The 57,671-nt window shown below is 41.6% G+C and carries 62 protein-coding genes (1 of these 62 running past the window's edge); 46 read left to right on the top strand and 16 right to left on the bottom strand.

Annotated elements, in window-relative coordinates:
• Positions 1–190, bottom strand: partial view of an IMP dehydrogenase gene (guaB, locus tag J2Z37_RS11435; protein WP_209810401.1) — the beginning only. The gene continues 1,268 nt to the left of window position 1, outside the view; 190 of the gene's 1,458 nt are visible here — the first part of the coding sequence; it begins with the start codon at positions 188–190; its stop codon lies beyond the left edge, outside the window.
• 178 nt (positions 191–368) lie between these two features.
• Here guaB and J2Z37_RS11430 point away from each other — a divergent pair, with 178 nt between their 5' ends.
• Positions 369–1,424 (top strand): YaaC family protein, encoded by a 1,056-nt coding sequence (locus J2Z37_RS11430; protein ID WP_209810400.1) that lies wholly within the window; start codon positions 369–371, stop codon positions 1,422–1,424.
• A 33-nt stretch (positions 1,425–1,457) separates the two neighbouring features.
• On the opposite strand, the gene gyrA is transcribed toward J2Z37_RS11430, so the two are convergent.
• From gyrA to dnaA, 7 genes are all read right to left on the bottom strand, one after another.
• The gene (gyrA, locus tag J2Z37_RS11425) at positions 1,458–3,965 is read right to left on the bottom strand and encodes a DNA gyrase subunit A (RefSeq protein ID WP_209810399.1); all 2,508 of its coding nucleotides are present in this window, start codon (positions 3,963–3,965) and stop codon (positions 1,458–1,460) included.
• A gap of 23 nt (positions 3,966–3,988) precedes the next feature.
• The gene (gyrB, locus tag J2Z37_RS11420) at positions 3,989–5,908 is read right to left on the bottom strand and encodes a DNA topoisomerase (ATP-hydrolyzing) subunit B (RefSeq protein ID WP_209810572.1); all 1,920 of its coding nucleotides are present in this window, start codon (positions 5,906–5,908) and stop codon (positions 3,989–3,991) included.
• Positions 5,908–6,162: an extracellular matrix regulator RemB gene (remB, locus tag J2Z37_RS11415; RefSeq protein ID WP_209810398.1), complete on the bottom strand. Its 255-nt coding sequence runs from the start codon at positions 6,160–6,162 to the stop codon at positions 5,908–5,910. Before remB ends, gyrB begins: the two co-directional genes overlap by 1 nt.
• A gap of 9 nt (positions 6,163–6,171) precedes the next feature.
• A complete protein-coding gene (gene recF, locus J2Z37_RS11410; protein ID WP_209810397.1) occupies positions 6,172–7,287 on the bottom strand; it encodes a DNA replication/repair protein RecF in 1,116 nt (371 codons plus the stop codon).
• Between the two features lie 31 nt (positions 7,288–7,318).
• A complete protein-coding gene (gene yaaA / locus J2Z37_RS11405; RefSeq protein ID WP_209810396.1) occupies positions 7,319–7,540 on the bottom strand; it encodes a S4 domain-containing protein YaaA in 222 nt (73 codons plus the stop codon).
• Between the two features lie 23 nt (positions 7,541–7,563).
• Positions 7,564–8,706: a DNA polymerase III subunit beta gene (gene dnaN, locus J2Z37_RS11400; protein WP_209810395.1), complete on the bottom strand. Its 1,143-nt coding sequence runs from the start codon at positions 8,704–8,706 to the stop codon at positions 7,564–7,566.
• 221 nt (positions 8,707–8,927) lie between these two features.
• Positions 8,928–10,277, bottom strand: coding sequence for a chromosomal replication initiator protein DnaA (dnaA, locus tag J2Z37_RS11395; RefSeq protein WP_209810394.1), 1,350 nt, complete (start codon positions 10,275–10,277; stop codon positions 8,928–8,930).
• A 591-nt stretch (positions 10,278–10,868) separates the two neighbouring features.
• Here dnaA and rpmH point away from each other — a divergent pair.
• The 13 genes from rpmH (at position 10,869) to J2Z37_RS11330 (ending at position 22,056) form a co-directional block, all read left to right on the top strand.
• The gene (rpmH, locus tag J2Z37_RS11390) at positions 10,869–11,006 is read left to right on the top strand and encodes a 50S ribosomal protein L34 (RefSeq protein WP_209810571.1); all 138 of its coding nucleotides are present in this window, start codon (positions 10,869–10,871) and stop codon (positions 11,004–11,006) included.
• A 150-nt stretch (positions 11,007–11,156) separates the two neighbouring features.
• Complete coding sequence (rnpA, locus tag J2Z37_RS11385; protein WP_209810570.1) at positions 11,157–11,531, top strand: ribonuclease P protein component; 375 nt, start codon at positions 11,157–11,159, stop codon at positions 11,529–11,531.
• Between the two features lie 22 nt (positions 11,532–11,553).
• Entirely contained in the window at positions 11,554–11,763 is a 210-nt protein-coding gene (gene yidD / locus J2Z37_RS11380) for a membrane protein insertion efficiency factor YidD (RefSeq protein WP_209810393.1), read from the top strand.
• Between the two features lie 40 nt (positions 11,764–11,803).
• Positions 11,804–12,565 carry a membrane protein insertase YidC gene (gene yidC / locus J2Z37_RS11375; protein ID WP_425340318.1) on the top strand — a complete coding sequence of 254 codons (762 nt, stop codon included), beginning with the start codon at positions 11,804–11,806 and terminating at the stop codon, positions 12,563–12,565.
• On the top strand, positions 12,562–13,182 hold the full coding sequence (gene jag, locus J2Z37_RS11370) for an RNA-binding cell elongation regulator Jag/EloR (protein WP_209810391.1): 621 nt from the start codon (positions 12,562–12,564) through the stop codon (positions 13,180–13,182). Before yidC ends, jag begins: the two co-directional genes overlap by 4 nt.
• Before the next feature lie 165 nt (positions 13,183–13,347).
• Positions 13,348–14,727, top strand: a complete 1,380-nt coding sequence (mnmE, locus tag J2Z37_RS11365) for a tRNA uridine-5-carboxymethylaminomethyl(34) synthesis GTPase MnmE (protein ID WP_209810390.1) — start codon at positions 13,348–13,350, stop codon at positions 14,725–14,727.
• Between the two features lie 13 nt (positions 14,728–14,740).
• Positions 14,741–16,627: a tRNA uridine-5-carboxymethylaminomethyl(34) synthesis enzyme MnmG gene (mnmG, locus tag J2Z37_RS11360; RefSeq protein ID WP_209810389.1), complete on the top strand. Its 1,887-nt coding sequence runs from the start codon at positions 14,741–14,743 to the stop codon at positions 16,625–16,627.
• A gap of 9 nt (positions 16,628–16,636) precedes the next feature.
• Entirely contained in the window at positions 16,637–17,353 is a 717-nt protein-coding gene (gene rsmG, locus J2Z37_RS11355) for a 16S rRNA (guanine(527)-N(7))-methyltransferase RsmG (protein WP_209810388.1), read from the top strand.
• 194 nt (positions 17,354–17,547) lie between these two features.
• Positions 17,548–18,369 (top strand): nucleoid occlusion protein, encoded by an 822-nt coding sequence (gene noc / locus J2Z37_RS11350; RefSeq protein WP_209810387.1) that lies wholly within the window; start codon positions 17,548–17,550, stop codon positions 18,367–18,369.
• A gap of 129 nt (positions 18,370–18,498) precedes the next feature.
• Positions 18,499–19,272 carry a ParA family protein gene (locus tag J2Z37_RS11345; RefSeq protein ID WP_209810386.1) on the top strand — a complete coding sequence of 258 codons (774 nt, stop codon included), beginning with the start codon at positions 18,499–18,501 and terminating at the stop codon, positions 19,270–19,272.
• Positions 19,253–20,095 (top strand): ParB/RepB/Spo0J family partition protein, encoded by an 843-nt coding sequence (locus J2Z37_RS11340; RefSeq protein WP_209810385.1) that lies wholly within the window; start codon positions 19,253–19,255, stop codon positions 20,093–20,095. Before J2Z37_RS11345 ends, J2Z37_RS11340 begins: the two co-directional genes overlap by 20 nt.
• 91 nt (positions 20,096–20,186) lie before the next feature.
• Positions 20,187–21,344, top strand: a complete 1,158-nt coding sequence (locus tag J2Z37_RS11335; RefSeq protein ID WP_209810384.1) for an aminotransferase class V-fold PLP-dependent enzyme — start codon at positions 20,187–20,189, stop codon at positions 21,342–21,344.
• Between the two features lies 1 nt (position 21,345).
• Complete coding sequence (locus J2Z37_RS11330; RefSeq protein WP_209810383.1) at positions 21,346–22,056, top strand: DUF554 domain-containing protein; 711 nt, start codon at positions 21,346–21,348, stop codon at positions 22,054–22,056.
• Positions 22,057–22,075: 19 nt separating this feature from the next.
• Here J2Z37_RS11330 and yyaC read toward each other — a convergent pair whose 3' ends face one another.
• Positions 22,076–22,678 (bottom strand): spore protease YyaC, encoded by a 603-nt coding sequence (gene yyaC, locus J2Z37_RS11325; RefSeq protein WP_209810382.1) that lies wholly within the window; start codon positions 22,676–22,678, stop codon positions 22,076–22,078.
• 117 nt (positions 22,679–22,795) lie between these two features.
• Here yyaC and J2Z37_RS11320 point away from each other — a divergent pair, with 117 nt between their 5' ends.
• The 13 genes from J2Z37_RS11320 (at position 22,796) to J2Z37_RS11260 (ending at position 33,894) form a co-directional block, all read left to right on the top strand.
• Complete coding sequence (locus J2Z37_RS11320) at positions 22,796–23,827, top strand: YkvI family membrane protein (protein ID WP_209810381.1); 1,032 nt, start codon at positions 22,796–22,798, stop codon at positions 23,825–23,827.
• A 13-nt stretch (positions 23,828–23,840) separates the two neighbouring features.
• On the top strand, positions 23,841–24,089 hold the full coding sequence (locus J2Z37_RS11315) for a putative Se/S carrier protein (protein ID WP_209810380.1): 249 nt from the start codon (positions 23,841–23,843) through the stop codon (positions 24,087–24,089).
• 68 nt (positions 24,090–24,157) lie between these two features.
• Entirely contained in the window at positions 24,158–25,003 is an 846-nt protein-coding gene (locus J2Z37_RS11310; protein WP_209810569.1) for a mechanosensitive ion channel family protein, read from the top strand.
• Between the two features lie 39 nt (positions 25,004–25,042).
• Positions 25,043–25,246, top strand: coding sequence for a DUF951 domain-containing protein (locus J2Z37_RS11305; protein ID WP_209810379.1), 204 nt, complete (start codon positions 25,043–25,045; stop codon positions 25,244–25,246).
• Positions 25,247–25,339: 93 nt separating this feature from the next.
• Positions 25,340–26,440 (top strand): redox-regulated ATPase YchF, encoded by a 1,101-nt coding sequence (ychF, locus tag J2Z37_RS11300; protein WP_209810378.1) that lies wholly within the window; start codon positions 25,340–25,342, stop codon positions 26,438–26,440.
• A 108-nt stretch (positions 26,441–26,548) separates the two neighbouring features.
• On the top strand, positions 26,549–26,836 hold the full coding sequence (gene rpsF, locus J2Z37_RS11295; protein ID WP_209810377.1) for a 30S ribosomal protein S6: 288 nt from the start codon (positions 26,549–26,551) through the stop codon (positions 26,834–26,836).
• A gap of 25 nt (positions 26,837–26,861) precedes the next feature.
• Complete coding sequence (gene ssb / locus J2Z37_RS11290; protein ID WP_209810376.1) at positions 26,862–27,323, top strand: single-stranded DNA-binding protein; 462 nt, start codon at positions 26,862–26,864, stop codon at positions 27,321–27,323.
• Between the two features lie 23 nt (positions 27,324–27,346).
• Complete coding sequence (gene rpsR, locus J2Z37_RS11285) at positions 27,347–27,586, top strand: 30S ribosomal protein S18 (RefSeq protein WP_209810375.1); 240 nt, start codon at positions 27,347–27,349, stop codon at positions 27,584–27,586.
• Between the two features lie 72 nt (positions 27,587–27,658).
• Positions 27,659–28,600 carry a YybS family protein gene (locus tag J2Z37_RS11280; RefSeq protein ID WP_209810374.1) on the top strand — a complete coding sequence of 314 codons (942 nt, stop codon included), beginning with the start codon at positions 27,659–27,661 and terminating at the stop codon, positions 28,598–28,600.
• Positions 28,601–28,612: 12 nt separating this feature from the next.
• Positions 28,613–30,574 carry a DHH family phosphoesterase gene (locus J2Z37_RS11275; RefSeq protein WP_209810373.1) on the top strand — a complete coding sequence of 654 codons (1,962 nt, stop codon included), beginning with the start codon at positions 28,613–28,615 and terminating at the stop codon, positions 30,572–30,574.
• Positions 30,574–31,020: a 50S ribosomal protein L9 gene (gene rplI, locus J2Z37_RS11270; RefSeq protein WP_209810372.1), complete on the top strand. Its 447-nt coding sequence runs from the start codon at positions 30,574–30,576 to the stop codon at positions 31,018–31,020. The genes J2Z37_RS11275 and rplI overlap by 1 nt, the downstream gene beginning before the upstream one ends.
• Positions 31,021–31,050: 30 nt before the next feature.
• Complete coding sequence (gene dnaB, locus J2Z37_RS11265; RefSeq protein WP_209810371.1) at positions 31,051–32,394, top strand: replicative DNA helicase; 1,344 nt, start codon at positions 31,051–31,053, stop codon at positions 32,392–32,394.
• A 210-nt stretch (positions 32,395–32,604) separates the two neighbouring features.
• Complete coding sequence (locus J2Z37_RS11260) at positions 32,605–33,894, top strand: adenylosuccinate synthase (protein ID WP_209810370.1); 1,290 nt, start codon at positions 32,605–32,607, stop codon at positions 33,892–33,894.
• Positions 33,895–34,240: 346 nt separating this feature from the next.
• Here the strand turns inward: J2Z37_RS11260 and J2Z37_RS11255 are convergent, their stop codons facing one another.
• Complete coding sequence (locus J2Z37_RS11255) at positions 34,241–34,615, bottom strand: hypothetical protein (protein ID WP_209810369.1); 375 nt, start codon at positions 34,613–34,615, stop codon at positions 34,241–34,243.
• 238 nt (positions 34,616–34,853) lie between these two features.
• Here J2Z37_RS11255 and J2Z37_RS11250 point away from each other — a divergent pair, with 238 nt between their 5' ends.
• The 6 genes from J2Z37_RS11250 to J2Z37_RS11225 all read left to right on the top strand — a co-directional run bounded on the left by J2Z37_RS11250 (position 34,854) and on the right by J2Z37_RS11225 (position 41,896).
• On the top strand, positions 34,854–36,329 hold the full coding sequence (locus J2Z37_RS11250; protein WP_209810368.1) for a M23 family metallopeptidase: 1,476 nt from the start codon (positions 34,854–34,856) through the stop codon (positions 36,327–36,329).
• A 121-nt stretch (positions 36,330–36,450) separates the two neighbouring features.
• The gene (gene yycF / locus J2Z37_RS11245; RefSeq protein ID WP_209810367.1) at positions 36,451–37,161 is read left to right on the top strand and encodes a response regulator YycF; all 711 of its coding nucleotides are present in this window, start codon (positions 36,451–36,453) and stop codon (positions 37,159–37,161) included.
• 5 nt (positions 37,162–37,166) lie between these two features.
• Positions 37,167–38,969: a cell wall metabolism sensor histidine kinase WalK gene (gene walK / locus J2Z37_RS11240; RefSeq protein WP_209810366.1), complete on the top strand. Its 1,803-nt coding sequence runs from the start codon at positions 37,167–37,169 to the stop codon at positions 38,967–38,969.
• 23 nt (positions 38,970–38,992) lie between these two features.
• Complete coding sequence (locus J2Z37_RS11235; RefSeq protein ID WP_209810365.1) at positions 38,993–40,360, top strand: YycH family regulatory protein; 1,368 nt, start codon at positions 38,993–38,995, stop codon at positions 40,358–40,360.
• A complete protein-coding gene (locus tag J2Z37_RS11230) occupies positions 40,308–41,084 on the top strand; it encodes a two-component system regulatory protein YycI (protein ID WP_209810364.1) in 777 nt (258 codons plus the stop codon). The genes J2Z37_RS11235 and J2Z37_RS11230 overlap by 53 nt, the downstream gene beginning before the upstream one ends.
• A gap of 23 nt (positions 41,085–41,107) precedes the next feature.
• Entirely contained in the window at positions 41,108–41,896 is a 789-nt protein-coding gene (locus tag J2Z37_RS11225) for an MBL fold metallo-hydrolase (protein ID WP_209810363.1), read from the top strand.
• On the opposite strand, the gene J2Z37_RS11220 is transcribed toward J2Z37_RS11225, so the two are convergent.
• Entirely contained in the window at positions 41,893–42,129 is a 237-nt protein-coding gene (locus J2Z37_RS11220) for a hypothetical protein (protein WP_209810362.1), read from the bottom strand. The genes J2Z37_RS11225 and J2Z37_RS11220 overlap by 4 nt on opposite strands.
• An 83-nt stretch (positions 42,130–42,212) precedes the next feature.
• On the opposite strand from J2Z37_RS11220, the gene J2Z37_RS11215 reads away from it, so the two are divergent.
• The 3 genes from J2Z37_RS11215 (at position 42,213) to rlmH (ending at position 44,523) form a co-directional block, all read left to right on the top strand.
• Positions 42,213–43,448: a S1C family serine protease gene (locus tag J2Z37_RS11215; protein ID WP_209810361.1), complete on the top strand. Its 1,236-nt coding sequence runs from the start codon at positions 42,213–42,215 to the stop codon at positions 43,446–43,448.
• Between the two features lie 106 nt (positions 43,449–43,554).
• Complete coding sequence (locus J2Z37_RS11210; protein WP_209810568.1) at positions 43,555–43,722, top strand: CxxH/CxxC protein; 168 nt, start codon at positions 43,555–43,557, stop codon at positions 43,720–43,722.
• Positions 43,723–44,043: 321 nt separating this feature from the next.
• Entirely contained in the window at positions 44,044–44,523 is a 480-nt protein-coding gene (rlmH, locus tag J2Z37_RS11205; RefSeq protein WP_209810360.1) for a 23S rRNA (pseudouridine(1915)-N(3))-methyltransferase RlmH, read from the top strand.
• Between the two features lie 75 nt (positions 44,524–44,598).
• Here the strand turns inward: rlmH and J2Z37_RS11200 are convergent, their stop codons facing one another.
• The 4 genes from J2Z37_RS11200 to J2Z37_RS11185 form a co-directional block, all read right to left on the bottom strand.
• Complete coding sequence (locus tag J2Z37_RS11200; protein WP_209810359.1) at positions 44,599–45,807, bottom strand: restriction endonuclease subunit S; 1,209 nt, start codon at positions 45,805–45,807, stop codon at positions 44,599–44,601.
• 3 nt (positions 45,808–45,810) lie between these two features.
• The gene (locus J2Z37_RS11195; protein WP_209810358.1) at positions 45,811–47,364 is read right to left on the bottom strand and encodes a type I restriction-modification system subunit M; all 1,554 of its coding nucleotides are present in this window, start codon (positions 47,362–47,364) and stop codon (positions 45,811–45,813) included.
• Positions 47,351–47,971: a restriction endonuclease subunit S domain-containing protein gene (locus J2Z37_RS11190; RefSeq protein WP_209810357.1), complete on the bottom strand. Its 621-nt coding sequence runs from the start codon at positions 47,969–47,971 to the stop codon at positions 47,351–47,353. The genes J2Z37_RS11195 and J2Z37_RS11190 overlap by 14 nt, the downstream gene beginning before the upstream one ends.
• 124 nt (positions 47,972–48,095) lie before the next feature.
• The gene (locus J2Z37_RS11185; protein ID WP_209810356.1) at positions 48,096–50,849 is read right to left on the bottom strand and encodes a type I restriction endonuclease subunit R; all 2,754 of its coding nucleotides are present in this window, start codon (positions 50,847–50,849) and stop codon (positions 48,096–48,098) included.
• Positions 50,850–51,051: 202 nt separating this feature from the next.
• Between J2Z37_RS11185 and radC the strand changes: the two genes are divergently transcribed.
• The 5 genes from radC (at position 51,052) to J2Z37_RS11160 (ending at position 53,326) form a co-directional block, all read left to right on the top strand.
• Positions 51,052–51,498, top strand: a complete 447-nt coding sequence (gene radC, locus J2Z37_RS11180) for a RadC family protein (RefSeq protein ID WP_209810355.1) — start codon at positions 51,052–51,054, stop codon at positions 51,496–51,498.
• A gap of 15 nt (positions 51,499–51,513) precedes the next feature.
• Complete coding sequence (locus tag J2Z37_RS11175; protein ID WP_209810354.1) at positions 51,514–52,014, top strand: DUF1643 domain-containing protein; 501 nt, start codon at positions 51,514–51,516, stop codon at positions 52,012–52,014.
• On the top strand, positions 51,987–52,406 hold the full coding sequence (locus J2Z37_RS11170) for a hypothetical protein (protein WP_209810353.1): 420 nt from the start codon (positions 51,987–51,989) through the stop codon (positions 52,404–52,406). Before J2Z37_RS11175 ends, J2Z37_RS11170 begins: the two co-directional genes overlap by 28 nt.
• A 114-nt stretch (positions 52,407–52,520) precedes the next feature.
• Positions 52,521–53,012: a hypothetical protein gene (locus J2Z37_RS11165; RefSeq protein WP_209810352.1), complete on the top strand. Its 492-nt coding sequence runs from the start codon at positions 52,521–52,523 to the stop codon at positions 53,010–53,012.
• A 14-nt stretch (positions 53,013–53,026) separates the two neighbouring features.
• The gene (locus tag J2Z37_RS11160; protein WP_209810351.1) at positions 53,027–53,326 is read left to right on the top strand and encodes a DUF960 family protein; all 300 of its coding nucleotides are present in this window, start codon (positions 53,027–53,029) and stop codon (positions 53,324–53,326) included.
• Between the two features lie 425 nt (positions 53,327–53,751).
• On the opposite strand, the gene J2Z37_RS11155 is transcribed toward J2Z37_RS11160, so the two are convergent.
• Positions 53,752–53,991, bottom strand: coding sequence for a hypothetical protein (locus tag J2Z37_RS11155; RefSeq protein ID WP_209810350.1), 240 nt, complete (start codon positions 53,989–53,991; stop codon positions 53,752–53,754).
• Positions 53,992–54,116: 125 nt separating this feature from the next.
• Between J2Z37_RS11155 and J2Z37_RS11150 the strand changes: the two genes are divergently transcribed.
• From J2Z37_RS11150 to J2Z37_RS11130, 5 genes are all read left to right on the top strand, one after another.
• Positions 54,117–54,548, top strand: a complete 432-nt coding sequence (locus J2Z37_RS11150; RefSeq protein ID WP_209810349.1) for a hypothetical protein — start codon at positions 54,117–54,119, stop codon at positions 54,546–54,548.
• A gap of 122 nt (positions 54,549–54,670) precedes the next feature.
• A complete protein-coding gene (locus J2Z37_RS11145; RefSeq protein WP_209810348.1) occupies positions 54,671–55,399 on the top strand; it encodes a hypothetical protein in 729 nt (242 codons plus the stop codon).
• 183 nt (positions 55,400–55,582) lie between these two features.
• The gene (locus J2Z37_RS11140; RefSeq protein WP_209810347.1) at positions 55,583–56,047 is read left to right on the top strand and encodes a hypothetical protein; all 465 of its coding nucleotides are present in this window, start codon (positions 55,583–55,585) and stop codon (positions 56,045–56,047) included.
• A 47-nt stretch (positions 56,048–56,094) separates the two neighbouring features.
• Positions 56,095–56,520, top strand: a complete 426-nt coding sequence (locus J2Z37_RS11135) for a hypothetical protein (protein ID WP_209810346.1) — start codon at positions 56,095–56,097, stop codon at positions 56,518–56,520.
• A 93-nt stretch (positions 56,521–56,613) separates the two neighbouring features.
• Positions 56,614–57,591 (top strand): DUF927 domain-containing protein, encoded by a 978-nt coding sequence (locus J2Z37_RS11130; RefSeq protein WP_209810345.1) that lies wholly within the window; start codon positions 56,614–56,616, stop codon positions 57,589–57,591.
• Positions 57,592–57,671: the final 80 nt, after the last annotated feature.

The following is a 57,671-nucleotide window of genomic DNA, read 5'->3' as shown; positions in this document are numbered from 1 at the left end:
CGATGGCGATCGCCAAAGCAGACTCGGTGACCGTATCCATCCCCGCACTAATTAAGGGAATGTTTAACACAACGGAATCGCTTAATTTCGTTGTCAATTTGACATCGCGAGGAAGCACTTCAGACTTTGCCGGTACCAACAGTACATCATCAAAGGTTAAACCTTCTTTTACGAATTTGTTCTCCCACATGTTCTTTCCCATCCCTTCTGATTACAAAATGAATTAGACGTAGTTTAACAAAACCCATATTTTTCTGTCAAGATACGTCTTATATTGTTCGCGATTTGAACACAAAATAGAGAAAAATACAGGAGAATTTAATGCCAATAAAACGTTTTAACGAATATTGCGAGAAATGGTGATGTTTGTGAAAAGAATTCATCGAATCACTTGCGAAAACCCATTGGAAAAAATCTGGAGCATGTTTGTTTACTTTGAGAGCGAGCCCCACGTGAAGGATTTTCTAACCCAGTTTTACCGAGTCCCTTTCGGTGAGGAAGCCTCTAAATATGCCTTTCAAAACACACAAAAATTTATCTATAATATCAAACAAGGAAAGGAATATTATTCTGCCGCACAATCGAGTAATATTTTAGTGAAACCGCTTTTGTTATATTATGGCATGGTTAGTTTTTTAAAAGCCGTAATCCTCACCGCTGATCCGCATTACCCGGCACACTCCAAAGTGCTTCAGCATGGGGTAACGAGCAGGAAACTGAAAAAGTCAGATTACACGTTTTCAGAAGATGAAGTAAAGGTGCAAAAGGAAGGCCTATTTCCCTTGATCACTCAGCTATTCGAAAGTCAACATATGATTGGGGAGAAGATTAAGATCAAGCAATTATTATCCATCATCCCCGAGTTAAAGGAGAGCTATGAAAAGACGTATCACGAGGTTTCCCTGCTTCCTCTGCATCTGTCGAAGCATATCGATTATACCTCTCCCGTGACGACTTTTTACCTTTCAGAAAGCGTACTGGATCATTTTCATCTGACATACGAAGGATTCATCTCCTTCCTCAATCGGTATAACACGGGAAAAGCTAGGTTTATTCACCATCCGATTGAAACCCCGCAAGGGATTATTCGTTTGAGCTGGGATCACCCGGAGAAAATTCATGTGTTTGAATCGCCAAACGGATTTGAAAACCACTTATTTATTCAAGATTACAAGGGAAACCATTTTTTTCAGTATCAGCAGTCCCATTCCCACATCCCCGAACTGACAGCCCATTTTTTAATCATGTATATCCTGGGTATGCTCTGTCGTTATGAAACAGAGCTTTGGGGAGAGATCGTCTTTTCTTTTACGTCAGAGGAAATGTTTATCATTCATGAGTTTTTAAATATAAGTCAGCGTAAGTTTCCCAACATGATTTTAGACCTTTTGTTTAGTGAACGATTTATTTTTGAAACAAGATAAGAAAAGGTACTCATAGTTGAGTACCTCCCTTCCTTATTCCGCTTCCGTATCTTCTCCCAAAGTTAATTCTTGTCCTACTTCTTCCTCACTTTTATCCTCGTCGGCATTCTCATCATCCGAACACTCTACTTTGGCCACGGTCGCAACTTCCTCTTCATTCTCAATGCGGATTAAACGCACTCCTTGCGTATTTCGTCCCATCGTCGAGATGCCCTTAATATTGAGTCGGATAATAACGCCGGAAACCGTGACAATCATCAAGTCATTTTCCTCGTTGACTACTTTCAGCGCAATGACATGACCATTCTTTTCTGTCAAGTGAAGGGTTTTAATCCCTTTTCCACCACGAGTCTGGACACGGTATTCGTCGATCGGCGTGCGTTTTCCATATCCTCCGGCAGTGACAATCAATACATCCGTATTGTCGCCCACCATATCCGCATCAATGACCTCATCCCCAGAATCGAGAGTAATTCCTTTAACGCCGGTAGCAGTTCTTCCCATTGAACGTACATCCTGTTCATGAAAGCGGATCGACATGCCATCCTTCGTTCCCATGATGATGTCCTGATTACCATCGGTTAAGATGACCCCGATCAGTTCATCCTCTTCTTTGACATTAATGGCGAAGAGACCGCCTCTGCGAATATGTTCAAAGGCATTTAATTCGGTCCGTTTCACAATCCCCTGCCTAGTGGCGAAAAACAGGAATCGGTTTTCCTCTTCAAAATCCTTCACAGGAATGACTGCTTTTACCTGTTCCCCCTGTTCAATCTGAATCAAGTTGATGATCGGCGTCCCTCTTGCCGTCCGACCCAACTCGGGAACCTCATAGGCCTTTAACCGATAAACCTTCCCGCGGTTCGTGAAGATGAGAAGATAATTATGGGAATTGGTAACGAATAGATTTTGTACAAAGTCATTTTCCTTCGTTTCCGCCCCTTGAATCCCTCTTCCCCCACGGCGTTGACTGCGATAGGTGGAAGCTGGAAGACGCTTGATATACCCCGTATGGGTTAAGGTAATGCAAACTTCCTCTTCTGGAATAAGGTCTTCAATTTCAATGGCATCTGCAGCAGCCATCACTTCTGTACGACGCGGGTCCGCATATTTTTCCTTAACCTCGGTTAACTCTTCCTTGATGATAGCAAGAATTTTATTTTCATCGCCCAAGATTTCTTTAAGCTCAGCGATTAACTTGACCAATTCCTGGTATTCTTCTTCAATCTTGTCACGTTCTAATCCGGTTAAACGCTGTAAGCGCATATCTAGGATCGCTTGCGCCTGTTCATGACTTAAAGAGAACCGCTCGATTAACCCATTGCGTGCTTCTTCCGTTGTTCTCGAAGAGCGAATCAGGGTGATGATTTCATCAATATGGTCGAGGGCAATTCGCAGACCTTCCAGAATATGTGCGCGCGCTTCCGCCTTCCGCAGTTCGAACTCGGTCCTGCGGCGAATGACGACACGTTGATGGTCCAGATAATGTGTAAGCATTTCCTTTAGATTAAGCGTTCTTGGGTGACCATTGACCAAGGCCAACATATTCACACCAAATGTCGTCTGCAAGGCGGTATGCTTAAATAGATTGTTTAATAAAACCTGTGGATTGATATCCCGGCGCATTTCAATTACAATCCGCATCCCGTTACGGTCTGATTCATCGCGCAGATCCGTAATGCCATCGATTTTCTTATCGCGAACCAATTCGGCGATCCGTTCAATGAGTTTCGCCTTGTTTACCTGGTAAGGAATTTCATCCACGATAATTCGATGTTTTCCATTGTGTTCCTCAATGGTCGTTTTCGCCCGAACCGTAATCGATCCACGTCCCGTTTCATACGCCTGATAAATCCCGCTGCGCCCCATAATTTGTGCGCCCGTTGGGAAATCAGGACCTTTAATAGTTTCGATCAAATCACGAATGGTAATTTCCTCATGTTCAATCAATAAGAGAACCCCATCGATGACTTCCCCTAAATTATGGGGAGGAATATTCGTTGCCATTCCAACTGCAATCCCTGCCGCGCCGTTCACCAGCAAGTTGGGGAAACGAGCAGGCAACACCAATGGTTCCTTTTCATTTCCATCATAGTTTGGCCCGTAATCAATCGTATCCTTGTTGATATCTCGCAACAGCTCCGTGGCAATCTTTGACAGACGAGCCTCTGTATAACGCATGGCTGCCGCGGAATCGCCATCGATGGATCCGAAGTTTCCGTGTCCATCCACCAAGGGATAACGATAGGAGAAATCCTGTGCCATTCTCACCATCGTTTCATAAACCGCAGAATCTCCGTGTGGATGATATTTACCGATGACATCCCCGACAATCCTCGCTGATTTCTTATAGGGTTTATCTGGTGTCATCCCCATCTCATTCATCGCAAATAAGATCCGTCGATGAACGGGTTTCAGACCGTCTCTGACATCAGGCAAGGCACGGCTTACGATTACGCTCATCGCATAACCAAGAAAGGACTCGCGCATCTCCTGGGAAATATTACGGTCGATAATTCTGGAACGTTCCTGTTCAGCCATTCCACTATCCCTCCGTTAGTTGCCTATATATCCAAATTGGTAGCATATTGGGCATTTTCTTGAATGAAATCTCGGCGTGGTTCTACTTTGTCCCCCATCAGCGTATCAAAGATCTCATCCGCTTCCATGGCATCCTCCAAACTCACGCGGAGCAATGTTCTTGTATCCGGGTCCATTGTCGTTTCCCAAAGCTGATCGGGATTCATCTCCCCTAGACCTTTATAGCGTTGAATATTGGGCTCAGGTTTTTGCGGCAACTGCCCCATGATCCCTTTTAATTGGGCATCATTATAGGCATAATGAATGTTTTTCCCCTGGGCCACCTTATAAAGCGGCGGTTGGGCAATAAAAACATAACCTGCCTCAATCAATTCCCGCATGTAGCGATATAGGAAAGTAAGCAGAAGGGTACGAATATGCGCACCATCCACATCGGCGTCGGTCATAATAATCAGCTTGTGATAACGCGCCTTGGATAAATCGAACTCCTCGCCGATCCCTGTCCCAAGTGCCGTAATAATTGTACGGATTTCGTTATTCGAGAGAATCTTATCCAACCTTGCCTTTTCGACATTAATGACCTTTCCGCGCAGCGGCAGGATCGCTTGAAAATGACGATCACGACCTTGTTTTGCCGATCCTCCGGCGGAATCTCCCTCAACTACATAAATTTCGCTGATGGAAGGATCTTTGGAAGAACAATCAGCTAGTTTCCCAGGAAGGGCACTGACTTCCAAGGCGCTTTTGCGTCTGGTTAATTCCCTTGCCTTCTTGGCCGCTTCTCTTGCCCGCGAAGCCATTGTAGCCTTCTCTAAGATTTTCTTTGCTACTGCTGGATGTTCATTCAAATAATCAGTGAATGTTTGTGTGAAAACCGACTCTGTTATACTTCTCACTTCGCTGTTGCCAAGCTTCGTCTTGGTTTGGCCTTCAAACTGCGGTTCGGGAAGCTTCACACTGATGATACAGGTTAATCCTTCCCGCACATCATCACCAGTCAGATTTTCATCCTTCTCTTTAAGAATATTGTTCTTTCTTCCGTACTCATTGATGACGCGCGTGAGAGCGCTTTTGAACCCAGATTCATGGGTTCCTCCCTCATGGGTATGGATATTGTTGGCATAGGAATAGATATTGCTAACATACCCATCGTTATATTGCAAAGCAATCTCAACAAAAATTCCATCCTTTTGGGAAGAAACATAGATCGGTTGCTCAAATAAGCTCTCTCTATTTTTATCCAAGAATTGGACGAAGGAAATAATCCCGCCATCATATTTATACGTATCCTGACGGCCCGTACGCTCATCGGTTAACGTAATACGAATCCCACGGTTTAAAAAGGCAACTTCGCGCAACCTCTTCTGCAATATTTCATAATCATAAACGGTTGTTTCTGTAAAAATCTCTGCATCCGGCTTAAAGGTTACCTTCGTTCCTGTTTCTTCAGCATCGCCGACGACTTGCAGATCGGTCTCTGGAACGCCATAAGCAAATCGTTGCCTATGAATCTTCCCATTCCGTTTCACTTCAACCTCAACGATCTCCGATAAAGCGTTCACTACAGAAACCCCTACACCATGCAAACCACCGGAAACCTTATAGCCTTCTCCGCCAAATTTACCGCCCGCATGCAGCACGGTTAACACGGTTTCAACCGTTGATTTCCCGGTCTTTTCATGAACTTCAGTTGGGATTCCCCGGCCATCATCCGTGACAGAGACACTATTATCCTCATGAACGGTGACTTCGATATGTGTGCAATAGCCTGCCAATGCCTCGTCGATACTGTTATCGACCACTTCCCAAACCAGATGGTGCAATCCTCTGCTGCTGGTAGAGCCAATATACATCCCTGGACGTTTCCGAACCGCTTCCAAACCTTCTAAAACCTGTATTTGACTGGCATCATAGGAAGAATGATTTTCAGTAGTCAAGGATATCACCTACTTTCTATACTGCTGACAAAATTCGCTCTTCTTTTGAGAGTTAAAGATGAGATAGGGGAACAATAGACTTTCTCTTTGGTTACAACATACGACTTTGTGTCTTCCTTGCTAATGCGAAGCAATAAATGGTTGCTATCCTTTTCATCTAGAAATTGCCGTGTTAATCTGCAAGATTCCATGTTGCGCTCAATAATCGCAATCACATCAGATGCTCTGACAACGGTATCTCCACCGATATGGATAAACATACATCGACCTCATTTCTCCTGAGTGGCTTCGCCCGCGTGAATGCGGAATACGGAAGCTTCTTCAATAGTTTGATGTTTCAACCCTTCTACACCAGTGGCCGTGACAAAAGTCTGTACTTTGTCCTTAATCGCATCAAGCAGGTGTGTTTGCCGTGAAGCATCCAATTCTGACAAAACATCATCCAGTAGTAGAATTGGATATTCTCCTACCTCTTCATAAATCAATTGGATTTCTGCTAATTTAAGAGAAAGCGCTGCTGTTCGCTGCTGCCCTTGTGAGCCGAATTGCTGCACATTATTTTGATTGATATAAAAATGAAAATCATCTCGATGTGGCCCAAGAAGACTGGTGCCTCGGGAGATTTCTCTTTCTTTTAGCTTGGCCAACTGAACAAGATAAGCTTCTGTCAAATCATCGAAAGAAGCATTAGGATCTATTTGAAAGGAAGGTTGGTATTTGATAGTCAAATGCTCTCTTCCTTGGGTTATATTTTGATGGATCTCACCAGCCCATTTTTCCATCTTTACCAGGAATTCCAACCGCTTTACCGTCAGCCTGATCGCAAGCTCCGCCATCTGCAGATTAAGAATCTCTAGCAGGTCTGCAAATCCTTTATTTTTCGTGGATTCCTTCAGCCATTGGTTTCTTTGGCTGGTAACCTTTTGATATTGAGCTAAGTGGTGCAAATACATCGGAGAGATCTGTCCAAGTTCCATATCCAGGAACCTTCTTCTCTGCTGCGGCGAACCTTTTACAATACTTAAATCTTCCGGAGCAAACATAACAATATTGAGCGCACCGATATAGTCGCTCAACTTTTTTTGCTCCAATCCATTTATTTTCGCCTTTTTTCCTTTTTCAGTCAACTGAATTTCCAAACGCAGAGGTCCTCTTTTTCGTTCAATCTGCCCCTTGATCCAACTGTATTGCTCTTCCCAGGCAATCCATTCTTTATTTTTCGTTGAGCGATGAGACTTCGTCATTGCCAACACATAGATGGATTCCATCAAATTGGTTTTTCCTTGGGCATTCTGACCAAGAAACAAGGTAATCGGTTTCGTAAAGAAAAGGTTTTGATAGCTATAATTTCGATACTGCTTAATTTCCAATTCCTTCAAAAACAAGTTTCTCGTCCTCCCTTGGCTTACGCTAGTACTAAGAACGAGCAATCACGAAGGAATGAAGACCATTGATCTCGACGCGATCTTCCGGATATAGTTTCTTTCCACGACGATTCTCTTCTTCCCCATTTACTAAAATATGTGCCTCTGCCAAAAAGGCCTTCACCTGACCACCAGAGTTCACAGCATCGGTTAATTTTAACAGCTGTCCCAGTGTAATGTAGTCTGTATCTATCGGGACTGTCTTTTCTTGCAAGATACCCTCACCTCCATCCTAGCTTATTGATAGGTTCGAACAGGAAGAATCAAATACAGCATTTGTTCTGCATCTGTAGGCTGGATAATAAACGGACTCATCGCACCGGTGAAGCTAATTTGAACTTCCTCGCTATCCATCACACGCAACGTATCGAGCATGTACTTGGCATTGAAGGAAATCTTTAACTCCTCCCCCTCTATGCTTTTAATCTCTATTTCATCCGTCACTTTTCCAACCTCTGGAGACGTTGATGAAATTTCCATCACTCCACCTAAATCGACGGAGCATTTTACAACATTGTTTTTACCATCCTTTGCTAATAAGGATGCCCTTTCTATCGCATGTAAAAACTCTTTTGTGTTTAAAATAATATTTGTTTTACTTTGTGATGGAATAATCCGGTTTACATCGGGATAGGTTCCATTAAGCAACCGTGAATAAAATAAAATTCGATCGGTCTTAAACAAGATTTGATTGTCTGTAACAACAATATCGATAAGCGAATCATTGTCAGGTAAGATTTTATTTAGTTCAAGCAGACTTTTTCCTGGAATAATGATATTTTCAAAGGCTAATTCTGGTAAGGCCTCTACAGTGGCTTGCCTTTTGGCCAAACGGTGGCTGTCGGTAGCGACGAATTGCAGCTGATCCCCCTCCAAAGCCCACATAATTCCAGTTAAAATCGGCCGTGTTTCTGTCGTAGAAACAGCAAAAGCCGTCTGTTTGATCATCATTTTTAAAATATCGCTCTGTATACTAAAGACCTTTTCCTCTTCTATCTGTGGAAGCCTTGGGAAATCCTCTGCATCTAGACCGTTTAAATTAAATTCCGATCGTCCAGATCGAATCGTGGATAAGAACCGGTCATTCACATGGAGTTCAACAAATTCTGAGGGAAGTTTCCGAATGATGTCATTGAGATAACGCGCAGGGAGTACGATACTCCCATGCTGTTTAATATCTACAAAGAGGTTCCCATCCTCTTCCAAAGGAATCGTATATTCAATTGATATATCGGAATCACTGGCTGTTAAGGTGATCCCTTCTGAATGACTGGAAATTTTAATCCCGGTAAGAATGGGAATCGTAGTTCGCGAAGAGACCGCCTTACTCACGTCATTAATGGCATGTGTCATTTGGTCGCGATGAATTTGTAAGTGCATTGTAAAATATTCCTTTCTAAAAAAATAAAATTGTTCCGTCTAAATCCTGAAAACATCTCATATTATTATACCTTATATCTTATTATTTTTTAACAGTAATAGTAATAGGTGCTGTGGATTTGTGGAAAACTGCCCTGACATAAAAAAGGAACAGTCTATTCACATGTGGATAGGTTGTGGTTAGACTGCCCTTTACCTGGGAGTTAAAAAGTAGATAATTTTTATTTCAGGTTTTTAATTTTTTCAATCAATTCTTTAATGGTGTCTTGCAAGTTTGGATCATTTTTCAAGGTTGTCGTGATTTTTTCGTTCGCATGAATAACTGTCGTATGGTCACGTCCCCCAAACTCCTCACCGATTTTAGGTAAGGAATGCTCGGTCAGTTCCCTTGATAAATACATGGCAATTTGCCTTGGAAAGGCCACGGACCGATTGCGTTTTTTTGCTTTAAAATCTTCTAACTTCAGTCCGAAATGCTCTCCAACAACCTTTTGAATATCAATAATTGTAATGATTTTCGGCTTGCTTGATGGAATGATATCTTTCAGCGCCTCCGCAGCAAGCTCCGCATCAACATCCCGATTAATCAGGGAAGAATAGGCAACGACTCGGATTAACGCCCCTTCCAATTCACGAATGTTTGTATCAATTTGATTGGCGATATAGACCATGACTTCATTGGGAATATCCAAATTTTCTGCTTTGGCCTTTTTGCGTAGGATAGCAATTCTCGTCTCTAGATCCGGTGGCTGAATATCTGTAATTAATCCCCACTCAAAACGAGAGCGCAGCCTGTCCTCTAGTGTTGGAATTTCCTTTGGTGGACGATCGCTAGAAATAACAATTTGTTTGCTCTCGTCATGCAAAGCGTTAAATGTATGGAAAAATTCCTCTTGGGTTTGTTCTTTTCCCGCTAAAAATTGAATATCGTCAATCAAAAGGACATCTACATTGCGATACTTATTGCGAAAATCGACGGCTTTATTATCCCGGATACTGTTGATAAATTCATTCGTAAATTTCTCCGAGGAAAGGTAAACAACCTTAGCCGATGGATTATGTTCCAATACATAATGACCGATCGCATGCATCAAATGGGTTTTCCCAAGTCCTACGCCACCATAAATAAATAAAGGATTATAGGCCTTCGCTGGGGCTTCTGCAACGGCGAGTGAAGCGGCATGGGCGAAGCGGTTTCCTGTACCAATAACAAAGGTATCAAAAACATATTTTGAATTTAACAGACTGCCAGGAGATTCTTCAGGAGTGATATTTTTTTTGTCCTCCACTCGCTTTGGCATCGGGGTATCAAAATTTGGGTCCGGCTCAGACGTGACAATTTTTATTTTCATATTTTCGCCGGTGATTTCATATAATGTTTCCGTAATCAAATCCGCATAACGCGACTCTAGCCAGTCACGCGAAAACTCATTGGGCGCTGTGATGAACAGTGTATCTTCATCCAGCACTGTTGCCTTTGTAGACTTTAACCAGGTCTCATAACTGGGCTTGCTTAATTTCGTTTCAATTATGGAAAGGGCTTTTTCCCATAATGTTTTAATTGCTTTCATTTCTTTCCCCCCAACACTTATGCACAATCTTTGTGGAGATTTTTTATATGATCAATTCTTTATGAAGATGGAGTTACGACAAATTTCGCCCATAATCCACAATGTAACCGAAAAAAACGCGCACAGCCGTGGATAAGTTGTCCACAAATTCATCCACAAGGTGTGGATAACACTCTTCCACCACTCCCTTTTCCACGCGTTAAAACACATTTATGATAGCAGATAAAACACGGACAATCAATGGATTTTGACACCTTATCCACAATTACTACAGATTGTGGTAATTTTTTGTTCACAGCACCATAACTTGTGGAAACTGCATGGTATAAAATGTCGATACAGGTTGAAATTTGTTTCATGGTTTTCCACAAACCTGTTTGGGAAATAATTCACCAGAAGATTCAGGCGTTCCATAACTGTATTAATAGGGAGTGATACAGTTTTTTAGCTTCGTTGTAAAGGAATAAAAAAGGGACTGAAGAAGGAAATACCAGCAAGTGGTTTTCACCTGGTTCTTGACATCAGATAGGCTGACCCATATAATATTTGAGAATGCCTAATGTATTGGCTTATTCCTCAGGGGAGGTGGATATAATGAAACCAACTTTTAATCCAAACAATCGTAAACGGAAAAAAGTTCACGGGTTCCGCAAAAGAATGAGCACAAAGAACGGACGTAAAGTTCTTGCTGCTCGTCGCCAAAAAGGTAGAAAAGTATTATCTGCATAGGCCACTTTTATAGTGGCCTTTCTCCAATTTGTCATCTTTTTTTAAGTTTAAGCGTGCACCTTCTATCCCATAATAGGTAAAGTTTCATATATACATGTTGGACATGGTGGTGTTTGCGGAAACTTAAGAGGATAGGAGAAATGTTTGATGCTGAAAAGTAAGTTTCGTTTGCGGGATCAGGATGATTTTCAAAAGGTCTTTCAAAAAGGAAGATCGACTGCTAATCGACAGTTTGTCATCTATGTTCTGCCAAAAGAGGGACAAGACCAACTGAAAATAGGCATATCTGTCAGTAAAAAGTTAGGAAAAGCTGTTGTACGTAATCGAATTAAACGGCTTATTCGAGAAGCGTTGCGATTAAACCTTTCATCGATCAAGTGGACGGGTGATCTGATTGTGATTGCCAGAGGTCCGGTCGCGGAAATGGGCTACCAGGAGGTAGCTGATAGTTTAGTGCATTGTTTGAAAAAGGCGAAAGTATACGAAAAAGCATTAACCGAGGATGATTCAAAAGGGAGTCTGTAAGGGGAAAAGAGGGAGTAAGTAAATGAGAAGCATTTGTTTATTGCTGATTCGCTTTTACCAAAAGTGTTTATCCCCGTTAAAGCCTCCTACTTGTAGATTCTACCCAACCTGTTCTTCTTATGCACATCAGGCTATAGAGAAGCATGGATTTTATACTGGGATCATTTTATCTGTTAAACGTTTGTTGAAATGCCACCCTTTCCATCCAGGTGGATATGATCCCGTTCCATAATTTATAAATACATATACTGCAAGGAGGAATTTATTTGGGCGTGAGGAAAAGATATCTTTTATTCTTCATCCTTCTTATAGCTGTAGTTTCCTTGACGGGCTGCAGCACCGATTATATTAAGAACCCAGCCCCCATTGATCCGAACTCAGGGAGCTATTGGGATCGGTATTTTATCTTCCCTATGTCATGGGTACTTGATGAGTTAGCTACTTTAATGATGGGTAGTTATGGATTATCGATTATCGCCACAACGATACTTATTCGTTTGTTGATTCTTCCTTTAATGGTAAAACAAATTAGGAGCTCTAAAGCGATGCAGGCGATTCAACCTGAATTGCAAAAAGTTCGCGATAAGCACAAGGAAAATCCGCAAAAGTTGCAAGAAGAAACCATGAAGTTGTTTCAAAAGCACAATGTCAATCCGCTTGCCGGTTGTTTGCCATTGGTTGTTCAGATGCCGATTCTGATTGCTTTTTATCAGGCGATCATTCGAAACGAATCGGTAAGAGACCACGATTTCTTGTGGATGGCCTTGGGCAGCCCGGACCCGTTTTATATTTTGCCAATATTGGCAGCGATTACGACCTTTTTCCAGAGTAAAGTGATGCAAGCTGGTATGCCGCCGAATCCACAAATGCAGATGATGCTGGTGATTATGCCGATCATGATTCTGGTGATTGCGGTTACTCTTCCATCCGCCTTATCCCTTTATTGGGTATTTGGTAATATTTTTACTATCCTTCAAACCTATTTTATTAGAGGAAATCAACCCATTGCGGCTCAGGAGGGTAAAAAGAAGTGAACAAAGTAACGGTTACAGCAAAAACAGTTGATGATGCTGTGTCGATGGCTTTAAAGCAGTTAAGTGCTGCTCAAGACCAAGTAACCGTCACCATCTTAGAGGAACCAAGCAAAGGATTTTTAGGGTTAATTGGTGTAAAGCCTGCAAAAGTAGAAGTTGAGATCAAGATTGATCCTCTTGCAGAGGCACAGAAATTTCTCGAAATGGTATTAGAAAACATGAAGATCTCTGCGAAGGTGGTTGTCACCAAGAAAAGTGATTTTTATTTATTTGATATTGTTGGAGATGATCTGGGGATTATTATTGGTCGCAGAGGGCAAACCCTCGAATCCCTTCAATTCCTTGTAAATACGGTGGGAAACCGCCATTCCAACTCTTATTTACGAATTATTTTGGATGCAGAAAATTATCGTGAAAAGAGGAAGCAAACGCTTCAGCAGTTGGCTGATCGACTTGCTGAAAAAGCGGCTAAAAGCGGACAGCCTGTGAAATTGGAGCCCATGTCTGCGCATGAACGGAAAATCATCCATACCCATTTGCAGGGGAAATCCCTTGTCATGACCTATAGTGAGGGGACAGACCCGAATCGGTATATTGTGATTCAAGCAAAAAAATAATGAATGGTAAGGGAAGTTTAAACCGGACTCTACTGGGGTCCGGTTTTTTGTATGGAATGTGCTGTGGACAAAATTTAGCTCGCAAGGATTTTTCTGGTATGATAACCTATTAAATTAGGGAAATCTATAGATTGAAGCATTTTTTAAGATAGGGAGTCATGATGCATGGAATTTGATACCATTGCTGCTATTGCGACACCGATGGGAGAAGGCGGAATCGGCATTATTCGGGTGAGCGGTTCCGACGCCGTTGAGGTTGTGGACAAGTTATATAAAGGTCGAAAGAAGTTATCCACTGTGGATAGCCACACCATTCATTACGGGCATTTGGTTGATCCATCAACAGGGGAAACATTTGAGGAAGTCATGGTGACGATTATGCGCGCCCCAAGAACGTTTACCAGGGAGGATGTCGTTGAAATTAATTGCCATGGTGGGATTGTTTCTGTTAATCGTGTTCTGCAGTTGACCCTAGAAAATGGGGCAAGAATTGCTGAACCTGGTGAATTTACTAAACGAGCATTTCTAAACGGGCGTATTGATTTATCTCAGGCGGAAGCTGTCATTGATCTGATTCGGGCCAAAACGGACCGGGCGATGAAAGTGGCTCTGCAGCAGGTAGAGGGGAAGTTGTCCCAATTAATTAAGAGGTTAAGACAAAATATCCTAGAATTATTGGCCCACATTGAAGTTAACATTGATTATCCTGAGCATGATGTAGAGTCCGTGACACGGAACATGCTTTTGGAAAAGAGTTTAGGGATTAAACAAGAGATTATTCGGTTACTTGAAACCTCAGAGCAGGGAAAAATCCTCCGAGATGGATTATCAACAGTCATTGTTGGGCGGCCTAATGTAGGTAAATCGTCTTTATTGAACAGTCTGATCCATGAGAATAAAGCGATCGTCACCGATATTCCGGGAACCACACGGGATGTGATTGAGGAGTACGTTAATGTACGCGGCGTGCCTTTGCGCCTGGTAGATACCGCAGGGATTCGTGAAACCGAGGATATTGTGGAGCGGATTGGCGTCGAAAGATCGCGAAAAATGCTGAAAGAAGCGGATCTTATTTTGCTTGTTCTAAATTATAATGAAAAGTTGTCAGAAGAGGATGAAAGGCTGATTGATGTCATTAAAGGACTTCAGGCGATTGTCATTGTCAATAAAACAGATCTTCCTCAGCAACTCGATTTTTCCCGTCTGCAGCCGTTATTGACCGATTCCACTCCAATTGTTAAAACCTCAATAAAAGAGGAAGAAGGAATGGATGAATTGGAAAAAGCGATTTCAGCGATGTTTTTTCAAGGGAATATTATGAAAGAGGATCAAACCTATGTAAGCAATGCCAGACATATCGCTTTACTAAAGGAATCCATTAAAAATATTGATGAATTCCGACAAAGTATTGAAGTAGGGATGCCTGTGGATGTTTCCGCATTTGATTTGAAACGGACTTGGGAGCTCTTAGGGGAGATTGTTGGAGATACTGCAGGCGATAGTTTATTGGATCAAATTTTTTCACAGTTTTGTTTAGGGAAATAAGGAGGGGAATGAAATGGTTAAACCGTATGATGGTGGAAGCTATGATGTCATTGTGGTCGGAGCTGGACATGCTGGATCTGAATCAGCGCTCGCAGCTGCAAGAATGGGGTGCAACACCTTGCTGTTGTCCATTAATCTGGATTCGGTAGCCTTTATGCCATGTAATCCATCGATCGGGGGTCCGGCAAAGGGGCATGTCGTTCGTGAGATTGATGCATTAGGCGGGGAGATGGCGAAGAATATAGATAAAACCTATGTTCAGCTGCGGATGCTGAATACGGGGAAAGGTCCAGCAGTTCACGCCTTACGCGCTCAGGCCGATAAATTCTTGTACCAGCATAAAATGAAAGAAACGATTGAAAACACACCAAATCTTACGCTTCGTCAAGGTCTGGTAGAGGAACTAATCGTAAATAACGGAGTATGTGAAGGGGTCGTCACGAAAACCGGGGCCAGGTATTATTCGAAATCAGTTGTGTTGACAACAGGGACGTACCTGCGGGGAAAAATTATTATCGGGGAGTTGCAGTATGAAAGTGGTCCAAATAATATGCAGCCATCTGTCACACTTTCCCATAACTTAAAGGATTTAGGATTTGAGATGGTTCGCTTCAAGACAGGAACGCCGCCTCGGGTGAACAAATTAACCGTTGATTTTGATCAAATGGAAATACAGCCTGGTGACGAAGATCCCCAGTTCTTTTCCTTCGAAACAAAAGTTCCGGTACCGAATCAAATCCCATGCTGGTTAACCTATACAAGCCCTGAAACACATGAGATTATTACTCAGAATATTCATCGGGCACCGATGTTCTCCGGGTTGATTGAAGGGGTGGGGGCAAGGTATTGTCCATCCATTGAGGACAAAGTTGTGCGCTTTAATGATAAGCCGCGGCACCAGATCTTTTTGGAGCCAGAAGGACGGGATACGTTGGAAATGTATGTGCAAGGACTTTCTACAAGCATGCCGGAGGACGTCCAGTTAGATATCCTGCACAGTGTTCCCGGGTTGCAAGAAGCAAAGATGATGCGCACGGGATATGCCATCGAGTATGATGTAATTGTTCCTTCTCAGCTTTGGCCGACGTTGGAAACAAAAAAAGTAGAGAACCTGTTTACGGCGGGACAGCTGAATGGTACCTCCGGCTATGAAGAGGCTGCTGCGCAGGGCATTATTGCGGGAATAAACGCAGCCTTAAAGGTGCAGGGGAAAGAGCCATTCGTCCTTGACCGCTCTGAAGCCTACATTGGCGTCTTGATCGATGACTTGGTGACGAAAGGGACGATGGAACCTTATCGGTTGCTAACTTCACGTGCTGAATATCGTCTGCTTCTGCGCCATGATAATGCCGACTTACGCTTAACGGAAAAAGGACACCAGATTGGTTTGATTACCGAGGAACGTTACCAGCGTTTCCTAGAAAAGAAAAGGTTAATTGAAGGGGAACTGGAGCGTTTAACGGCAACCAAAGTCAAACCAGATGAGAGAACCTTAAACTTTTTACAAGAGCTGGGGTCTGCTGAGATTGATAATGCCATTGAGTTGGCTGCATTGCTGCGTAGGCCAGAAGTAAAATATAAGGATATTATTCGACTTTCACCGCCAGAGGAAGCTCTGCCGACAGAGGTGGAAGAACAAGTCGAGATTCAAATTAAATATGAGGGATACATTCGCAAGCAGCTACAGGACGTAGAACGGATGAAGAAGATGGAGAAGAAGAAAATCCCGCCATACATTGATTTTAACGAGATTCAAGGGATTGCCAAAGAGGCAAGAGAGAACCTGAGTAAAATTCATCCGCTGAACATTGGACAAGCTGCGCGAATTCCCGGGGTCACCCCTTCAGATATTTCAGTTTTGCTAGTTTACCTTGAACACAGAAATAAGGTAAGCAGTTAGGAGCATCAGATGGAGATTGTACAATTTGAGCAGGAACTAAAGGATCGAGGGTTTCCCATTCGTCCGGAACAAGCAAAGCAATATGAGCGGTATTATGAGCTGTTAGTGGAGTGGAATGAAAAAATCAATTTGACAGCGATAACAGACCGTGAAGAAGTCTACGAGAAACATTTTTACGACTCAGTAGCAGCAGCGTTTTTCTTTGATTTTGGGAAAGTGGATACACTGATCGACATTGGAGCGGGGGCAGGGTTTCCCTCCTTGCCAATCAAGATATTGTTTCCACATTTAAAAATCACTATTATTGACTCCTTGAATAAGCGGATCAGCTTTTTGCGCCTGTTATGTGATGAACTGGGATTGCAGGATGTGACACCTCTTCATGGACGTGCGGAAGATTTCGGAGTAAAGCCGGAGCATCGGGAGCGGTATGATGTGGTAACGGCCCGAGCGGTTGCCCGGCTAAACGTCTTGGCGGAATATTGCATGCCGTTTGCGAAGGTAGGAGGAGACTTTGTTGTGTTGAAAGGATCCCATGCTTCCTCAGAATTAAATGAAGCGAAAAAGGCGATTAAAACCTTGGGAGGAAAAACCGAACAGGTGGAATCTCTACAGCTTCCAACCGATCAGGCTGAAAGATCGATTATAGCTATTCATAAGTTTGCACCAACCCCCAAAGGGTATCCAAGAAAAGCGGGATTGCCGACAAAAAAACCAATCGTCTAATTCATTTGAAAAGATCAGTCCCTTTTAGGACCTTCCCCGGTTCTAAAAGGGATCTTTTGTTTCACGTGGAACAATAAATAGGAAATAAACAGGAAATAAACAGAACAAGGCAGGAAAATGGGTTTAGAACGGCGAATACAGTATGTAGCAGAAATGAAATAGAAGGATACGTTTTCCATAGGATGGTGTCTGAATTGAGAGATCAATTTGCGCGGTTGTTCGGGCTTTCTGAAAAAAGTGAACATGAGGAAATCAGGCAGATCCCGGTCAAAGATATCGTGCCGAACCGCTATCAACCACGAACGGTTTTCGATGATGAACGGATCGATGAACTATGTGTCACGATTAAAGAACATGGGATTATTCAGCCAATTGTTGTTCGGGAACAGGGTGGTCAATTTGAAATTATTGCGGGGGAGCGCCGTTGGCGGGCGACGAAAAAATTAGGGTTAGAAACAATCCCTGCGATTATAAAGGAATTTAATGATGCTCAAGCGGCTTCCATTGCTTTAATTGAAAACCTGCAAAGAGAAGGTTTAACAGCGATTGAAGAAGCTGTAGCATACCAAAAATTAATCGATCTGCAAAATTTAACGCAAGAGAGTTTAGCGCAAAAGCTGGGAAAGGGCCAATCGACGATTGCTAATAAACTTCGTTTATTAAATCTTCCTGCGTCGATTCAGGAGTATCTCTTGCAACGCAAGGTAACAGAAAGACATGCTCGTGCTTTATTGGCTTTAAAAGATGAAACTTTGCAGCTGAAAATGCTTCAGGAGATTATAGAGAAAGATTTGAATGTGAAGCAAACGGAAAATCGAATTAAACAAATGATAGAAGTGAAACAGGAAGATAAAAGGCCGAAAAGAAAATCTTTTTCCAAGGATACCCGACTGGCCATCAATACGGTTCGGCAATCCGTGGATATGGTGATGAAAAATGGTTTAGCCATTCATACCGAAGAAGAAGACTTCGAAGAGTTTTATCAAATCACCATTAAGATTCCGAAGAACAGCTAATTAAATCTTCTATTCAAGCGATTCGAAATAAGTTAGAATAGAGGATGTCCGTCGAAGCTTTTTCTTCATAGAATTGGCAGGCGAGTGAAGGCTTCGATAGAAGCTTTTCTTTAAAAAGAGGTGAAGTAGATGGGGAAAGTCATCGCGGTGGCTAACCAAAAAGGGGGCGTGGGAAAAACCACAACCTCTGTCAATCTGAGTGCATGCATGGCTGCTTTAGGCAAAAAAGTCTTGTTAATCGATATTGACCCACAGGGTAATGCGACAAGCGGTATTGGCGTGAATAAAGCGGATATCCGTTATTGCATATATGATGTTTTAGTGAACGATATGGATCCATTGGATGCCATTTTACCGACAAGTATAGAAAACCTATTTATAATCCCAGCTTCGATTCAACTGGCAGGAGCTGAAATTGAATTGGTTCCCACTATTTCAAGGGAAGTCAGACTGAAAAAGGCCCTTGAGTATATTCGGAGCAGATATGATTTTATCCTTATTGACTGTCCGCCTTCCTTAGGGATTCTCACTTTAAATTCACTTACAGCATCAGACTCTGTGTTGATTCCTGTACAATGTGAATTTTATGCCTTGGAAGGGGTAAGCCAGCTTTTAAATACGATTCGCATGGTTCAAAAGCATTTAAATACATCCCTTCAGATTGAAGGGATTCTTTTAACGATGTTTGATGCTCGCACAAACCTTGGTATTCAAGTTATTGAAGAAGTCAAAAAGTATTTCCGTGAAAAAGTGTATCAAGCTGTCATTCCTAGAAATGTAAGATTAAGTGAAGCACCAAGCCACGGACAAGCGATTATCTCCTACGACCCCAAGTCCCGTGGTGCGGAAGTGTACATGGATTTGGCGAGGGAGGTGCTGGAACTTGGCCAAAGGACTTGGTAGAGGATTAGACGCCTTGATTCCATCGTTGGAAGTTGAGGTGAACGATCAGATTATCGAAGTAGAATGTAGGGACATCCGTCCCAATCCTTTTCAGCCTAGAAAGGAATTTGATGAAAAGGCTTTGGATGAGCTAGCGGAATCGATTAAGGAACATGGTGTGATCCAGCCTTTAATTGTCCGAAAAAGCATTAAAGGGTATGAATTGGTTGCCGGAGAACGAAGATTACGGGCTTCCCAAAAGGTGGGGATCCAGAAGGTTCCTATCGTCGTTCGTGATTTTACAAATGAACAAGTGATGGAAATCGCCTTAATTGAAAACCTGCAAAGGGAAAACCTCAATGCCATTGAAATCGCTGTTGCATATGAGAAAATAATGAAACAATTCTCCTTGACACAAGAGGAATTAGCAAAAAAAGTAGGGAAAAGCCGTCCACATGTTGCCAACTTTTTGCGACTGCTTCAGTTGCCAAAGGAAATAAGAGATTATGTTTCACGTGGAACATTGTCGATGGGACATGCAAGAGCTTTGTTATCTGTTGAACAAGATGCATTAAAATTAAAGATTGCGCAAGAAGTAATTAAAAAAGATTTGAGTGTTCGGCAAGTTGAAGAATGGATTAAAGAATTAACACAGGGTGTTCCACGTGAAACAAAAGAAAAAGTAAAGAAGGATGTTTTTATCGTTCAATATGAAGAGCGGTTCCGAGATGCGTTTGGAACTTCTGTTCATATCAAAAAGGGAAAAAATAAAGGGAAGATTGAAATTGAATTCTATACAAATGAGGATTTGGAAAGAATTATGGAGTTAGTAAAGAAAGGGTAAACTACATTAATGGTTATGTTGATTCGTGTGGTTGAACAACATAGCCTTTTCTTTTTGTAAAATGGACATCAAGTGGGAGGGGAGTTAGAACGTGCGTGTGGTTTATTTGGATAATGCGGCTTCCACCTGGCCGAAGCCGCCAGAAGTAAAGGAAGCGATGAATGAATGTCTTGATCAATTTGCTGCCAACCCTGGGCGTGGAGGGCACCAATTGGCAATGAGAGCCAGTCGGGCTTTATTCCAGACGAGAGTCAACCTTGCGAAACTCTTCCATATAAAAAATCCGAATGATATGATCTTTACCTCCAATGCAACGAGTGCTTTAAATCAAGCGATCAAAGGATGGCTCAAAGCAGGGGATCATGTCATTACAACGACCATGGAGCATAATTCGGTTCGCAGACCGCTAGAGTTTCTTAAGAAAGAACAGGGGGTATCCATCACCTATATCCAGCCTGACCAAGATTTTCTCTTTTCCTTGAATGATTTTGAACAGGCGTTTACGGATCAGACTAAATTGGTTGTGGTGAGTCATGCCTCCAATTTAATCGGTACACTGGCACCTATTAAAGAAATAGGTGAACTCTGCTCACGTTATCAAGTTCCTTTTCTCGTAGATGCCTCGCAATCCGCAGGAATTATGCCTATTGATGTGCAGGAAATGAACATCACCATGTTGGCTTTTCCAGGGCACAAAGGGCTGTACGGACCACAAGGAACAGGTGGGCTGTATATTGATCCGACACTAGATCTTGTTCCTTTGCTACATGGAGGAACGGGAAGCCATTCAGAGTCCATTGAACAACCGATGACTCGTCCGGACCGTTATGAAAGCGGTACAGCAAATACTGTAGGAATTGCTGGACTCGGGGCTGGAGTTGAATTCGTATTAAGAACAGGTGTGGAGAAGATTAATCAGAAAGAACGAAAGTTAACCAACGCCCTTTTGGACGGGTTGGCTGGGATCGATGGGGTAAAGGTGTATGGTCCGGACAAGTCGGTGGAAAGGGCGGGGGTAGTTGCATTTACATTGAATGGAATCGACGCTTCGGAAGTTGCCTTTCTATTGGATCAGCAATATGGGATTGCTGTACGAGCCGGTTATCACTGTACCCCATTAGGTCATGAAACGATCGGGACAATGGGAATAGGTGCCGTTCGGGCGAGTTTTGGATATTTCAATGAACAAGAAGATGTCACTGCATTGCTTGAAGCGGTGAGAGAAATTCAAGGAGAATTGGGGAAGTAGCATGGTATTGTGGGGAACGATTATCAATACGATGGCGATCATTTGTGGTGCCTTGCTTGGAAGTCGGTTGACGAAGATTAGTGAAGGTGTAAAAAACACGATCATGCAAGGGATCGGAATGGCTGTATGTATCCTAGGAATCATGATGGCTTTGAAAACGGAACAATTCATTATCGTACTGGCAAGCTTAGTTGTTGGTGGGATCCTGGGAGAATGGATGCGCATTGATAAAGGCTTGGATAAAATCGGGAAGTGGGTGGAAAGCCGTTTTGGTCAAAAGGGAAATAAGAATCTGGCCACTGGTTTTGTGACAGCTACACTTGTCTATTGTATCGGAGCGATGACCATCCTAGGGGCATTGGATAGCGGGTTAAGAGGGAATCATGATATTTTATATACAAAATCAATTCTGGATGGTTTCACCTCGATTATCTTCGCCTCTACGTTGGGGATTGGTGTGATTTTCTCCGCCATTCCAGTTTTTCTTTATCAAGGATTGATTGCCCTTGGAGCTACCTTTATTACTTTATTCGTCAGCGATCAGCTATTGAATGCGATCATTGTGGAAGTGACGGCCGTCGGTGGGATCCTGATTGTAGGAATTGGATTGAATATCCTGGAAGTAAAGAAGATCAATGTAGCAAATCTGCTCCCTAGTTTATTAGTAGCAGCTTTTGCGGTCTGGCTTTTATCAAAACTATCAATTTTATAACAGCAATAAAGCTCAGCAGCTAAAAGGCTGTTGAGCTTTTGCGTTGGTCTCTCAAATAAAGATTGGTGGAATGGAAAAGGGAATGAGCAATCATATCTGCCATTTTCATCACAATGCTTAGACGTGTGTTTTGCAGGACAAAATATTCCATAAACCCGCCGATGTTGACAATTCCAGTAATATGGAAGGTGCCAATTTCGGGGAGTTCTTTTTTTACACCTGCTCCCGGTTTTAGAGGGCCGTCTGCTACTTGAATATGGCCGACACTAGTAAATTGACCGAGACAGGCATCAACGGCAATAATTAGCGACTTCGGATGCTTCGTTTCTACCTTTTCTATCGTTTCTGCAAGGTTGACCGCATGCACAGGCTCATCAATCGTTCCATACACATGAACGCCGGTTGGATACATTTTCTGCAATTGACTCCCCACAAGAGGACCTAGCGAATCTCCTGTAGAGCGATCAGTCCCAATGCAAAAAATGACAAGCTCTTGAAAAGCACCATAATTCACGATCCGTTTATAGAGATGGGCTGTCAATACTTCTGAAGCCGTATCTTGGGAATAATCGACTTTGAATGGGGAGATAGGGTGCACCTGGAAAAACGGTTTTCGTTTCATCGGCTCCTCCATGGAAAAAATTAGTATTACCAGTATACGGCGATTTGAAAAATAATATACGTTTGGGACATTCTTTCCCCCACGTTTTCATATGATTTCTACGTGGGGGGATGTCCAATGGCAGTATGGAGAGGATTAAAGATAGGGTTTACGATTATCGGGACCACGATTGGTGCTGGATTCGCATCAGGGAGGGAAATGTGGGAATTCTTCACCTCCTATGGCAGGGATAGTCAATACAGTTTATCTCTTGCCATGGTGCTTTTCTTTGTGACAGTAACGATTGTACTTTGGATGAGTGCTAAACCGGGAATTTCCAATTATTATGGAATATTAAGAAAGTTGATGGGGAAGAGGCTTGCTTCTATTTTTGATATTTTAACGATGCTTTATTTGCTTTCGATGTCGATTGTGATGTTTGCCGGCAGTGGGGCAACCTTTTCTGAATGGAATTTTTCCTACGCTTTTGGAGTTTTTTTTATTGCTCTGATGGTTTTTCTTGTTTTATTATTTGACGTAGATGGGTTAATGTCCATTCAATCATTTATCATCCCTATTTTAACGGGGGTTCTTCTTTTCGTTTACATTAAATTTCTTACAGGGGACTATGAAGGGGCGCAAACCATTCTAGGAAACGGGTATGTCTCTTGGCCTTCAGGAATCACCTATGCAGCGTTAAATGTTGTTCCATTGATTGCTGTTGTATCAACCTTAGGGAAGGAATTGCGCTCGAAAAAGGAAATCTGGGTTTCATCCATTGTTAGTACAGGTGGACTCGCCCTGATTGCCATTCTAATGAATAGCTCATTGTTGAAGGCAGGGCATGAAATTGGGCTTTATGAGATTCCTTTGTTTGCTCTCCTGAAGGGATACCCAACGGCAATGATTGTAGTTGTTTCAGTCATTTTGTGGTTTGCTATTTATACCACAGCGTTAAGTGGTGTCTATGGCATTGTATCCCGCATTTCTTCGTGGTTTAAATCGCCGAACTGGTTGATTTCTCTTGTTCTAATTTTGATTATGATTCCTTTAAGCAATTTTGGTTTTTCAACATTGGTTGCAGTCTTATATCCAATCTATGGTGTGCTAAATCTATTTGTCTTGGCACTCATTATCCTTTATCCTATAAGTTATAAGACGGAAAGATAGGCAGTGAGGGAAGATGGGGACGGTATTAATTGCTTTTGATTCAACACAACAGGCGCTTCACACAGAGATGCTGCTAGAGTACGCAGATATAGACATTGATACGAGACCGACGCCGAAGGAAATCACAGCTGGATGTGCACTGTCCATTGAATTTCCGGAGGAGGATTTTGCTCAGGCGCTGCAAATTATGATTCAGGAAAAAGTCGAGTTTCGTGGATTTTTCCGAAAAGTATTGAACGGATATGAACAAATTGAGCACTAATAAGGCATGGAGGGGAAGCGGTGGAAAATCAATTGACGGAGTCGGCTCACTGGTTTGAGTCGATTTATATGGGCATCTACGAGCAGGTTACAAATACGGATTTGTGGATGACCGTTGGCCAAGCTATTTTTAAGATCATATTTATCATTATCATTGCCAGAATTCTCGTGAACCTGGTTTCCAATAGTGTGAACCGGATTTTTCGCAAACGGGAAAAGCTCCAGCTGAACGAAAGACGCGTGGAAACCATGCGTAGTCTAGTGAATAATGTGACATCCTATGTGATCTATTTTGTTGCCATTCTCCTCATTCTGGCGCAGTTTGGATTTAACCTTGGACCCGTTTTAGCTAGTGCAGGGGTGGTTGGGCTGGCAGTAGGATTTGGCGCACAAAACTTAGTCCGTGATGTCATTACCGGATTTTTTATTATCTTTGAAGATCAGTTTGCTGTCGGTGATTATATTCAAACCGGTCAATTTTTTGGTGAGGTCAAGGAGATTGGCCTTCGCATCACGAAAATTAAAGGATATACAGGAGAAATTTTTATCATTCCAAATGGAAGTATTACAGAGGTCACAAACTTTTCCATCCAAAACAGTTTGGCCGTTCTTGATGTAAGAGTCGCATACGAGGAAGACGTGGATCAGGTGATTGAAATTTTAAATCAGTCATTAAAGGATGCGCCAACAATCATCGAAGATATAATTGCAACACCAGAGGTGGTGGGGGTTCAGGATCTCGGACCGTCTGAAGTGCTCATTCGTGTGACTGCGGAATGTAAGCCGATGGCCCATTTTGCTGCAAACCGGAAACTGCGGAGTTTAGTGAAAAAGATATTTGAAGAAAAAGGGATTGAAATCCCATATCCAAGGTTAGTGACCATGCCGCAAAAGGATATGAAAAACTTCTTGTAATGAATAAATAGCATCTTATAAAGGAGTTGAACGCAGTTGGTGGAACGAAAGCAATTTTCTTTGGGTGATATCGTAGAAATGAAGAAACCACATCCTTGCGGAACAAATGCCTGGCGTGTGATTCGAATGGGTGCTGACATTCGAATCAAGTGCACAGGATGCGACCATAGCGTCATGATCCCTCGTATGGAATTTGAGAAAAAAATGAAGCGAATGATAAAAGAAGCAGTTAAAGAAGAATAGCCTTTCTAAGTGATCTCTTTTCTTTAAGTATGCAGATAGTTTATAATAGAAGTGTTTTGTTATGATGACAGTAAATAAGGGGAGTTCTATAGAATGTCAAGATCAGTTGGGATCGTCGGTTTGCCTAACGTAGGGAAGTCGACGTTATTTAATGCCATCACACAGGCGGGGGCAGAGTCTGCCAACTATCCTTTTTGTACCATTGATCCGAATGTGGGGGTTGTTGAGGTTCCTGATGAGCGGTTGGACAAGCTGACAGAGCTGGTTATACCGAAGAAAACAGTTCCTACAGCCTTCCAATTTGTCGATATTGCCGGTCTTGTCGAAGGAGCGAGCCGCGGCGAAGGATTAGGGAATAAATTTTTGGCCCATATCCGGGAAGTGGATGCGATTGCCCATGTCGTCCGTTGCTTTGAAGATGAAAATATTACGCATGTTGCGGGTCGTGTGGATCCAATCAGCGATATTCAGATTATTAACCTAGAATTAATCTTGGCGGATTTAGAATCCGTGGAAAAAAAGATGGATCGAATCGGCCGCAAGGTGAAATCGGGAGATAAAGAAGCAAAGGTTGAACTCGATGCTTTAACGAAACTGAAGGAAGCCTTTGAAGCAGATCTTCCAGCCCGAAGTGTGGATTTATCGGATGAGGAAAGGGTTGTTGTGCGCGATCTGCATCTCTTAACGATGAAGCCGATTTTGTATGTGACAAATGTAAGTGAAGACGGGTTGTTAGAGGCTGATTCCAATCCGTTGGTACAGCGTGTTCGAGATTTCGCGGCGAAAGAAGGCGCTGAAGTGGTTGTGATTAGTGCTAAGGTAGAAGCTGAGATATCTGAGCTCGATGGTGAAGATAAAGCGATGTTTCTAGAAGAATTGGGATTACAGGAATCGGGATTAGATCGTCTGATTAAAGCAGCGTATCATCTTTTAGGCCTAATCACCTATTTCACCGCGGGTGTTCAGGAAGTAAGAGCATGGACGATTCGCCGCAACATGAAGGCGCCACATGCTGCAGGTGTCATCCATACCGATTTTGAACGTGGATTTATTCGTGCCGAAGTGGTTTCCTATGATGATCTCGTTGCATGTGGTTCGATGAATGCGGCAAAGGAAAAAGGATTAGTCCGTTTAGAAGGAAAAGATTACGTGGTGCAAGATGGAGATATTATGCATTTCCGTTTTAATGTTTAAGCTTGTCCTGGAAAAGTAAATCTGCTATAATAATCAAATGTGAGTGTGAAATTGATTTTCTCGCTCCTTGCCCTTCGGGGCCGTCTAGTCCAAAAGGAGGTGAATGGTATGCGTAAATATGAAGTAATGTACATCCAACGTTCTGACGTGGAAGAAGAAAAAAGAAAAGCAAACGCCGACCGTTTCAATGCGATTATCACCGATCGTGGTGGAGAAATCGTGAAGGTAAACGAAATGGGTAAGCGCCGTCTTGCTTACGAAATCAACGATAATCGCGACGGATATTACACTTTGACCAATTTCCAAGCTAATTCTGAAGCGGTAAGCGAACTTGAACGGATCATGAAGATTTCTGACGAAGTTATCCGTTACTTGATTATCAGAGAAGACGACTAGTCTTAAACTCAGGGGGAGGGTTTATATGATTAACCGTGTCGTTCTTGTAGGAAGATTGACGAGAGATCCTGAATTGCGCTATACACCATCTGGTGTGGCTGTTGCAACCTTTACACTTGCCGTCAACCGACAATTCAACAACGCCCAGGGAGAACGCGATGCAGACTTTATTAATATTGTTGCTTGGCGACAGTTGGCAGAACTATGTGCCAACTACCTAAAGAAGGGCTCACAAGCGGGGTTAGAAGGACGTTTGCAAACTCGCTCTTATGATAATAAAGAGGGAAAACGAGTGTTTGTAACAGAAGTCGTGGCGGATAACGTGCAGTTTCTTTCACCAGCAGGGGAAAGAAGAGAAGGAAGCGGCAGTGGCGGTGGATACAGCAATCCTCCAGCTGGAAGAAGACAGGATGATTTTATGAACAACGATCCCTTTGCAAATGACAGTCGGACAGTAGATATTTCTGATGATGACTTACCATTCTAAAAACTTGAGAAGGAGGGATTGAGATGGCAAATCCTCGCGGAGGAAAACGTGGAAAGCGCCGTAAGGTGTGTTATTTCACAGTAAATAAAATCACCAAAATCGATTATAAAGATATTGACGTGTTAAAGAAATTTGTCAGTGAGCGTGGGAAGATTCTTCCTCGCCGTGTAACAGGTACTTCTGCGAAGTATCAACGTCAATTGACTAGAGCCATTAAACGTGCTCGTCAAATCGCTTTGCTACCGTATACAACTGAATCTTAAAAAAAAGGAAATAGGGGGCACAACTTTGTGTTCCCTTTTTCTTTCATATGCCTAGGCAAGGAGCGGATGTCTTTGCAAAACCGTGTTCGATCAATGCTGGAAGGTGCCCTTTTAAGCGGCGTATTTTTAATTTTACTGTTCGTAACGTTATATACACCTTTGGGAATAATCACAGCGATGGCTTTACCTGTTCCGTTTACGATTTATGCTGCAAGACATGACGTGAAAAAGTCTCTTCTCATGATTCTGGCAAGTTCATTGCTAACCTTATTCATCGGCGCGCTGCCCTCGGTGTTTAGCGCCGTTTTTGCTGGGGTGCTGGGCATTGTGATGGGGACGTTATACCGCAGGCAAGGGAAAGCTACAGCCGTTTTTCTAGGAGGAACGGTAGCGGGTCTTATCTTTTTTCTATTGAGTATTTTGGCAAGTTTCCTCTTCTTTAAGATTAATCCCATTACATCGATTCAAACGCTTTTACAAGAATCTCTGGAAATGTCACAGTCTATGCTCGATCAGTTGGGGGCTACAGATCCCAAACAGATGGAAATGATGAGAGAATTGGTCAAGCGGATTACCCAATTGGTTCCGATGCTGTTAATTGTCGGTTCTGCCCAATTCGCTTTAATTAATCATTGGTTATCCCGGAAAATATTAAACCGTCTGGGCACACCTGTTGCTTCGTTTCCCCCATTTCGTGATTGGAAATGGCCGAAATCTGTGATGTATTACTATCTTATTGTCTTAATTCTATCGGTTTTTCTGGCAAGTTGGAATTCGCCGCAATGGGTTGAATTAATATTAGTGAATCTCAAGCCAATTTTGGATATTATGTTGATGATTCAGGGACTTAGCCTGCTCTTTTTCATATGCTATCATAAAGGATGGGGCAAAGGCCTTCCCATTTTTGCTGTCGTCTTGGTATTTATTTTTCCCCCATTCCCTTTTATACTTAGTTTAGTAGCGATTTTTGATTTAGGAATGGATTTACGGAGCCGTTTCATAAGCACAAAATAAGGAGCTGAATCTATGCAGAAGTTCCTCCTCAAGCGTTGGCATGGATTACATATGATAATAGCCTTTATTTTATGTATTATTTTTATAGGGATATTATCTTTTTACAATTGGTTCTATGCGATTATTGGACTGGTCGCTTTGATCGGTTTAGCTATTTTTATCTTTCGCGCTGAACAGGCATTTCGTCGAGATTTGCAAAGATATATAGCGACCCTAAGACACCGGGTGAAAAAGGTCGGAGATGAAGTAGTAGGGGAGATGCCGATTGGGATCTTGTTATACAGTGAGGATAAAAAGATCGAATGGTATAATCCCTACATGCTGAAAATTACGGGTAAGGAATCGCTATCAGGTCAAGACCTTTTGGATGTAATCCCACAACTGGCAGAATTAAATAATGGGAAAAAGAAAATGGAGATTATCTATAATCAAAAGATTTATGAGGTGATCTCGCGTGTCGAGGAAAGACTCTACTACTTTACGGATGTGACAGAATACCGGGAGTTACTCCTTCGTTATAATGAAGAAAAGGTCGTTTTTGCCATCATTCATTTAGATAATGTCGATGAAGTAGCACAGGGCATGGACGAACAAAGTCGTGCACTACTTTTGTCCAATGTGACTACAGCGATTAATGAGTGGGCCCAAAAATATAAGATGTACATCCGGAAATATGCCTCCGATAAGTTTTTAGCCATTATGGATGAAGGCACATTGCAGCGAGTGTTAGAAAGCCGTTTTGAGATTTTGGACGTCGTTCGTGAAATGACCGCAAAAAACAAGCTGCCTCTTACCTTAAGTATTGGTGTGGGTGCCGGTGATGATGAATTTGTCAAGCTTGGTGAGATGGCACAGTCAAGTTTGGATATTGCGCTCGGTCGCGGTGGCGATCAGGCTGCCGTCAAGCAAGGGGATAAGACGACATTCTACGGCGGAAAATCCAATGCAGTAGAAAAACGGACTCGCGTTCGGGCAAGAGTCATTTCACATGCGCTTCGTGATCTCATATTGGAAAGCGATGTTGTGCTCATTATGGGCCATAAATTCCCAGATATGGATGCCATTGGAGCGTCGATCGGGGTGCTCAAAGCAGTCCTTGCTAATGAAAAGAAGGGATACATCGTCCTTGATAAAGTCAATCCATCGATTGATCGGCTGATGGCTGCGGTGGAAGAGCATGAATATCTGATGAATTATTTTGTCACACCCGAGCTGGCCATAGGGATGGCGACCCGGCGCTCGTTAGTCGTCATGGTAGATACCCACCGTCCTTCGATGACGATTGAGCCGAAGATCTTACAATCGACCAATCGTGTCATGGTCATTGATCATCATCGACGTTCTGAAGAGTTCGTCGAAGATCCTGTTCTTGTCTATTTGGAGCCCTATGCTTCCTCCACTTGTGAACTGGTGACAGAGCTTTTACAGTACCAAAGCGAAAAACTGAACATGGACAATTTAGAGGCAACAGCCCTGCTTTCTGGAATTGTGGTGGATACGAAAAGCTTCGCTTTCCGGACTGGCGCTAGAACCTTTGAAGCGGCTTCTTTCTTAAGGCGTAACGGGGCAGAACCGGCGATTGTCCAGCGACTGTTAAAAGAAGAATTGGATCAGTATATCAAGCGTTCCAAAATTGTTCAGAATACAGAGATTCTCTATGATATCTTCGCCATTTCAGAAGGGGATTCCGAAGAGACGTACACCCAGGTCTTGATTGCCCAAGCTGCTGATACCTTGCTTACAATGTCAGGGATTCAGGCAGCATTCGTCATTTGCAAACGGCCTGATAATATGATAGCAATTAGTGCACGTTCATTGGGTGAAATCAATGTACAGATGATTATGGAGAAAATGGGCGGAGGCGGGCATTTAACAAATGCGGCTACCCAGGTGAAAGAGCTCTCCATGCAAGAAGCTGTTAATCAACTGAAGGCATTGATTAAGCAATACCACGAAACAGGGGGGAAATTGTAATGAAGGTTATTTTACAAAAAGATGTGAAGGGACAAGGGAAAAAAGGTCAATTGGTTGAGGTTTCTGAAGGGTATGCAAGAAACTTCTTATTTCCTAAAGGTCTGGCAGTAGAAGCAACAGGAGGCAACATCAAGAACTTCGAAAACCAGAAGAAAAGTATGGAAAAGCGCCAGGAAGAAGAAAAGGAAGAAGCAAAGAAATTTGCCAAAGAACTTGAGGATATTACAATTACCATTCCGGTTAAAGCTGGGGAAGGTGGACGTTTGTTTGGCGCTGTTTCAACCAAACAAATTGCAGATGCCTTAAAACAAGCGAAATTAAATATCGATAAACGAAAACTAGTATTAGATGAACCGATCAAGACTTTGGGATATACGAAAATCCCTGTTAAGCTGCACCATGATGTAATGGGAACGCTCAATGTTCATGTGGTCGAAGAAAAATAATGAAATCCCAAAGGCGAGGTGAGTAGAACGATGAGCGATATCCTTGCTGATAGAACTCCGCCCCAAAATATCGAAGCTGAACAGGCCGTATTAGGGGCCATTTTTTTGGAGCAAGAAGCAATTGTCACAACAAGTGAGATTTTAAGACCAGAAGATTTCTACCGAGGCACCCATCAGCGAATCTTTCAGGCCATGCTTGAGTTATCAGAGAAGTCGGAGCCCGTAGACCTCGTGACGGTCACGGCGTTGCTGGAATCTAAGAAACAGCTCGATGAGATCGGCGGGGTATCGTATTTGACCGATTTAGCCAATGCTGTGCCGACCGCAGCCAATGTAGAATATTATTGTCGGATCATCGAGGAGAAGGCTATCCTCCGGCAATTGATTCGCACTGCGACTAAAATTGTCACCGATGGGTACAACCAGTCGGATGAGCTTCAATTCATGCTATCGGATGCCGAGCGAAATATCATGCAAATCTCGCAAAAGCGCTCCTCCGGAGGATTTCAACATATCAAAGATGTATTGATGGACGCCTATGAACGAATTGAAACGCTATCGACGAAAAAAGGGGATATTACCGGGATTCCAACCGGATATCCCGATTTGGATAAAATGACTTCTGGTTTGCATGGTAGTGAATTAATTATCCTAGCTGCTCGTCCTGCCGTAGGGAAGACCGCCTTTGCCTTGAATGTCGCGCAAAATGTGGCAGCTAGAGCTGGGGAAACGGTAGCGATCTTTAGCTTAGAGATGGGCGCTGCACAGCTGGTGATGCGGATGATCTGTGCGGAAGGAAATATTGATGCCGGGAAAATGCGGACAGGTTATTTAGAAGAAGACGACTGGCGCAAATTGACAATGGCGATCGGGAATCTGTCAAAGGCCCCCGTGTTTATCGATGATACCCCAGGGGTGACGATCAACGATATTCGTTCCAAGTGCCGTCGTTTAAAAGCGGAGCAAGGAAATGTCGGCCTTGTGTTGATCGACTATCTGCAGCTCATATCCGGTCGGGGAAGTGACAACCGCCAGCAGGAAATATCCGAGATCTCCCGATCACTGAAGCTGTTGGCGCGGGAATTGAATTGTACCGTCATTGCCCTCTCGCAGTTGAGCCGTGCTGTTGAACAAAGGCAGGATAAACGCCCGATGCTCTCCGATATCCGGGAGAGTGGAGCGATTGAGCAGGATGCGGACATCGTTGCCTTTCTCTATCGGGAAGATTATTATGACCAGGAGACAGAGGAGAAGAATGTGATCGAGGTCATCATCGGGAAGCAAAGGAGCGGTCCAACAGGAACCGTCAAGCTCGCTTTTCTGAAGGAGTACAATAAGTTTGTCAGCTTAGATAATACACATCAGGAAGCGTAGGGTTGGACCACCGATTGGGTTTATCGGTGGTTTTTTTTCATAATCCATGTGTAAAAAAAAGGAGAGTGTAAAACCTAAGATAGATGAAGATTGACCCCCATTACGAACATATAAAAATAGGTTAACTCCTATTGTTCGTGTTTCGCATTGACAAGGTGGGGGTTAGGTTGTACACTAGGAATGTTTAAAAGAGCAGGAGGTGTCAGGGTTATGTCATCTGTCGTCGTTGTTGGAACCCAGTGGGGGGACGAAGGAAAAGGAAAAATCACTGACTTTTTAGCCGAAAAGGCGGAAGTTGTGGCCAGGTACCAAGGAGGAAATAACGCTGGACATACGATTGTGTTCAACGGGAAGAAATATAAGCTTCATCTGATCCCATCGGGGATTTTCTATAAGGATAAGATTTGTGTGATTGGAAATGGAATGGTTGTCGATCCAACCGCACTTGTTAAGGAATTGGAGTACCTTCATGGATTTGGGGTAGATACAAGTAACTTACGGATTAGCGATCGTGCCCATGTCATTTTGCCTTATCATTTAAAGATTGATCAGGTGGAAGAAGCCCGCAAAGGGGCAAATAAGATCGGTACAACTGGAAAGGGTATTGGACCAGCTTACATGGACAAAGCTGCGCGAATTGGGATCCGAATGGCTGACCTATTGGACCGCGCAGAATTTGAAAAGAAGTTGACCCGTAACTTGGAAGAAAAAAATCGCTTATTTGAAAAAGTATATGATACAGAAGGCTTTACTTTGGAAAGCATCTTGGAACCATATATGGAAGCTGCGGAAGTTATCCGTCCTTATGTAGTCGATACTTCGGTTGTCCTAAACGATGCCATTGATGCTGGAAGAAGGGTATTGTTTGAAGGGGCACAAGGGGTCATGCTTGATATCGACCAAGGTACCTATCCATTTGTTACTTCCTCCAATCCTGTCGCAGGTGGGGTTTGTATCGGATCTGGCGTGGGTCCAACGAAGATTAACCAGGTTGTTGGGGTCGCCAAAGCTTATACCACCCGTGTCGGTGATGGTCCATTCCCAACTGAACTGTTGGATGCAACCGGAGATCATATCCGCGAAACAGGGAAAGAGTATGGAACAACAACAGGCCGTCCTCGCCGCGTAGGCTGGTTTGATAGTGTCGTTGTTCGCCATGCGCGCAGAGTGAGTGGAATCACCGGCTTATCGTTGAACTCCATCGACGTATTAACCGGAATCCCGACCCTGAAGATTTGTACAGCATATAACTATAAGGGTCAAGTGGTAGATTCCTACCCAGCCAATTTAAATATGCTTGCCGATTGCGAGCCGATTTATGAGGAATTACCAGGCTGGACAGAAGACATTACCTCCTGCAAGACGTTAGAGGAATTACCGGAGAATGCACGTCACTATATTGAACGTGTGAGCTTCTTAACAGGGATCCCAATTGCGGTTTTCTCCGTGGGACCTGATCGTGATCAGACGAATGTAGTGAAAAGTGTGTACGGACTATAGAGTAAAGAAGGTAAGGATGGCGTGAGCCATCCTTTTTTAGTTTTTTTATACGTGGGGAGAGAGCAGGAAATGAATGATGTGGGGGTGAATGGGGATTAACAGGAAAAAAGTCGGTCACGCTGTCTCGAATCTGGTCCAATCGGGACAGGGTGCGGGAAAAAGAGAGAGATGCTGTCTCGAATCTGGTCCAATCGAGACAGGGTGCGGAAAAAGGAGAGAGATGCTGTCTTGAATCTTAATCCAACTATGCTATCCGAATGGTTCATATCCTTCACATACCCCTTCATCCAGATTCCGTACCCCAATTACCAAAAAAATCGGCCCTCACCAGAGCCGATCCCCATAACTACATATTCCCACCATATTGCTGTATAATCTGCTCTGCCTGCTCGGCTTGGTCTTCCGGGACAACCGCGGTCAATAGCACGCCATTGTGGACCTCAGGCATCATCCCATCGCCATCGGACATTCCACTTGCACTAACATCTGTGGCGGCGAGAATGCTGGCGGACTTTGAGGAAAATTCTCCATCTAAAGTCATATGGGACAATCCGGAAAAATTACTTGTCAGTGGGTTCATGACTTCCTGGATTCCTTCCCCTGGATAAGGGCTAATTTGGTCCACTTGAATAGCTTCAAACCCCGCTTGACGCAAGGCTTTTTCTGCTGCCTGGGCATCATCGATGGAAGCAAAACCTGCGAAAAAATTGCGTTCTTTCATCGGTCAATTCCTCCTTATTATTGGTAAATCGGACAATCCGTTTGTCGGATCTTGTTGGAACTTAGATAAAAAAGTAAGAAAAATGCTTGAACAAGTCTGAAAGCTATGCTATTTTAATAGATGTGAAACTAGGTCGAATTAGCTAGTATTACCAAATATGCTATGAATATACATATTGACATGCTTTCCCTTTGATTGACATAAAGATTAGCTCAATTAAGTGAAGAAGGAGGCGCCAATGGTACCGATCGATCACGCGAAGTCTTGGATGAAAGAGAAGCTCGTCCAAGGAATCGCTGCAGCCAAAAAAAATAAGCTGAAAGCCACTGCTGGCCTGCTTGTTGTTTCATTGTTTGCAACGGGTTCAGCACTAGCTAGTCATTATTATAATGCAAATACTTCAACCCTATACCAAGTTGTGGTGGATGGAAAGAAACTTGGATTTGTTGATGATCCAGAATTAGTTAAACACTTTATTGCGCAGAAGATTACCCAGGAGAAACATCAACTGGGTACCGAGAATGTTCAGTTAGTCAATCGGGTTGAATATGCAGAAGAAGAGACTTCCCGGGGAAAAGCGGATAATCAAGAGGTATTAGCAGCCCTTCAGAAGAACATCGAGCTAAAGGTAGCCGCCCAAGCCGTAATCGTAGATGGTCAGGTGGTTGGATACGCAGATCGCAAAGAAACAATTGATTCAGTGATGAATGAAATCTTGGGTCAATATGGACCGTTACCTGTAGCGAACGATAAGAAACAAACCGTGAAAATGGCATCCGTTCCTGAAGAAACGAAGAAACCGCTGTATAGTGAACAGGTGAAATTTAAAGAGGATGTGGAAGTGCAAAATGCATCCGTAGACGCGAGCAAGGTATTGACCAAGGATGAATTAAAGAAGCTTTTGGTCAAAGGTTCACTTGAGGAAGTAAAACACACAGTGAAAGAAGGAGATTGTCTCACCTGTATTGCTGCACAGTATGACATCACAACGGAAGATATCTACCGCAGCAATCCTGGCATTACTGAAGATACTCTGCTTCAATTAGGAGATCAAATCACAGTTACTGCCTACCAACCGAAGGTGACCGTACAGACAGTCATTGAAAAGCAAGTGGAAGAGCCCATTGATTATCCGATTCAGACCGAAGCAAATGAGGATCTATACCGCGGCGAAATGAAAGTGATCCAGCAAGGAAAAGAAGGCCTGAAACAAGTCACTTACAAAGTGATTAAGGAAAATGGGTTGGTCAGTGAAAAGACAGTTTTGGATAAAAAGGTATTGCGTGAAGCGATCCCCAAAATTGTTGAGCGTGGAACCAAGGTGAAGCCAGACCGTGGGGATGGAAGTTTCGCTTGGCCTACTTACGGCGGACGAATCACAAGCAATTATGGCTCCCGTTGGGGAAGAATGCATAAAGGTCTTGATATCGCAGGTGTTTCTAACAAGACAATCAAAGCAGCCGACAATGGTAAGGTGAAACTTGCTGGCTGGAATGGTAATTATGGGAATTGCGTGATTATCGACCATGGAAATGGATATCAGACAGTATACGGCCATCTTAGCTCAATCTCCGTATCTGTTGGGGATACCGTGGAAAAGGGCGAAAAGATTGGTGTAATGGGATCTACGGGAGATTCAACGGGGACTCATCTACACTTTGAAATTAAACAGAACGGAAAGATAACCAACCCCATTAAGTTTTTACGTGGATAGGATAAGAAGGGCTTTCCTGAAAGGTCATCATTGACTTTTTGGGAAGACCCTTTTTCTTTTTCATCTTTTCATCGTTTTGACATGGTATGATAGAAGGAAGGACAAGATGGGAGGAAAGCCCATGGAGAAAAAGATTTTAGTTGTTGATGATGAAAGACCGATAGCAGATATTTTAAAGTTCTCCTTAGAAAAGGAAGGGTATCAGGTGGTTTGTGCCTATGACGGTGAGGAAGCCATTGAACGGGTGGAAAAAGAATTACCAGACCTGATTTTGCTAGATATCATGCTCCCCAAAAAAGATGGAATGGAAGTTTGCCAAACCGTTCGTCGGCAGCATGACATGCCGATTATTATGTTAACCGCAAAGGACTCTGAGATCGATAAGGTGCTTGGATTGGAGTTTGGTGCGGATGATTATGTAACAAAGCCTTTTGGCACAAGGGAACTGCTTGCCCGGGTGAAAGCCCATTTGCGCCGGATGGATCGAGCAACCAGCAAAAAGGAAGAATCGACCGATCATCTGATTCAGATTGGAGAAGTGGAGATTGATCGGGTTTCTTACCTTGTAAAAAAGGCAGGGAATATAGTAGATCTGACGCAGCGGGAATATACCTTGATTCATTATCTTGCTAGCCACCCGGGTAAGGTGATGACACGGGATCACTTGCTGCAATCTGTCTGGGGCTATGATTATTACGGCGATGCGCGAACAGTCGATGTCACGATTCGCCGCTTACGGGAAAAGATCGAAAGCGATCCGAGCAATCCGGAATACATTATTACCCGCAGAGGGTTGGGCTATGTGTTTCGAAACCCTTCCTATGAGAGTTAGAAACGATGAGATTCAAACTTTTTAAGTCGGTAGAATGGAAGGTCGTTGTTATCTATATTCTACTCATCCTTGTATCGATGCAGGTGATCGGGGCTTATTTCATTCGCGAAGTGGAAAACTATTATGTCAATAATTTCACCGAAACGCTTAATACGCAATCTCACTTGCTTGCTGTCAACTTGCAAAGATATTTGGATTTGGATATGGAGAATGATCAGGAGAAAGTCGAGGAGAACCACCAGAAGGATATCGATTTTCTAGTCAATAACCTGCTGGCTTTGCGGGATACTGAGGTTCAGGTAATCGACCGCAACGGGGTGGTGTTGTCCACAACAGAAGAGGAACAAACGATTATTGGACAAAAAAACACCCGCGAAGAGGTCAACCTTGCCCTGCTTGGCACAAGGTATGAGGATACGCAAATTAATCCACAGACCGGGCATCGGGTTAGGGTGTTGGCGGTCCCTATTAAAAATGGGCTGCGAACCCTTGGTGCCTTATATATGGTTGCTTCCATGGAAGAAATGTATGAAACGCTGCGGCGGATTAATAGCATCTTGTTAACGGCGACCATTATTTCCCTGTTGATGACAGGGAGCTTGGGGATTTTGTTGGCAAGAACAATTACGAAACCAGTCAAGGAAATTACCAAACAAGCTGCGGTCATGGCTGAAGGGGATTTTAACCGCCAGGTTAAGGTATATTCTGATGATGAAATTGGTCAGCTGGCACAGGCTTTCAATAATTTAACCAAGCGGTTGCGGGAAGCCCTCAGTCAAAATGAAGAGGAAAAGGAAAAACTTAGTTCCATCTTAACGAATATGAGCGATGGCGTTATCGCAGCGGACAAGGATGGAAACATTCTGCTGATGAATGCACGGGCCTGTGAGATGTTGCAGGTTGAGGAAAACCTGGTGTTAGGGAGGAATTTGGCCGATGTCCTGCATCTTTCGGAAGAAGAGGCACGACCATTAATTCACGGGAATGGTTCCTTTTTGGTAAAGACAGAAGGGGATGGGGAAACGATCATTCTTAAGGCGACCTCCCGAAAACTAAAGGGAAGTGAGCTAATGAGCAAGGGCATCATTACTGTTTTGCAGGATGTAACAGAACAGGAAAAGCTGGAACATCATCGAAAGGAGTTTGTTGCCAATGTATCCCACGAGCTTAGGACCCCGCTTACCACGTTAAAAAGTTATTTGGAAGCTTTGGAGGATGGGGCGGTTACCGACCCGGAGATTGCCCCGCGCTTTGTCCGTGTCACCCTAAATGAGACGGAAAGAATGATTCGTTTAGTGACAGACCTTTTGCAGCTTTCTAGGTTGGACTCCAAAAAAGGGGAACTAAGAAAAACCTCAGTTCATATCGGGCAATTACTCACGGACGCCATTGAACGGTTTTCCGTGCAGTTTGAACAAAAGCGCATGAAAGTAGAAATGGACCTTCCCACTTGGATGCCTTTTATCCAGGCTGATCGAGATGGAATTACTCAGGTCATTGACAATGTATTGTCGAATGCTGTGAAGTATTCCTACCCGGATACGACTTTAAAAGTGAAAGTTCAGACCGTCCAGGAAACGATTCAAATTGAAATGGAGGACCAAGGAGTGGGCATACCGAAGCGGGATTTAACACGGATCTTTGAACGCTTCTATCGGGTCGATAAAGCGAGATCACGTGAGATGGGGGGAACGGGACTAGGTCTTTCTATTGCCCGAGAAATTATTTCCGCCCATCAAGGTGAAATCAAGTTGGAAAGTGAAGTGCAGCAAGGAACCAAAGTGACGATTACTTTGCCGATTGATTAAGGATGACCGGGAGGAGGAGAACCGTGTGGGTCGATAAAGCGAAGACTGTCGTATTAAATATTCTTGTGGTAATAAGTCTACTTTTGTCGTGGTTTTTAATTAACAGTCAGCCTAAATATGATTATTTGCATCCTGCTGAATATGTGGAGCGGCAGCCGATTGGCGAGAAGAAGGAGCTTAATCAGTTGGTCAAACCACAGCAAATGGTTTTTCATCTAGGACAAGAACGATTTACAGCGGCTCTTCCGGAAACGGTGCATTATCGGATTATTTCACGAGAGATGGAAAAGTGGTATTTCTTTAATTTTCGATCCGTTCACCTTAGCCCCAAGGAATGGGAGCAAACGATGAGGCAACGGAAGGCTTTGGAGATTATCTATCATACGGCGGTACCGATGGATATTATGGGAGAAATTTTTACGTTTCGAGGCAAAGCGGAAGGGTTGTCCGCTGTGAAGCGGATACTGATCTATATAGACAAGGACGACGAGGAAACGTATGTAGTTTTTACCGATCAAGAGGGCAATCAGCTGGAAGCGAGGACGGCGATCACTTCCCGTGATTTGTCCCAATTCTATCTTTCACTTGGAACCGCTCTGCCCGAACAAACGGCCTATGCCTTGGGCGATGAGGACCAACATCAGTATCTTTATTTGCCTAAAGAAGCTTCTGTGATGAAACAATTTCAATATTTCTATCAGCCGATCTCGGTCTCGCAGATGATTCAATCTTTGTTTGTCGATCCCACACTGATTCGTCAAGTGACGGAAAGGGATGGAACCACGATTTATACGGATGGAAGCAAAGGGGCGCAGATCACACCGAACCAGAGGTCTCTTCATTTTCAGGATCCGATGGCAGATTCGGTCGATTCTCCCTCCAGTCAAAGTCATTTTCATAGTGTCTTAAACTTCTTGAATGAACATGGCGGTTGGAATGGCCAATACATTTTGGAAAGCATTCGAAATATGCAAGAGGAGGAGTCTTATGGATTTCGGCAATATATCGGTTCCCATCCCATTTACGCTGGACGTGGGGAGATGTTGGGGTCGATTGAAGTTGTAACCAAACAATCCTATATTTCTTCCTTGCACAGATCACTGATTAATGTAGACACCTTTTTTCATCATGAAGATATCGCGATTATTTCTGGGGAAGAGGCGATTAAGCGGTTCGCTGAGCGTAACATCACCCTAAAAGACGTGGAGGAACTTCAGCTTGGGTACCGGGCGATTATTAACGATAACCATATTCGTTTTACCCCTGCATGGATTGTGAAGTTGCGGGGAAAAGAGAAGGAACCGATCTTTATTGATGCGGAACAGAAGGAGGAAGCCGATGGATTGGAGAAGAGCCAAAACCCTGCTCATCATAGCCTTCCTTCTGCTTGACAGTTTTTTGGCTTTTCAATTATGGAGCGGCAGGCACGAAGGGGTTGAGGTTGGGGAGCAGTTTCTCAGTGGATCGACCAATCTGCAGGATGTTTTGCAGGCTCGTGGAATTACACTGAAAGTAGAAACACCCACCGATACGCCTGTGATGAACTACCTAAATATAAAATATGCGGACTTCCGAACTACGCAAGTTCAGACATTGCCAAATCAATCTGGGGATCGGATTGGAAATGTGTTGCAATCGCGTTTTCATGAGCCGATTCCCTTGCCCGAGGATCAACGGGAAGCGTTAAAAAACCGGTTGAAAGGACAAATACTCTTTATAGACGAGTATGAACGAGATCCTGCTGTTACGGACAAAGATCGAATCCGTTATTTACAGCAATGGAACTCTTATCCACTTTTTGGAGCAACACTGGACTTAAGGTTAGTTGATCAGCGGATCGTAGGCTATACGCAGGCTTACTATCAGGTCGTTAACAAAGGGTCCGGAAAGAAAGTGATCTCATCCTTGACAGCAACCCGGACATTAATTGAAAATGGTTTTATTAAAAATGGGGAAACCATCGATGCGATTGATCTAGGCTATTACGGTCATACGTATGATGCGGAAATTCAGGTGCTTGCGCCTGTTTGGCGGATCTGGCATGCGGGAAAGGTTGATTACGTCAATGGAATAACCGGTGTCATTGAAAAGATTCCGTCTCTACCGAAGAAGTAAAGGGATAGTGGAGGAAGTAAAAAATGAGATTTAGTATACTAGCAAGCGGCAGCTCGGGAAATGCCATTTTAGTAGAAACAGACCAAACCAAAATTTTAGTCGATGCTGGACTGAGCGGGAAACAGATGGAAGCACAATTAAGAGAAGTAAACGTAGATCCAAAGAGCCTCGATGCGATCCTGGTCACGCATGAGCACTCCGATCATATTAAAGGAGTGGGAGTGCTCGCCAGGCGCTACGACCTGCCCGTATACAGCCATGAGAAAACGTGGGCAGAGCTGGACCGTTTAATTGGTGAGATCCCCGAGTCGCAAAAATTTCTCTATGAGGAAGGGGAAGTCAAGCACTTTGCCGATTTGGAGATTGAAAGTTTCGGGATTTCACATGATGCTGCTTTTCCCATGGGATTCTGCTTTTATCAAGGAGAGAAAAAGCTTACCCTGGCCACCGATTTAGGTTATGTTAGTCAGCGGATCAAGGAAAAGGTAAAGGGCTCCCAGGCGTATATCTTCGAATCCAATCATGACGTGGAGATGCTGCGTATTGGTCATTACCCGTGGAATGTCAAAAGACGCATCTTAAGCGATGTCGGGCATTTATCAAACGAAGACAGCGGGCTTGCCTTGAGTGAAATCTTGAATGGATCAGGGGAAAAAGTGTATCTGTCACATCTAAGTAAAGATAATAATATGACGGAACTTGCCAGGTTGACGGTCAAAAATATCTTAGAGGAGAACGGGTTTGTCGTCGAAAAGGATGTCAAATTACTCGATACTTCCCCAACCAAGCCGACGCCAATCGATGAGATTTAACTACTAGTGAATCTGGAATTGTCCAAGGCTATGCCATCAAGGGATAGCTCCATTTCCAGGTCCTCTGCCTTTTGCAGAATTTCCTTGCGCGTTAAGACTCCCTTTGCTACGAGCAGTTCAACAATGGCGGTTATAATAAGTGTATTTTTGTAGTCGACATCTTTTAGATCGGCGATCTGGGCAATGATCTCAACCTCTTTAAAGGGATGATAGGAAGGTTTCACAGGTTTCATCCTTTCTATGAATGGGTATACTTTTAACAGAATAGCCTAATTGATAGAATCCTATACCCTCGTGGGAAGAAAGGAGTGGAAAAATGGGATACTACGATGAGCAGGAGGGTTTTTATAGAAGACAGAAGCCGCGGCGATTTGGGACTTTTTTTGTTTTATTCACTTGTTTTCTTTCCGCAGCACTAGGTGGATTGATGGTTCTGCAGTTTCTACCGACAATGATAGAATCGGGCTATATTCGTTTACCCAATCAAGCCATTTCCGAGGCTCCCGTGTTATCGACGGCTGTGACCCCTGCGAAAACCTTGGATGACGGGGTGCAAAAACTTGTCCAGGTAAAAGTGGAGTCAGACTCCATCGACGCAGTGAAAAAAGCGGAAAATGCTGTCGTTGGGATCATCAACATTCAGGATATGCAAGACTTCTGGACGCGTAGCTCGCAATCGGTAGAAAGCGGGACGGGTTCGGGCGTGATCTTTTCCAGCGATGGGAAACAGGCTTTAATTGTCACCAATTATCACGTGATCAAAGGGGCCAAAGAAGTCGAGGTCTCGCTACCGGATGGAAGCCGGGTTTCGGGCCAGGTGATGGGCTCTGATCCCTTGACAGACCTTGCCGTGTTGAAAATCCCGGTAAAGGGTAATGTCACCATAGCCACCTTAGGCACCTCGGAATCCCTGCAAGCCGGTGAACCGGCTATTGCTATTGGAAATCCGCTAGGCTTACACTTTTCAAGAACTGTCACGAAGGGGATTATCAGTGCCGTTGATCGCAGCATGCCCCTGGATGTTGACGAGGACGGACAAAATGACTGGGAATTGGATGTCATCCAGACCGATGCCGCGATCAACCCCGGGAACAGCGGGGGGGCTCTGATTAATATTAACGGTGATGTCATTGGCATTAATAGTTTGAAGATCTCACGGGAGGGAATTGAAGGACTCGGATTCGCCATCCCAATCGACGATGTGAAGCCGATCATGGAGGATTTGATCCGCTATGGCAAGGTGAAGCGCCCTTACTTAGGAATCTATCCGAAAGATCTTCAGACCATCCCATCTTATCATTGGGAGAAAACCTTGCACCTTCCATCGGAAGTGACCGAAGGAATTGTCGTGATGGATGTCGTTAAGCGTGTGTCCCGTGACACAGGTCTTCAAGCTTATGATGTCATCGTAGCCTTAGAAGATACCAAAGTATCCGATTCAGCCAGCCTGCGTAAATATTTATATAAGAAAAGCCAGAGTGAGGCCGTCAAAGTCACTTTTTACCGGGATGGAAAACGGATGTCAACCAGCTTCCCGCTATATTGGGAGTAGGAAGTGCGAGGCCCTAGCTAGTTTTAAGTGGGGCCTGGTTATTGTGAGTGAAGAAAGGTGCATACTATGAATGCATTTATTGATAGGAACCGGAGGAAATGACAAAATGTTTGTTTGCTGCAGAGAGCATATTGAGATCGCCATTGATGAATTCGTAGACGAATATGAGGATGCGCCAGACCTATATAAGTTGGCGGAAACATCGTTTACTGCTTGGACCGTACCCGCGCGCTGCGATTTTTGTGAAGAAGAGCCAATCTTTTTGGTTGTCTAAAGGTTTATCCACATGTGAATAAAGGTTCGAAGTTGACGAAATTGAACAACACTAACACAATACTGTTGATATGTGGATAAATTTTGTGGATAATGTTTCTTCTTAGAGTGGCTGTGGTGTTTTTCTTTGTTTTACGGACAGATTCAGGGGCCTTTACTGTAATTCTCTAAGATTCGGACTGAAATTGGAGGAGAGCGGTGTTTTGAGTCCGAAATCGGGCCTGATTTGGACTGAGATTGGTGAGACGCAGGTGGTGGTTGAGTCCGAATTCAAGTCCAATCTGGAATAAGATAGATAAAATCGGGAGGTTTGCACGTTGCTATGCATATCACAATTATTTCTGTAGGGAAATTGAAAGAAAAATACCTTAAACTAGGGATCGATGAATACATGAAGCGGCTTTCCGCTTACGCGAAGGTTCAGTTGGTGGAAGTGAACGATGAAAAAGCACCGGAAAATCTAAGCCCCGCCGAAATGGAACAAGTAAAGGTTAGGGAAGGGGATCGAATCTTATCCCATGTAAAACCGGACACGCACGTCATCGCGTTGGCAATCGAAGGAGAATTATGGTCATCCGAAAAGTTGGCCAGTCAACTCGACCAGCTACCAACCTACGGCAAAAGCTCCATCGCCTTTATCATCGGAGGCTCCCTTGGGCTCACCCCAGCTGTCCTGCAACGGGCCAACCAACTTATGTCCTTCTCCAAAATGACCTTCCCTCACCAACTCGTCCGTTTAATTTTACTTGAGCAGATCTACCGTGGGTTTAAGATTAATAAGGGTGAACCGTACCATAAGTAAATGAGGTTTTTCCGGAAAAGTAGTACAGCACCTCCTTTGAAAAATAGGAGAGGTGCTGTTTTGTTGTTTGGATAATTAGATGAACATTTGTTGCATGAACCAGTTCTTTTGTTCTTGAAGTGATTCTAATTTTTGTTCTTCTAATTGAATTTTGGAATCTAATTTCAATAAAAATGTAGCTATTTTTTCTTGCTCTTCTAAACAAGGAAAGGGAATTTTAATGTTTGAAAAATTTTCGTAGAATAAATATTCACGAACACTGCCTTCCGTATTTTTAATAACGTCTCGATTAAAATAACCAGAGTGCATATAAGCTTTTAAATATGCATTTGATAATGTGGGTAATGTTCTGAAAATTACATATAGGGAACTGACTATCGCTATGTCTGCCACATTTTGAAAGCCAAAAGATCCAACGTTTATACGAGCGGGATTATAAGCAAATTCATCTTTATGGACTAACTTATATTCTTTTATATCAACATCGGCATTTGAATAATTTCTTTCTCCTTCTAATGTAAATCCTTTCTTGTTACTAATGGCTGCAACTTGATATTTAATACCTTCTGAATTTTTTTTACCAGTCTTTTTAGTTAACTTTCCTAGCTTTATTTTTTTCCATTCAGGATAATCTTGTTCATTAGCATCTTTAAACCTTAATTCCTGACTAAAGACCTTCTTCATATAACCTTTTTTCTGTTCTTTCAGCAACTCGATTTTTTCTTGTTGTAGTTTGGTTTTCTGATCAAAATGATCCATGAACTCTGCAATTTTTTGTTGTTCATTTTGAGAAGCCATAGAAACTTCAATAGAGCTTAAAATTGACTGACTAACGTTAAAACGTGTACTCCCTCCTGCTTTAGAGCCAATTTGATGACGAATTCTAGGAGATTCTAAATTAAGCTTTAGAAAGTATGGATGGTACTCTCCTTGTTTTTTACCGCGAATTACAAACCCACCGAATAGAGCGAAATCATTTTTATCTAAATAAACCGAGCTTTTACCAACATCTTCTCTAGTCTCAGAACTACGAAGAAATAACAAATCTCCATATTCAACTTTGTTAGAGTCCTGAACCTTTTGAGAAACAGATACAGAACCAATAATATCGTCATATCTTATCGAATTATTATTTAAGATGTCTAATACATTAATAAATTTACGACCATGACCATAATTATCTTTATCGGAGTTGATACCATTACTAAATGACATTAAATTGCTAAGAAGAGTCATTTTCCACTCATCATTAAAATCCTTGAATCTCAACTTAGGAGCATTCATAACTTACACCCCTAACTCTTTAAAGTACTTTTCTAATTCTTTATCTACTTTTGAAATTTCTTCATCAATCTCTTTTAAACGTTTCGTTACAGCTTTTAAATCAATTACTGCTTCTTCTTCAAAAGTATCCACGTAACGAGGAATATTTAGGTTATAATCGTTCTCTTTGATTTCATCAAGTGTTGCTGGGTATGAATATTTGTTGATGGTCTCACGACTTAAATACGTTGTAATAATTTTATCTACATGTTCATCCGATAAAAGGTTTTGATTTTTACCTTTTTCGAATTCATTGGAAGCATCAATGAAAAGAACATTGTCATCATGTTTACGACATTTTTTGAATACTAAGATACAAGTAGGGATGCTTGTACCATAGAAGATGTTAGCTGGTAAACCAATTACTGCATCTAAATAGTTTTTTTCTTCGATTAAGTATTTTCGAATCGCTTCTTCAGCTGCTCCACGGAATAGTACGCCATGTGGTAATACTACAGCCATCGTACCGCTGTCATCCAACTGATGAATAAAGTGTTGAATGAATGCAAAATCTGCTTTTGATTTTGGAGCTAGTTTCGCATAAGCACTAAAGCGTTCATCTTCGGTAAATTTTTCGTCTGCACTCCATTTCGCACTGTATGGAGGGTTAGCAACGATTGCTTCAAAGCGTTGCTCTAGATGTTGAGGTTCTTCTATGGTATCAGCATTTTTAATATCAAAGCGTTGATAGGGGATGCCATGTAGTAACATGTTCATTCGAGCTAAGTTGTACGTCGTTGAAACCTTTTCTTGACCATAGTATTTGTATACTTTTGCTTCTTTACCTACACGTAATAGTAATGAACCTGATCCACATGCACCATCATATACGTCACGAATTTCTGTTTTTCCAGCTGTAACGACTTTTGCTAAGATTTTAGATACTTGTTGGGGCGTATAGAATTCCCCAGCTTTTTTCCCAGCATTAGCCGCAAATTGAGAAATCATATATTCATAAGCATCACCTAAGATGTCGATTTCTACGTCGTCTTGTAGGAAGGGTATTTCAGCAATGTTGACAATTACTTTAGCAATTAATTTTGAACGATCACTTACAGTTCGCCCTAATTTGGAGGATGTTAAGTCCATATCATCAAATAAGTTTTGAAAATCTTCTTGACTGTCAGCTCCTAAGGTTGATGCTTCAATGGCTTTGACGCCGTTTTGAAGAAGCTCCACGTCGAAATTACCTTTTGAGCCTTTTTCAATTTCAGCTAGAAAATAAGAGAATAAGTATTTTGGCTCGATTACGTATCCTAATTCATCAATTAAGTATGATGATAAATCCTCACGATATTCTTCTTTTTCCCATGCTTCTGCAAACGTTATATTATCCTCTTTTAATAAGGTATTCGCACGATCTTCTACTTTTTCGGATAAGTAACGGTAGAAAATCAACCCTAAAATGTAGTCTTTAAACTCGTAGGCTTCCATTTGTCCACGTAAATCGTTAGCCATAGCCCATAATTTTTTATGTAATTCAGCTTGTTGTTGACGCTGCTTTTCACTTGTTGTCATGCTTGTTCCTCCTGGTATTTAATAATTCAATAGTATGGATTAATGATTGGTCAAGGTATTGTTGTTGTAGCTCCATTTTTTCTTTCATCAGCATTATCTTACGTTTTTTTAATTGAGCAATTTTCCCAAGGAATTGCTGCTTTTCTAGAGAAGGTAATACCAGTCCGATATCCTTCAAATGGGAGAGTTTGAGTGACGAAATGACACTTCCTTCTGAAAATGAAGCAATTTGTTTTTGAATAGTCGGGTGTTCATTAAGATACCATTCCAAAAACCAAAGATCTACTGGATCTGTGAATTGGACTTTAATGAAATTATTGGATATAAGTAAACCACTATGTATGGCAGGTAAATAGGCGACCTTTTGGGTTAGCGTATGCCATATTAGACTAGTCGTATCTGTAAGAAGGTCAGCGGTTAGCTTGTCTTTCCGAATAACCACTTCTGTACTTCTTTCCTGTGACATTCGATAGCTTAAACCAAGTGTCTCGTTAAATTCTTTCAATGTGAGTAGTCGAACCGATAGACTGTCCTCATTTAAGTCGCATGTTTCAAAACGATTCACAGACACTCCTTGTATGAGCTGTGTACAATCGCCTAGCTTCACATTTTCACCTCCATTGGGTCTTAACCTAAGTATAAATGCTATTTTTAAAAATAACAACATTTCCGGTGAATATTTTTGTTCTTTTTAAAAATAACAAAAATAAAGAGAGCAGAAGCTCTCTCAATTAAGCACCATATTTTTCAGCAAACTCATGGATAAATGTCGTTATGGCTTTGATTGCTTTATTCTTTTTCAGAAATGTACCAGATAAAGAATCCATTATTGAACCTTTATCTATTAAGGTTGAGTATTCATAGGTTGCGACTTGTTCACGTAATACGGTATCCTCAATCTCTACCTCTTGAGCAAATTTGGTTAGCTCTTGCTCGCTCATTTCTGCTTCGTAGCGATTATATGCGTCTATGACGGATTCGTTTGATTGTAGAGCGGGTGCAACTTTGTCTAGGAAGTTCTTAATTAATTCTATTTTTAAACGTAACTTTGGATCGGACGCATGGTCTAACTCTTGTTTAATAAAGCGAATTTCTCTATCTCTTGACTCCTTATCCTCAGTGGATAGATTCGCAATCAAATTTAAGATATAACCCACATTGATTCGGTCTGTATGCATCAGCTCTAACTCAAAGTCAATATCATGTAATATTGACTCTTTCGGAACTTCTCTTCGCTTAAAATCTTCGTATACTTTGAAGTACTTGCTCTTGTAATCTTCATATGATTGCTGTGAAATCTTTAGTTCGGATTCATCGAATTCAAAGTCAGAAAATGACTGTAAACGTTGAAGCAACTTCGTGACATTTTTGAATGCGATGATGAAATGACGTTTGTCTTCTTCCCGTTCTAGTTCATCCACTTCTTCTGGGATGACAGCAATTTCTCTTAATTTTTTTACTGCTTCTCTAAAAGCTTTTAGGTATTCATCATAACTTCCCATTAATACAGTATTCACATTATCGGTTCTAGAGAATAGCTTGATCGCATCATCAGTATTGTCTTTTAAATTTCGGTAGCAAACAATATTTCCGTAAGGCTTCGTTGCTTTCTCTACACGGTTAGTACGACTATAAGCTTGTAGTAAGTCATGATAAACCATGTTTTTATCCACATATAACGTATTCAGTGGTTTACTATCAAAACCTGTTAAGAACATTCTCACAACCAATAAAATATCAATTTGTGCGTTCTTCACTTTTTTTGATACATCCGAGAAGTAACGATCCCATGAATCTGTTGAAAAATCGGTATCGTACATTTTGTTATAGTCACTAATCATACGATCTAATGCTTCACGAGAATGCTCTTCTGTACCATCACTTTCCTCGTTTTGACCATATGAATAAATGCCGGCAATTTTAAGATCATGGTTCTTTTGCTTAAAAATATCGTAGTACTTCATTAGGGTTGGAATCGAATCCACGGCAAACATTGCACAGTAACCTTTACTTTTTGAACGACTACCATGGTTATTTAAAATATGGTCGGCAACAAGGTTTAAGCGTCTTTCATCATGCCATACTTCATCTGTATCGATAGCCTGTATTTTGGTTTGATCATTTTCATCAATATGTGCATTGAAGGTGCGAATGTATTCCACTGAAAAGCCGAGAACATTCCCATCACGAATCGCATCTTTAATCAAGTAATGATGTAGGCATTTTCCAAATAGGTCGGCTGTGGTACGTCCATCTTGGCTTTTGTTTTCTACAAAACGAGGTGTACCTGTAAATCCAAAGTATTGAGCATTTTTGAAGTGACGATCGATTTGTTTTCGCATATCCCCAAATTGGCTACGGTGACATTCATCAATAATGAAGACCACATGCTCTTGTTTATAAGGTTCCATGATTTTGGCATACTTGGGACTCTTAATCGCATGGTTCATCTTCTGAATCGTTGTCACGATAAAACGCTTCATAGGATCTTTGATTTGATCAATCAGTATCGACGTTTCATCTGTACGGTCGACAGAGCCTTTTTGGAACTTGTTAAATTCTGAAATGGTTTGACTATCTAAATCTTGTCGGTCAACAAGAAAAAATACCTTTTTAATGCTTTCTTCGTCAGCAAGGATTTGACCAGCTTTAAAAGAGGTTAATGTTTTCCCAGACCCCGTTGTATGCCAAATGAAACCATTGTTATTTGTTTCGGTTGCACGCTGTACAAGTGCTTCAACAGCATAGGCTTGGTATGGTCGCATGACCATTAATGCTTTATCTGTATCATTAATGACCATATAGCGACTAAGAATTTTGGCGATATGACAAGTCTTTAAGAATGCACTAGCAAAATCTTGTAGATTTGTAATCAGTTCATTATTTTCATCCGTCCAGAAGAAAGTGAAACCAAATTGAATGTCATAATCGGAGTTGGAAAAGTATTTGGTATCGACACCGTTACTAACGATAAAGATTTGTAGGAAACGATACAAACCAGGGAACGTATGTCGACGATAACGCTGAATTTGGTTGAAGGCTTCTTTAAAGTCGAGTCCTCTTCGTTTCAATTCAATTTGAACGAGTGGTAAACCGTTAATTAGGATCGTCACATCATAGCGATTGGTATATTTTCCAGACACCGTTGTTTGTGTCGTGACTTGAAAAAGGTTTTTGCACCATTCTTTAGTATTGAGTAACTCCACATATAATTGCGTACCATCTTCTCTTTCGATCAATAGCTTATCACGTAAGATTTTCGCTGATTCATAGATGCTTTTGCCCTCAATTAACGTAAGAATTCTTTTAAATTCTATATCTGTTATGGGTCGTCCATTGAGTTTATGTTCATTGAATAGATTGAGTTGCTGCTTAAAATTGGCTAACAACGCGTCATAATCGGCAATCTTAACCGCTTTGTAACCTTGATTGACAAGTTGGGTATGTAATTTTTTTTCAAGCTCTGCTTCAGGTTGGTAAGCCATGCTGGAAACCTCCTAAACTCATCTGCCTTTATTATACTTAAAATTAAATAGGCTGGTTTCACTTTTTTATAAAAAATTCCACAAATTGTTTGCAAATAAACTTGTTTAACAAACACATGTATAGAGTATCGTTCAGTACCCGTTTTGAATTGAAAGGTGAATATATATTATTACCTTGAATACAAAAAAGGGAGGTATTAATATGTCATCAGCAAAACGAGTGAATATTGTCTCATTAAGATTAGTAAGAGAATCAAGTTTGCTTTACAAAGAACGATCAGTAAGATCCCCAGAAGACGGATACTTATTATTAAAACAATTTTTGGAAGATGCAGATCGGGAGCATTTTATCGTAGTTTCGCTAGATACCAAGAACCAACCACTATCCCTCAATATTTGTCATATAGGTAGCCTGAATTCAAGCATCGTTCATCCGAGGGAGGTCATGAAATCCGCTATACTATCGAATGCAGCTTCAATCATTTTGGGACACAATCATCCCTCAGGTAAGACCGACCCTAGCCATGAAGATATCGAAGTCACTAAGAGATTGATTGAAGCTGGGAAGATCATTGGAATAGATATTCTTGACCACATAATCGTAGGAGATGATACATTCACTTCATTAAAAGAAAAAGGCTATATCTGAAAGGAGTAAAAAATAGTGATAACAACGAAAAGCACGATAAAAACAGAAGTCACTTATGATGACGAAATGAAAAACAAGTATCTTATTAGGAAAGAGTGGGACAAGGATAAGAAAAAAGCACTTGTCATCATGAAAAATGCAGGTCAAGCAGATGAAGTCGTCCAAGACCAAACAACGATGTACGTCATTAATAATCTTTCTAAATTGGAATACGGTGTTGCAGAGATTGTAAACTTATTTCCATCGATTAAAGGAGTTGAAAAGAAAGAATCTGTTATTGAAAATTTGAAATGCATTCAAGAAGCTATCACAAGGGTAGATGATGTCATTATTGCGGTTGGAAAAGGAGTAGAAACAAATAAGAAAGCCGTTGAACGATTAAACATGATTTTAGCCATGTTGCTAGACAAGAAAGCAAACATCCTTCAAATAGAAGCAAGTTCTGGTCGGAAAGGTTTCCATCCTCTGTATCCTGCTCTGAAACATCGATGGAGATTAGTACCGTATCATCAATAGCCGTATTGGAAACCAATAAAATATTACTTGAAAGGAATCACGCCATGTTTAGTATTAGGGAATTTATAGATTTTATGAAAGGGAAATTCGATGTGGCAGTTGAAATAAATGCGGTAGGAGAGGAAGCGGTACTTTTATATCATGAAGAAGTAGACGAAAATCTAATCCCACAAGAAATACTAACCTATTTGCCAAACCCCATACAGTTTAATATATATTCAATCAATGATGAGTACGAGTGGATTGTAGGAGTTGCTTTGGCAGCAGATACCTATGATCCACTCTATTTAGTTTGTTTGAAAGATGGTGAAAGGGTATACCAAACCATCAATGGTTTGGACAAAGTAGAAATGCATAAAGAGGAGATGACACTAAGGTGTGGCAGAAAGTAATTGTTACAGTAGTTGTGGCTGTTGCAAGCGAAATAGTAAAGGAACTTACAAAAAATGATTAAAAACAATTGATCAAAGGAGCGATATAGTGAAGGTTTACCCTTGTATGTGTAATTGCCTGTGTCCTTACTGCAAAATGAAATCCATCATCAATATTATCAAAAGATGAAGCCATTGATGCAATCACAGCATGAATGGCTTTTTTCATTTTATAAACGAAAACAAAGGAGAGAAGAAACGATGATTGTCATCCAAACACAAAATGACATTGAATATCTAAAGGCAATAAACACGGTTCCTATGGATCTGATCAAGGTAATCGAGCAAGATTTCTTAGATGTACTGGAAGCGGAAGGAGTAGATAAAGATGATTTGTCATACCGTTTACCATCTCAGCAAGCATTTGTTCTCCTAGAAGTAGACGATGATGTAAGTAATTCTGTTGGTGATCTTCTCCATATAGAGTACATTGAAAAGCTAACGGAAAATAACATTGATTATTACCGAATAGCCAAACGATTTGACCATGAGTTCCAATTGCTCTATACCTTAGCTGGTATTCATGATGAAAAATCTGAGCAGTGGTTGAATGATCATGCAGAGTAAGGGGGAGGCAAAACTTGTTTGAGGTAGAAAAACCAACGTACATGACAAGAACCGTGTTAGATGAATTGAGTCAAGAACATAGGCAATTCATCATTCAATACATTCATGAAAATCATAAGCAGCTAACGGATTATTTACAGATATTTGATTTCTATATCGAGGACGATCAACAATGGCTCACACAAAGGCAGGAAGAGCCGAAGAGAGAAAGAGTTGTCTATGTAGCATTAAAAACGAGTAAGCCAATACAAAGAAAAGTGTGGGTAATGGATCAGGATGACCATGTAATTCTGCTTTTCCCTGAAGATTACTAGGAATCATGATCCCTGCCTAATCTTGGAGTAATAGCTCTCTTAGGTAGGCAGGGATCATCTATGGATGAATGTTAAAAAATATAAAATTAGGATCAATGCAAAAGGTGAATGTAGGGAGATAAATCCTAAAGTAAATAATGAAGGGTTAAAAGGCAACAGAATTGGTAATAATTGTATTAATATTTAAAAGGAGGTGGCTCATGGAAACACCAAAAACGAATATCAGAATTGTAATTAGAACCCCGTTCGGTGATATTACCATCGTAACTTAAGGTTCTTTAGTATTGAGTTGGTATATGTCTACGAGATCCCCTTTTTGGGGAATGAATCCTGGTTTCACTGTTTTTTTATAATATGATGACCACATAACCAGGTACATTTCCGGCACTTCACTTTACTTCCCAATTGATCGAAATATATAACGTTTACTTAATAAAACTTAACGCTAATTTTTTTAGAAATGCTGTAAAATGAATATTCATACCAAGATAAAGGACATTCTCCAATTGCAAAAAGCTCCCACCACAAACTTCCCCCAGCTCCCCCAACATTTTTTGGGTAAGAGAAAGCCTAAACAAAGGGTTTGGAAAACAGACTAATTCTAAACCAAAAAACTCATTCACTATTTTTTTTGTTGAAAGTAAGTTTGTTTTCCAACCTCCCAAAAAGATCTCTTATAAGAAATCTCCTGGGGGAACTGGGGGATTTCTACGATATGTTTTCATCTATATGTATGTAAACAAATACTTAGATGTTTATGTAAATATAGGGTGAAAATGGAGTGGTAAATATGGAAGATTCCAAGATAGTACCGAGGAAAGCAGTAAGAAAAAGTGATTTGAAACGTAAAGTATTGAAGGAAATTGGGTTGGATCAAAAGATTGCTAAGAATAGTGATGAAAATGTAAGAAGGAAAATTATAAGAAAAGAGAATGTTAATCCCACTAAAGATACCAATATTAATCTTCCCCATATGCAAGAATCTAATTACCCATTAATGGATTCTAAGCAGTTTCAGAATGTGGAAAGAAAGCCGCCACAAAAGTCCCTTCGGTTTGAAAACACCCACAAAAGGTTTACAAATTACCTAGAGAATGATTTACATAGGATTACTCAAAATCTAAAAAATAGTGGTGAAATTGACAGCCTAACCGCACTTTTCAATAATGCCGTTTTTGAGTATCTAACAAGATACTTTCCTGATGCAATGATAAAGAAGTAAGAAATCAAGCCTATTCTCCAAAAGGGGAATGGGCTACTAATTTATTTAACAACTATATTTTTAGGTTGATTATCGAAATGAGAAAAGTGTACTCTTAATAAAAACCAGTGGGGGAAAGGCTTTTGAAGAAGGATTACTATACAATAAAAGACCTAGAGAATATGGCGAAAAAATTAGATGGAACTACTTTTAAAGGCAGGGCTAATGAGTTTATCCATGGGTTGAGTAAGGACTTTGGTATTAAATTCAAAAAGGGACTAAGCGTAAGAAGATCTGAGGAATACCAGTTTTCAGAGAGGGAAAAGGATCTCTTACTGCTTCTCATGAAAAATAAAGGGTTACACCCCATGGACCATAAAAATACCAAAAAGATTAACGTAACTTTAAGACAGGTGAGCCAATACCAACGATATCTGTTAAAGGACATTGCCAATTTACCCGATCCGTTAAGGGTGGAGTTAGCTGAGGATGATAGAGTACAGCAGATGTATGATATACAAATTACATTTGATTCCATAAATCAATTGGATGAGAAACTAGAACTCTTATTTTATATGATGTCAACTGACAAGGGAATTTCCTTTCTTAAAAAATGGGAAAGTCATTTTAAAGAGTTAGAAAGAGAAGGGCTTAATTTAATAAAAGAATCATTCATAGCAGAGAAGCGTCAAGAGCATAAAGAGAAGAGAAAAGGTGAACCCACCGAAGAACAGGTTCAAAAATACGCTAAGAAAAGAATAAAGGACAAATTAGAGAAAATAGAAAAAGGTGTTGATCCCGAAATTCACCTCTTAGATCACTTGCTGATACAAAAATTAAAAGAAATATCAGAAGTAAGCTTAGTAAAGTAATATCAAAAAATGATATTACTTTTTTTTTTGCCTAAGATTTGTAGGATTTTCAGGGCTCCGAACGATGCAGGAATGTTTTCATAAATTGGCATCCAATTACAGATTAATTGGTATCTGATAATCTCAAACGTGTAAGCGAGAAGCACAATAAACGGTTGGTAATAACCAGGAGGGTTGAGAAAGATGATTACAAGCCAATTAGAAGAAGTGAATGAAAACAGTTTGGAGGGAAATTTAGATTCGGAGAAAGAGGTAGAGACGAATCTTAGTCGGTTCTTTTCATCAGCTAGCAATGGAACGAACTCTAGGGTTGCAGGATCAGGCATAATTACGATCGTTAACTCTAAGAAGAATGGAAAAAGAATTACATTCTCCAAGGAGTTAATGGAAGAGCTTGAAGAGCCGGAGGCTGTACAAATATCTTTCCATGATCATGAAATTGCTGTTGGGGAAGACCTACCAAATAATGATCACTATTTTCGCCCTAAAAAATATGGGGTGAAAGGGGTTGTTTATTCCGCGGATCTTGTTCAAGAAATAACGAATCGGTTTGGGTTAGATTTCAGTGATAGGGTATCTATTACTCTAGTTGACGTCCGGTACGTTACAAATAACCATAAGAAGGTTGCCATTATAAAAGTGAAATAATCTAATGCACAAGTATCAATTTAATAATTTACTAAGGGGGAACCACCATGCTTAAGAAAAAAGATGCTAATGAAATTGTTTCTACTTCTCTTTCTACTACCTTTAATTTAGGTCATGTTTATGCCAATGTTGCTGAAGGAGACAAACCAGGGGAGATCGTTGAAGCTGGTTTTATAAAAGAAATGAGAGAAAGTAAAAATACAGGAAAGAGGTTGGATTTGAATATTCTTAGTATCAAAGTGAAATTCTCTTCTGAGAAAGGACATTCAACCTATCTTCTGTTTAAACCCATTGTCTCCCAAGCTGAGAATAGCAGGTTTATTGAGGTAATGAAGGAATTTGATATTTCTTTTGAAGATGGAAATGTTGATGTTGCAGGAATGGTCGGGGAAAAAGTTATCGCTACGATTAAAAATAAAGTGGTCGAAGGTGATTTTACATATAGCAATATCGAATCCATTAGGAGAGCGTGACAGGATAGTGTTATCAACTAGATCTAAAAAATAAATGTACTAAATCATCCTGTGTGCAAAGGGTGATTTAGTACAACATGGGAGGAATAGCTATTGGATCAGAATGAGTTGAATCAATTTTCTGAGGAATTCTTTGATGAAGATGAGTTTGAGGAAATATCACCTAACTCAAACTTAGAAGGGAAACCTTCTTCTAATGAGAAGTACACGAGGGTAGGCAATTTCATCGTTAGGGGGAATAAGCTTTTTAAGGAAATAAAAAATAAAGAAGGCAAATTTGTTGAAGTGGAAGTGGGATATGCTACATTGGTAGATTCCATTGTAAAAAGCATGGAGACCGGGGATGTTAGCCTAGATCTAAGATATTTCTCTTTTGGTAAGTGGGAGAAGGCTACAATTGAAAGAGGGAAGTTAGTGAAATCTGACCTAAAAACATTCCTTAATTTAGGGATGGATGTTGGCGGAAAGAAAGCAGATATTGTTTTTGATTTCATTGATAAACATGAAAAGATGGCACCTAAGACGTACACTCATAGTAAATTAGGGTGGCATATTCATGATGGTCAGTTGATTTTCCGCCTTAGTCAAGCACTCCAACAGGGGCAGGCTCCTTTTTCCGAGTATAAAGGACCTCTTCAAATAGCACCAAAGGGTTCCTATAAAGATTGGATTGATGCAATTAATCAACACGTTATCGGACATACACCTATGGAATTGATTTTGGCAGCAAGTTTTGCAGCGCCGATTGTTGGGTTATTAAACGTGACGGAAATAGCAGAGAGTGATTCTTTATTGTTGAATATCGTGGGAAATTCAACAACAGGTAAAACAACAGCTGCTGTTGTTGCTGCTTCTGTGTTTGGGAGCCCAAGTATTACCCATAATGGATTAATTCAATCCTTTAACGGTACATCAAATGCCTTACAAAGTATCATTTCCGGAAATTTAGGAGTCGTTCTTATTTTTGATGAAACATCAATGAATATGCTTGGAAATAAAGCTTTTACTTCCCTTATTTATAAGCTAGCTCAAAACAAAGAAAAGGCTCGCCTTAATTGCGAATGTCAATAAAAAAGTAGACCACGTGCTGAGAAAATAGTAGGCCACTAGTGATGGAAAAATAATAGACCATTTTTATAAAAACGCTGAAA

The organism is Ammoniphilus resinae, assembly GCF_017873965.1.
Classification (GTDB): Bacteria; Bacillota; Bacilli; order Aneurinibacillales; family RAOX-1; genus Ammoniphilus_A; species Ammoniphilus_A resinae.
The sequence above is the reverse complement of the archived record's forward strand: the minus strand, read 5'-3'. Positions and strand labels throughout refer to the sequence as shown.

Bases quoted from the DNA above. Each gene is read 5' to 3' on its own strand.
- gyrA (WP_209810399.1), bottom strand. From the start codon at position 3,965: ATGGCTGAACAGGAACGTTCCAGAATTATCGACCGTAATATTTCCCAG.
- remB (WP_209810398.1), bottom strand. From the start codon at position 6,162: ATGTTTATCCATATCGGTGGAGATACCGTTGTCAGAGCATCTGATGTG.
- dnaN (WP_209810395.1), bottom strand. From the start codon at position 8,706: ATGCACTTACAAATTCATCGCGACCAAATGACACATGCCATTAATGAC.
- dnaA (WP_209810394.1), bottom strand. From the start codon at position 10,277: ATGAAAGCAATTAAAACATTATGGGAAAAAGCCCTTTCCATAATTGAA.
- yidD (WP_209810393.1), top strand. From the start codon at position 11,554: ATGAGAAGCATTTGTTTATTGCTGATTCGCTTTTACCAAAAGTGTTTA.
- mnmE (WP_209810390.1), top strand. From the start codon at position 13,348: ATGGAATTTGATACCATTGCTGCTATTGCGACACCGATGGGAGAAGGC.
- mnmG (WP_209810389.1), top strand. From the start codon at position 14,741: ATGGTTAAACCGTATGATGGTGGAAGCTATGATGTCATTGTGGTCGGA.
- rsmG (WP_209810388.1), top strand. From the start codon at position 16,637: ATGGAGATTGTACAATTTGAGCAGGAACTAAAGGATCGAGGGTTTCCC.
- J2Z37_RS11345 (WP_209810386.1), top strand. From the start codon at position 18,499: ATGGGGAAAGTCATCGCGGTGGCTAACCAAAAAGGGGGCGTGGGAAAA.
- J2Z37_RS11330 (WP_209810383.1), top strand. From the start codon at position 21,346: ATGGTATTGTGGGGAACGATTATCAATACGATGGCGATCATTTGTGGT.
- yyaC (WP_209810382.1), bottom strand. From the start codon at position 22,678: ATGAAACGAAAACCGTTTTTCCAGGTGCACCCTATCTCCCCATTCAAA.
- J2Z37_RS11320 (WP_209810381.1), top strand. From the start codon at position 22,796: ATGGCAGTATGGAGAGGATTAAAGATAGGGTTTACGATTATCGGGACC.
- J2Z37_RS11315 (WP_209810380.1), top strand. From the start codon at position 23,841: ATGGGGACGGTATTAATTGCTTTTGATTCAACACAACAGGCGCTTCAC.
- J2Z37_RS11310 (WP_209810569.1), top strand. From the start codon at position 24,158: ATGGGCATCTACGAGCAGGTTACAAATACGGATTTGTGGATGACCGTT.
- ychF (WP_209810378.1), top strand. From the start codon at position 25,340: ATGTCAAGATCAGTTGGGATCGTCGGTTTGCCTAACGTAGGGAAGTCG.
- rpsF (WP_209810377.1), top strand. From the start codon at position 26,549: ATGCGTAAATATGAAGTAATGTACATCCAACGTTCTGACGTGGAAGAA.
- ssb (WP_209810376.1), top strand. From the start codon at position 26,862: ATGATTAACCGTGTCGTTCTTGTAGGAAGATTGACGAGAGATCCTGAA.
- rpsR (WP_209810375.1), top strand. From the start codon at position 27,347: ATGGCAAATCCTCGCGGAGGAAAACGTGGAAAGCGCCGTAAGGTGTGT.
- J2Z37_RS11275 (WP_209810373.1), top strand. From the start codon at position 28,613: ATGCAGAAGTTCCTCCTCAAGCGTTGGCATGGATTACATATGATAATA.
- rplI (WP_209810372.1), top strand. From the start codon at position 30,574: ATGAAGGTTATTTTACAAAAAGATGTGAAGGGACAAGGGAAAAAAGGT.
- dnaB (WP_209810371.1), top strand. From the start codon at position 31,051: ATGAGCGATATCCTTGCTGATAGAACTCCGCCCCAAAATATCGAAGCT.
- J2Z37_RS11260 (WP_209810370.1), top strand. From the start codon at position 32,605: ATGTCATCTGTCGTCGTTGTTGGAACCCAGTGGGGGGACGAAGGAAAA.
- J2Z37_RS11255 (WP_209810369.1), bottom strand. From the start codon at position 34,615: ATGAAAGAACGCAATTTTTTCGCAGGTTTTGCTTCCATCGATGATGCC.
- J2Z37_RS11250 (WP_209810368.1), top strand. From the start codon at position 34,854: ATGGTACCGATCGATCACGCGAAGTCTTGGATGAAAGAGAAGCTCGTC.
- yycF (WP_209810367.1), top strand. From the start codon at position 36,451: ATGGAGAAAAAGATTTTAGTTGTTGATGATGAAAGACCGATAGCAGAT.
- walK (WP_209810366.1), top strand. From the start codon at position 37,167: ATGAGATTCAAACTTTTTAAGTCGGTAGAATGGAAGGTCGTTGTTATC.
- J2Z37_RS11230 (WP_209810364.1), top strand. From the start codon at position 40,308: ATGGATTGGAGAAGAGCCAAAACCCTGCTCATCATAGCCTTCCTTCTG.
- J2Z37_RS11225 (WP_209810363.1), top strand. From the start codon at position 41,108: ATGAGATTTAGTATACTAGCAAGCGGCAGCTCGGGAAATGCCATTTTA.
- J2Z37_RS11220 (WP_209810362.1), bottom strand. From the start codon at position 42,129: ATGAAACCTGTGAAACCTTCCTATCATCCCTTTAAAGAGGTTGAGATC.
- J2Z37_RS11215 (WP_209810361.1), top strand. From the start codon at position 42,213: ATGGGATACTACGATGAGCAGGAGGGTTTTTATAGAAGACAGAAGCCG.
- J2Z37_RS11210 (WP_209810568.1), top strand. From the start codon at position 43,555: ATGTTTGTTTGCTGCAGAGAGCATATTGAGATCGCCATTGATGAATTC.
- rlmH (WP_209810360.1), top strand. From the start codon at position 44,044: ATGCATATCACAATTATTTCTGTAGGGAAATTGAAAGAAAAATACCTT.
- J2Z37_RS11200 (WP_209810359.1), bottom strand. From the start codon at position 45,807: ATGAATGCTCCTAAGTTGAGATTCAAGGATTTTAATGATGAGTGGAAA.
- J2Z37_RS11195 (WP_209810358.1), bottom strand. From the start codon at position 47,364: ATGACAACAAGTGAAAAGCAGCGTCAACAACAAGCTGAATTACATAAA.
- J2Z37_RS11185 (WP_209810356.1), bottom strand. From the start codon at position 50,849: ATGGCTTACCAACCTGAAGCAGAGCTTGAAAAAAAATTACATACCCAA.
- radC (WP_209810355.1), top strand. From the start codon at position 51,052: ATGTCATCAGCAAAACGAGTGAATATTGTCTCATTAAGATTAGTAAGA.
- J2Z37_RS11170 (WP_209810353.1), top strand. From the start codon at position 51,987: ATGGAGATTAGTACCGTATCATCAATAGCCGTATTGGAAACCAATAAA.
- J2Z37_RS11150 (WP_209810349.1), top strand. From the start codon at position 54,117: ATGGAAGATTCCAAGATAGTACCGAGGAAAGCAGTAAGAAAAAGTGAT.
- J2Z37_RS11140 (WP_209810347.1), top strand. From the start codon at position 55,583: ATGATTACAAGCCAATTAGAAGAAGTGAATGAAAACAGTTTGGAGGGA.
- J2Z37_RS11135 (WP_209810346.1), top strand. From the start codon at position 56,095: ATGCTTAAGAAAAAAGATGCTAATGAAATTGTTTCTACTTCTCTTTCT.